We start from the raw sequence: 56,961 nt of genomic DNA, 5'->3' as shown, positions 1-56,961 counted from the left end.
GATATTCTCGTTGCCCCAGGTCGGCCAGTGGTGCTGCGCAATAATCACTTCCGCGTCCGCCCCCCAGCGCTCAATGGCAGCGTTGATGTACTTAGACCAGGCCAGCGGATCGCGGATTTTCGCGCCGCGCAGGGAGTAGGTGTTGTGCAGAGTATGGGTCACGTCCTCTGCGGCCTCGATCATTTTCTTCTCTTTGACGTACCACAGCATCTCCGACGGAGCTTCTGAACCCGGCGCCATCATAAAGTCGTAGGTCAAACCGTCGATCACTTCTTCCTGACCGGTATGGGTAATGTAGTCGGTCGGCGGGATGAGGGTGACAGTACCCGCAGAGGTGGTGGTGCCAAGGCCTGCACCCACCTGGCCTTTTGCATTCGGCTTCAGCAGGTTGCCGTACATATAGCTCGCACGGCGGCTCATCGCGTTTCCGGCCATAATGTTTTCGGAAACCGCCTCTTTCATAAAGCCATCCGGCGCGTAGATTTTCACTTTGCCAGACTTGACGTCAGCTTCGTCAACCACGCCGCGCAGGCCGCCATAGTGGTCAACGTGGCTGTGGGTGATCACCACAGCGACGACCGGTTTCTTGCCGCGGTTTGCATAGTAGAGATCCAGCGCTTCTTTCGCCGGTTCAGCGCTTAACAGCGGGTCGATAACGGTAATGCCCTTCTCGCCCTCAATGATGGTCATGTTGGAGAGATCGAGATTACGGATCTGATATACGCCGTCGGTGACCTTAAACAGCCCGCCAATGTTGATCAGCTGTGACTGACGCCACAGGCTCGGGTTTACCGTATCCGGGGCTTTCTCACCCTCTTTCACGAAATCATATTTCGCCGGGTTCCAGATAACGTTCCCCTGCTCGCCTTTAATCATGTTTTGCGGCAGCGGGGCGATAAAACCTTTATGGGCGTTCTCAAAGTCGGTTTTATCGGCAAACGGTAATTTGTTATACAGGGCGTTATTTACCTGCCGGGTCGTGGCAGTGGCATCCTGCGGCTGTACTTCCGCAAACGAGGAAAGCGACAGCGACGTCAACACACCGGCAAGCGCCAGATGTTTAGCAATTAGGGTTAATTTCATTGAATGGCCTCATAGATTAATTGTGCCGCCTGGATATTTACTGTTGGCGGATAATTTTAATGCGAACTCATTGACGACCATTCTAAACAGAATACCTTTCCATCATAGTCCCATATGGGACTGGTTATTTATGGGTTCGTAATTCGGGGGCTATTGCTGCTATACTCGCTACCACGGCAAACGTTGCAGGGAGAGGCTTAGCGTGAATTTTCAGGATATCCATACCTATTATCAGCAACTCAATATTGGGCAATTTTTTCCGCACATGCTTTGTAAAGGCGAGGCCTTAACCGTTGCCGCAAATAAAAAACTCACCGTCGAGCCTGGCTATATCTATTTTTGCACTGAAGGGTCGCTGACGATATTAATGCCTGATGATGGCCTTAATATTGGCAATACTATCGAGTATATGCCGATAGGGTTAATGGAAAGGTATTGTCCACTGGCGAAGTATGAATATCGCAGCAGTGCGAAGGTGAAGCTGGTGAGAATATCCTGGGTCGACTTCGACCAGATATTTTTCCAGGGCGGGCCTGAGCGCATGCAGGCGCTGGCCACCATACTGACCTACATGTCCATATTTACCATCGACCTGCACAATGAACGCAGGCAGGTCACCAGCTACCAGACCATCAAACCAATGCTGTACCGCTATCTCTATCGGCAGGAGACCCACACGGGAGAGAATGAGGGCCTGGCGCTGTTTATCATCAAGCGCACTAACCTGTCACGAACGCATGTCTTTCGCGTGCTGGCAGATCTAAAAGCCGGGGGCTATATCACCATGAAGCGCGGAAAGCTGGTGTCGATTGACCGGCCCCTGCCGGATGCGTATTGAGCTAATTTTCACGCCTTGATCAACGTGCGGGAGCGAACAGCCTTATTTATCCCGGCCAGCCGACTTGGGCCGTAAATTCTCATCGAAGACCAGCCGTTTGCGTCCTGGCTCTTCTTCCCGCAGCGGCTCCACCTGGTGCAGCGTCTGCTTACAACGGTCCACCAGCACCTGATACTCCCGCGTGCCCTGCTTTTTCCACTCTATTTCCTGCGCACTTAGCTCACGAATCGCTTTCGCCGGACTGCCAAGAATTAAGTGATTCGCAGGCATTTCCGCTTTGGCCTTCACAAACGCCGCCGCCCCGACGATGCTGTTTTCGCCGATCGTCGCCCCGTCCATCACCACCGCATTCATCCCCACCAGCGCATTACGGCGGATAATGCAGCCGTGAAGGATCGCACTGTGGCCGATATGCCCGTCCTCTTCCACCACCGTGTCCTGCTCCGGAAAACCGTGCATCACGCAGTTATCCTGAATGTTCGCGCCGTCTTTCACCACGATCCGGCCAAAATCACCGCGCAGGCTGGCGTTGGGACCCACGTAAACGCCTTTGCCGAGGATCACGTCGCCAATCAGCACCGCGGTCGGGTGAACATAGCTCTCTTCAGGCACGACCGGCGTCAGACCATCAATTTGATAAACAGGCATACCCTCTCCTTATGTGATATTCAGACCACCAAAACGCTGGTGATAAAGCGTGCCGGGAGCGGGCAGCTCGCCCACGGAGGTTTCCCCCTTCTCACTGACAAACGCCAGGGCTCCCGCCGCCACGCGCTGGTAGATGTTAATGCACAGCTGTCGCGCGCTCTGTCCCGCCCAGTGCGCAGGAAGTAACTCCTCCGGCAACAGCGGATCTTTCAGCACCACGCGACGATAAAAATGAATGAGTAACAGCTGGATCTGGAAGCAGCGTTCCGGGGTCAAATCCTCAGGCGGCGCTTCTTTCAGCAGCGGCAACAGCGGACGGAACGAGCTGATAAACGTTTCGTACATCGCGTTTTGTTCGGTCAACTGCCAGCACTCTTCCACGCGGGCTCGTAACGCCGCACGTGATAAGGCCAGCGGTGAATGGGCCTCAAAGAAAATGACGTTTTCCGCCACGCCCGCGTCATGCAGCAGAGACTGCACGTCCGCCAGGTTCTGCGACGGCGAGGCCATCAGGCTCGGCGCCAGCGTGCCGAACCCTTGCCAGATGAGCTGTTTTTTCACGTCCGCGAGGGTGGTTTTATCCAGCCCCTCGGAGAGCAGCAGCAGCCATTTACCATCCCACGCCGGCAGTTCCGCACGGTAGATTTTATTTTCCGCGCGGCGGGTCAAACGCAGCCCCTTGTCGCTGAGACGGTAAAAGCTGCGGCGGCCAATGCGGGACACGTCCAGCCAGCCCTCTTTGTTGAGGCGAAACAGCGCGGTGCGCACAAAGCGCTCGCCAAATCCCATCCCTTCCAGCAGGGCCGCCAGGCTGCCGAGCCAGATCTCTCCGCCGCGGTGCGAAAGCGCGTCGCCATACAGTGAGGAGATAAGCGACGTTCCGCTGACGGGAACAGAGCTGACTGCATGCTGGATAAAGGCATCAAGTTTATTCATGTGATTCATTCTGTTGTTATTTTTTTCCTGGATGAATCATAGCATACGAATCTGGAGTGTACCCTCACCCTAACCCTCTCCCAAAGGGAGAGGGAAATTAATACACCCTCTCCCTTTGGGAGAGGGAAATTAATACACCCTCTCCCATGTGGGAGAGGGCTGGGGTGAGTGAATTCAACCGTTGGCTGCCACTTTACGCAAATCAAACACCCGGCAAGCTTTACCCTCGGAGCGCGGTATGCTGCCACAGTTAACGATCATCACGTCGGTCGAGATCCCCACCATCGATTTAATCCGATGACGCAGCTGATGGCAGACCTGACAGCGCTGCTCATGGGTCAGCGTTAAGCTGCTCTGTTTCAGCTCGACCTTCACCGAAAGTGAATCAAGATGCCCGCGGCGGTTCACCTCCAGCTGATAGTGTGGCGAAAGATGTTCGAACTTAACGATCTCCTCTTCCAGCTGTGACGGGAAGACGTTCACGCCGCGAATGATGAGCATGTCGTCGCTGCGCCCGCTGATGCGATCCATCCGGCGCATGGTGCGTGCAGTGCCCGGCAGCAGGCGCGTCAGGTCGCGGGTGCGGTAGCGGATCACCGGCAGCGCCTCTTTGGTCAGGGTGGTGAACAGCAGTTCGCCCTGCTCGCCGTCGGCCAGCGGCGTGCCGTCATTCGGGTTGACGATCTCCGGGTAGAAGTGATCTTCCCAGATGGTCGGGCCGTCAGCGGTTTCAAGACACTCCATCGCCACGCCCGGCCCCATCACTTCGGAGAGACCATAGATATCCAGCGCGGTAATGCCCAGCCGTTTTTCAATTTCGCGGCGCATCGCCTGCGTCCACGGCTCGGCGCCAAACACGCCGACGCGCAGGGAACAGGCGCTGGCGTCACCGCCCATCTGACGCTCCAGCTCTTCAATTAAATTCAGGCAGTATGAGGGCGTCACCATGATCATATCCGGCTGAAAATCGCGGATCAGCTGCGCCTGCTTCTCCGTCTGGCCGCCGGACATCGGGATCACCGTCGCACCCAGACGCTCGGCACCGTAGTGCGCCCCCAGCCCGCCGGTGAATAGCCCGTAGCCGTAGGCCACGTGAATTTTATCCTTCGCGCTGCCCCCGGCGGCGCGCAGGGAACGGGCAACTATATTGGCCCAGTTGTCGATATCATTCTGGGTATATCCCACCACGGTCGGCTTTCCGGTGGTGCCCGACGAGGCGTGGATGCGCACCACCTGCTCCATCGGCACCGCAAAGGTATCGAACGGGTAGTTGTCGCGCAGATCCTGCTTGGTGGTGCACGGGAATTTTTGCAGGTCCGCCAGCTCGTTAAAATCGTCAGGGTGAACGCCCGCGGCGTCAAACTTGCGTTTGTACATCGGAACGTTGTTGTAGGCGTGGTTCAGCGTCCACTTCAGGCGCGCGGTCTGCAACGCCTGCAATTCATCAATGGACGCGGTTTCGATCGGATCAAGCTTTGTTGTATTTATCATCGCAGGGTACTCACATTATTGTTCGCTCAAACACGCTCAAGGATCATGGCAATGCCCTGACCCACACCGATGCACATCGTACACAGCGCGTAGCGCCCGCCGCGTCGGTGCAATTCATTGCTCGCGGCCAGCGCCAGTCTGGCACCGCTCATTCCCAGCGGATGACCTAACGCGATCGCCCCGCCATTCGGGTTCACATGCTCCGCGTCATCCGGCAAACCCAGCTGACGCAGCACGCCCAGCGCCTGTGCGGCGAAGGCTTCGTTAAGCTCAATGACGTCCATATCGGTGATACTGAGTCCGGCACGTTCCAGCACCTTACGGGTGGCGGGAATCGGGCCTAATCCCATCAGGCGCGGCTCGACGCCCGCGGTCGCCATGGCCACAATGCGTGTGCGCGGGGTTAACCCCTGGGCAAGCGCCATCGGCTCGCTGGCGATAATCAGCGCCGCCGCCCCGTCGTTCACGCCGGAGGCGTTCCCCGCCGTCACCACACCGTTCTTGCGGAACGGAGCTTTCAGCGCGGCAAGCTGTTCAAGGGTGGTTTCGGCGCGCGGATGCTCGTCCACGCTCACTTCCGTTACGGCACCTTTTTTCCCCGCCAACTGTACCGGGATAATCTCCTGCGCCAGAACGCCATTCTGCTGCGCCCGCGCGGTGCGCTGCTGGCTGCGCAGGGCAAATGCATCCTGATCGGCACGGCTTATATTTAACAATTCCGCTACATTCTCTGCCGTTTCCGGCATGCTGTCAGTTCCGTATTGCTGATGCATGAGCGGATTCACAAATCGCCAGCCGATGGTGGTGTCGAAGATCTCCGCCTGACGCTGAAACGCCGCGGTGGCTTTGCCCATCACGAACGGCGCACGGGACATGGATTCGACGCCACCGGCGATCAGCAGATCGCCATCCCCGGCCTTAATGGCGCGTGCCGCAAAGCCAAGGGCATCCAGACCGGAGCCGCACAGGCGGTTAATGGTGGTACCGGAAACGGTCTGAGGCAGCCCGGCCAGCAGCGACGACATGCGCGCTACGTTGCGGTTATCCTCTCCGGCCTGATTTGCGCAGCCGAAGATCACATCATCTATGCGCTCCAGATCGAGCTGCGGGTAACGCGCCAGCAGCGCACGCAGCGGCACGGCCCCTAAGTCATCGGCACGCACGCTGGATAATCCTCCACCGTAGCGACCGACCGGGGTACGCACACCCTCACAAATAAATGCGTCACGCATCAGGCTTCTCCTGTCACACTGCCGCCGGTGCGGTGCGATTTCCCGCGAAAAAGAGCGACGGTTTTCTGTTGTTGGTTCTGAATTTCAATGTCGTATACGCCGGTCAGTTTGCCCTGATGCTTCACCCACGCGGTAGCGGTCAGCTTATCGCCGGCAAAGCCCGGACGCAGAAAATCGATGGCGCAGCCTGAGGCCACCGCCGCCAGCCCCTGACTGTTGCAGGCGTAGGCAAAGGCGGTATCGGCCAGCGAGAACAGCTGTCCGCCGTGGCAGGTTTTATGCCCGTTGAGCATCTGCGGGGTGATGGTCATGGTCACCACCGCGTAGCCCTCGCCCATGTCGAGAATGTCCATCCCCATCGCCTGCGCGCAGGCGTCCCGTTCGTACATCGCACGGGCGTTATGCCAGGCGTTATGACTCATAGCTACTCTCCAGAAGCGCACGCTGGCGCAGCAGTGAACAGGGGCGATAGCGTTCCTCGCCGTAGTGACGTTGCAGGTTCTCCAGCAGCGTTAACAGACGCTGCCAGCCAAGGCGCTCGCCCCAGGCGATGGGCCCGCAGGGATAGTTGACCCCTAAGCGCATGGCGGTATCGATGTCTTGCTCGCTGGCGACCCCTTTTTGCAGGGCGTCCAGCGCTTCGTTGGCAATCATCGCTACCGTGCGCCAGACCAGCAGACCGGGGTAATCCGCAATCTGGACCACCCGTTTCTGCTGGTGCTGCAACCAGTAAATGGCTTTCTGCGTGGCGGCGTGCGGGTTGCCGGGTGCGGCGGCTATCACGGCCACATCCCGCTCGATGCGGTCGACCACCACCACCGGGCAGCCATGGCGCAGCGCCAGCGACTGCGCGGTCTCACCCTGCGTTTCGATCAGCAACAGATCGTCAATTTCCGTGACACCGTCACTTCTTCGCTGTACGCGCATGGGGTTGAAGCTGTCGCTGACCGGGGCGAGCCAGCTGACGGTGGGTTTCTCCTCCAGCCAGCGGTAAACGCCCTGCCCGCTTTTCTTACCCAGACGCCCCGCCAGCACCAGCTCCTGCTGCACCAGCGACGGCAGAAAACGACGCTCCTGCCAGAAGGCATTAAACACGGAGCAGGTCACGGCAAAGTTGACGTCCTGACCAATCATGTCCGTCAGCTCAAGCGGCCCCATCGGGAAGCCTCCGCCGTCTCGCAGGGCGGCGTCAATCACCTCGGGCGTTGCCACCTGCTCTTCCAGCGCGCGCCAGGCTTCCGAGTAGAACGGGCGCGCCACGCGGTTGACGATAAACCCCGGCGTGGACTGGCAGCGTACCGGCTGCTTTCCCCAGCTCAGCGCCAGCTCGCACAGCGCATCGGCCACTTCTGGTGAGGTCGCCAGCCCGCTGACCACCTCCACCAGCTTCATCACCGGGGCAGGATTGAAGAAGTGCAGCCCGGCGACGCGTTCAGGGTGGTTTATCTCCGCCGCAATAGCGGTAACGGAAATGGACGAGGTATTGCTGGCGAGCAGCGTCTGCGGCGGACAAACCTCTGCCAGCTGGGTAAACAGCGCCTTTTTCACTTCAAGCCGCTCGGAGGCCGCCTCGATCACCAGATCGGCTTTCGCCAGAGCACTGATATTCGTCACCGGCGTCAGGCGGGCGAGGATCTGCTCCCCGGCGTCGGCAGAGAGTTTTCCACGCGCAACGCGTGAGGACAGCCGCTGGCGAATGCCGTCGACGGCGCGGGAAATCGCCGCTGCGTCAATGTCGTACACCAGAACCGGATGACCGTGGCTGGCTGCCACTTCGGCAATCCCGGCGCCCATGGTGCCGCTGCCAATGACGGCGACCGTATGGATATTCACCATCTTATTTCCCCGTAAAGTTCGGCGCGCGTTTTGCCAGGAACGCGCTGACGCCTTCCCGGTAGTCGTCGCTGCGTCCGGCCAGGCGTTGATAGTCGCGCTCCAGATCAAGCTGGGCGTCGAGGGTGTTGGTTTCGGCGGCGTTGATCGCCTGCTTGATCAAGCCCAGGCCAAAGGTCGGCTGTGAGGCAAAATGCAGCGCCATCTGCTGTGCGGTGGCGGAGAGCTGCTCGTCGTCCACCACCTGCCAGATCATTCCCCAGGCCTGTGCCTGCTCGGCGCTGAGCTTATCGCCCAGCAATGCCAGCCCCATGGCGCGGGCGCGTCCGGCCACGCGCGGCAGCAGCCAGGTGCCGCCGCAGTCCGGGACGAGGCCGAGCTTGCTGAAGGCCATCACAAAACTGGCGGAGCGCGCCGCAATCACCATGTCGCAGCCGAGGGCCAGCGTCGCCCCCGCGCCCGCCGCCACGCCGTTAACCGCGCAAATCACCGGCTTCGGCAGTTTTGCCAGGCGGCGCACCAGCGGGTTGTAAAAAGTCTCAACGGACATGCCCAGATCGGGCGCCGGGCCGTTCGGGTCGACGTTACGGTCGTTGAGATCCTGCCCGGCGCAGAAACCGCGTCCTGCCCCGGTGATCAGCAGGCAGCGGATGGCGTCATCGCGCTCGGCCTGCTTCAGGCATTCGGAAAGCTGCTGGTGCATGACGTCGTTAAAGCTGTTCAGGCGCTCCGGGCGGTTCAGCGTAATGGTCATTACGCCCTGCTCAACATGGCTCAGAATAGATTCCACAATTAGCGTCCTTTAAAGTCTGGGGTGCGTTTTTGTAAAAAGGCGTTGATCCCTTCCCGGCGATCGTCGGTGGCCGCGAGCAGCGCAAACAGCTGACGCTCCTGCGCCAGCCCGGCCTGAAGCGGAACTTCCTGCGACTGGCGAAGCGCCTGCTTCGCCGCCTGTAGCGCCAGCGGCGAATGGCGCGCCATCAGCGCCGCCTGCTTCAGGGCGTACTCCAGCGTCAGCGAGGCCGGGTAGACGTCGCTGACCAGCCCGGCGCTGTGCGCCTGCACCGCCGTGATGCTTTCGCCCGTCAGCACCATTTTGCTGGCCAGCGATTTGCCTACGCTGCGGATCAGCCGCTGGGTGCCGCCTGCGCCCGGCATGATCCCGAGGGTGATTTCCGGCAGGCCAAAACGGGCGTTATCGCCAGCAATCACGACATCGCAGAGCAGCGCCAGCTCACAGCCTGCCCCCAGCGCGAAGCCGTTTACGGCGGCAATCAACGGTTTGGTGAAGGCGTTGATCCGCGCCCACAGCTGCGGACGGATATCGTTCAGGGTGGCGGGCAGGTCTTTCTCCGCCATTTCGTTGAGATCGGCCCCGGCGGCAAAGCAGCGTTCGTTGCCGTACATCACGCAGACGGCGATCTCAGCATCCGCGGCGGCGGCCTCAAGCTGCTCCGCGATTTGCAGGAGCAGCGCATTGTTGAGCGCGTTGCGCGCCGCCGGACGGTTAAGCGTTAGCTGCAACACGCGGCCATGACGGGTAACAATCAGTTCGCTCATGCCATCCCCTTCGCATCAAAATCGACGATTACGTCGGCGGTTAACGGCAGCGCCTGACAGCTCAGCACATAGCCTGCGGCCAGCTCGTCCGGCTCCAGGCTGTAGTTGGTCGCCATATCGACTTTCCCACGCAGCACTTTGCATTTGCAGGTGGCGCATACGCCGCCCTTGCAGGCGTAAGGCAGATCCGCCCCCTGACGCAGGGCCGCGTCAAGAATGCTTTCGTCGTCCGCCGTCAGGGTGATCTCCCTGTCGCGCCCGTCCTGACGGACGGTGACCTTCTGGCCATCGGCCTGCACGCTGGCTGTCCGTTTAACGGCGGTACCCGGCGTGTTAAAGCGCTCAAGATGGATCGCTTTTTCCGGCATACCCAGCGCTTGCAGCGCCGCTTCGGCCTCATCCATCATCGCCGACGGGCCGCAGATGAAGGCTTCATCGTACTGACGGAAATTCACCAGCGTTTTTGCCAGCGCCTGGAGCTTTTCCCCGTCAATGCGGCCATGGAGCAGATCGCTGTCGAGCGTCTCCTGGCTGAAGATGGCGATCAGCTGCAAACGCTGCGGGTATTTATCTTTCAGGTCCGCCAGCGCCCGGCGGAACATCATGCTCTGGCTGCTGCGGTTGCCGTAAATCAGGGTGAAGTGGCTGTGGGCTTCAGTGGCCAGCGTAGCGGACATAATCGCCAGCATCGGGGTGATCCCGGACCCGGCGGCAATCGCCAGATAATGGCCTTCGCGTTCGGCCTGCGGCTGGTAGCCAAAATGCCCCTGGGGCACCATCACCTCCAGCGCCATGCCCGGTTTGATCTCGTCCCGGGCATAGCGGGAAAAACGTCCGCCCTCGATGGCTTTGACCGCCACGCTGATCTCACCGCACGCGGTGCTCCGGCAGATGGAGTAGCAGCGGCGCAGTTCATCCCCGCCAGGGCTGGCTTTCAGGGTCAGATGCTGACCGGGACGGAAGCGGTACGCCTCCTGTAACGCCTGCGGCACCGCGAAGGTAATGGTCACCGCGTCGCGGGTTTCGGGTTCCACTTTTGCCACTGTTAATGAATGAAACGTTGTCATGGCAGCCTCAAATACATTTGAAATAGTCGAAGGGCTCACGGCAGGTATTGCAGCGGTAGAGCGCTTTGCAGGCCGTGGATCCAAATTCACTGATAAGCGAGGTATCGGTGCTCGCACAGCGCGGGCAGCTCACCTCCGCGGGAACGTGGGCATGGCAGCTATGACCAACAGGCGGGCTGATGCCATATTCACGCAGGCGCCTGCGGGCATCGTCGGTCATCCAGTCGGTGGTCCAGGCGGGCTCCAGTTGCAGCACAATATGTACCGGGCTAAAGCCGTTTCCGGTCAGGGTTTCGCGGATCGCCCCCAGCAGATGCTCCGTTGCCGGACAGCCCGAATAGGTTGGCGTGAAGCCGATAACCCAGCCTTCCCCCTGTGCCTTCACGCTGCGCACCATGCCCAGGTCGGTGATGGTCAGCACCGGCACTTCCGGGTCGGGGATCTGGCTTAACAGCGCCCAAATCTGCGGGATTTGTGCAGGCGCGATGTCGACGAGGCGTTGCATGGCGTCCTCCTTTACCACTGCTGGCCGGGGTAAACGCGCTGGAGATACTGCATCTCTGCCAGCATCGGCCCGAGGTGTTCGGTATGTAGCCCCTTCTTACCGCCCGTGCGATACGCCACCTCTTCGGGCACGCGGAGGGTGGCTTCCGCCAGGCCAGCAAACACTTCGCGCTCCCACGGGTCCCGCAGGTCGCGCGGATCAACCGCCACGCCGTCATCAATTAGCGCCAGCTCGACCTCGTCAGCGTCGAACAGTTCAGCCGTAAAGCGCCACAGGCTATCCACCGCCTGCTGCATTTTTTGTGCGGAGGTTTCTGTTCCGTCCCCCAGCCGCACCAGCCAGCCGCGGCTAAAGCGCAGGTGATAGCGCGCCTCCTTAATGGCTTTTGCCGCGATGGCGGCAAGCTGACTGTCGCTGCTGTGGATCAGCCGCTCGTAGAGCGCCACGTTCCACGCATCCATCAGATACTGACGGGCAATGGTGTCGGCGAAGCTGCCGTTTGGCTGTTCCACCAGCAGCAAATTGCGGAACTGACGCTCATCGCGGCCATAGGCCAGGGTATCTTCATCACCCTTACCTTCCCGTTCAGCGGCGTAGGTCAGGAAATTGCGCGCCTGCCCGAGCAGATCAAGGCCGATATTGGCGAGCGCCAGGTCAATTTCCAGCTCCGGCGCGTGGCCGCACCAGGCGCCCAGACGCTGTGAGAGCACCAGACCGTTGTCGCCCAGACGCAGGGTATAAGCAGATACGTTGTTCATCCCCAACCTCACATATGCTCGATACCATCAGGGATGGTGTAAAACGTCGGATGGCGGTAGACCTTGCTTTCCGCCGGATCGAAAAATTCCCCGCTCTCTTCCGGCTGGGAAGCGACGATTTCACTCGCCTTCACCACCCAGATAGAACAGCCTTCGCTGCGGCGGGTATAGGCATCGCGCGCGTTTTCCAGCGCCATGCGGTCGTCGGCAGCGTGAAGGCTGCCCACATGCCGGTGCGACAGCCCCTGCTTCGAACGGACAAAAACTTCGTATAACGGCCAGTAAACATTGCTCATGGTTGATTCCTCTTATGCGGCCTGGCGAGCGCGTTGTTTTTCCGCGTGGGCCAGAGCGGCTTCACGCACCCATGCGCCGTCGTCCCAGGCTTTACGTTTTGCGGCCAGACGTTCGTGGTTGCAGATCCCGCGCCCGTTGATCACCTCGTCAAATTCCTGCCAGTCGATTTCGCCGAAGTGGTAGTGACCGCTCTCTTCATCGAAACGCAGGTCGGGATCCGGCACGGTCATGCCGAGCATCTCCACCTGAGGCACCGTGTTGTCCACGAAGCGCTGGCGAAGCTCATCGTTGCCAAAGCGTTTGATCTTCCAGGCCAGACTGCGGGCGCTGTTTGGGGAGTTGTCGTCGTTGGGTCCGAACATCATCAGCGCGGGCCACCAGAAGCGGTTGATGGCGTCCTGCAACATCTGCCGCTGGGCTTCGCTACCCTGCGCCAGCGCCATGCAGGCCTCAAAACCCTGACGCTGGTGAAAGCTCTCTTCTTTACAAATTTTCACCATCGCCCGGGCATACGGGCCGTAAGACGTACGGCACAGCGCCACCTGGTTCACAATGGCCGCCCCGTCCACCAGCCAGCCAATGACCCCGATATCGGCCCAGCTCAGGGTCGGATAGTTGAAGATGGAGGAGTATTTCATCTTGCCGTCGAGCATCTTTTGATAGATGTCCTCCCGGGCGCAGCCCAGCGTTTCCGCCGCGCTGTAAAGGTACAGGCCGTGTCCGGCTTCATCCTGCACCTTCGCCAGCAGAATGGCTTTCCGGCGCAGCGTCGGTGCGCGGGTGATCCAGTTCCCTTCCGGCAGCATGCCGACAATCTCAGAGTGGGCGTGCTGTCCAATCTGGCGGATCAGCGTCTTGCGGTAGGCATCCGGCATCCAGTCCTGCGGCTCGATGGCCGTCTCCTGTGCGATGCGTTGCTCAAAGCGTTGTTCTTGCGTCACATAACCACCTTTGTGATTCGTTAAATCACCACAAATAGCAAAATGGTGAATCATTTGGTTTCTTAAAAGTTACACAAAGGTTAAATATAACCCCAAGAAGCGTTTGTTTATTTTGTGACGACGCTCGCAAGCCTTTTCATGAAAGGCCGATGACGCAAGGCTTTCTGGTGGTCAGGCCAAGCAATACAGATCACAACGTTAACAATTCATTAAAACTCAGCTTGATTTTTATGATTCAAGATCAAACTATTTATAGTGAAATCACGAAACATCTGGAGAGAAGAAATGCAGCAGTTAGCCAGCTTCTTGTCCGGCATCTGGCAATCAGGCCGGGGCCGCGAGCGCACCATCACCCACGCCATCAGCGGGGAAACGCTATATCAAGTCACCAGCGAAGGGCTGGATATGGCGGCCGCGCGCCGTTACGCCATTGAACACGGCGGAGAAGCGCTCCGCGCAATGAGCTTTATCGAGCGCGCCGCCATGCTGAAGGCGGTGGCCAAACATCTGCTGAGCCAGAAGGATCGGTTTTATGCCCTGTCAGCCCAGACCGGCGCGACGAAGGCTGACAGCTGGGTGGATATTGAAGGCGGTATCGGCACCCTCTTCACCTACGCAAGCCTCGGCAGCCGTGAGCTGCCGGACGATACCCTGTGGCCGGAGGATGAGCTGATCCCACTGTCGAAGGAAGGCGGCTTTGCGGCACGTCACGTGTTAACGTCGAAATCCGGCGTGGCGGTGCATATCAACGCGTTCAACTTCCCGTGCTGGGGGATGCTGGAAAAGCTCGCGCCCACCTGGCTTGCCGGGATGCCCGCCATCATCAAGCCCGCCACCGCCACCGCGCAGGTGACTCAGGCGATGGTGAAAGCGATCGTGGAGAGCGGACTGGTGCCGGACGGCGCCATCAGCCTGATCTGCGGTGGCGCGGGCGATCTGCTGAACCACCTCGACAGCCAGGACGTGGTGACGTTTACCGGGTCGGCCAGCACCGGGCAGAGCCTGCGCGTCCACCCGAATATCGTCGCACATTCCATTCCGTTTACCATGGAAGCAGATTCTCTTAACTGCTGCGTGCTGGGTGAGGACGTGACGCCGGAACAGCCGGAGTTTACGCTGTTTATCCGCGAAGTGGTGCGCGAGATGACCGCCAAAGCCGGGCAAAAATGTACCGCCATCCGCCGCATCATCGTGCCGGAAGCGCAGGTTGAAGCCGTCAGCCAGGCGCTGATTGCGCGGCTGGAGAACGTGGTCGTCGGCGATCCGGCCCAGGAAGGGGTGAAGATGGGGGCTCTCGTCAACAGTGAGCAACGTGCTGACGTGCAGGACAAAGTCGACCATCTGCTGGCCTCGGGCTGCCAGATCCGTCTGGGTGGTAAAGCTGATTTGCAGGCGCCTGGCGCATTCTTCCCACCCACCCTGCTGTTCTGCCCGCAGCCGGACGAAACCCCGGCCGTTCACGCCACCGAAGCCTTTGGCCCCGTCGCAACCCTGATGCCCTGCCGTAACACCGAGCACGCCATGCAGCTGGCGCGGGCGGGCGGCGGCAGCCTGGCGGGAACGCTGGTTACGGCAGATACCCGCGTGGCGCGGCAGTTTATTGCTGGTGCCGCGCGCGCCCACGGACGCATTCAGATTCTCAACCAGGAATCCTCGAAAGAATCTACCGGCCACGGTTCACCGTTGCCGCAGCTGGTGCACGGTGGTCCGGGACGTGCGGGCGGCGGCGAAGAGCTGGGCGGCCTGCGCGCTGTGAAGCACTATCTTCAGCGCACAGCCATTCAGGGCAGCCCGTCCATGCTCGCCGCGATCGGTAAACAGTGGGTCCGTGGCGCGGAGGTGCAGGAAGATCGCGTTCATCCGTTCCGTAAATACTTCGAGGAGTTACAGCCGGGCGACAGCCTGCTGACCCCGCGTCGTACCCTGACGGAAGCGGATATCGTGAATTTTGCCTGCCTGAGCGGGGATCATTTCTACGCCCATATGGACAAAATTGGCGCGGCGGAGTCGATTTTTGGTGAGCGCGTGGTACACGGTTATTTCCTGATTTCCGCCGCGGCGGGGCTGTTTGTCGATGCCGGGGTTGGGCCGATTATTGCCAACTATGGCATGGAAAACCTGCGCTTTATCGAGCCGGTCAAGCCGGGTGATACCATTCAGGTGCGCCTGACCTGTAAACGTAAAACGCTGAAGAAACAGCGCACTGCCGAGGAAAAACCCACCGGCGTGGTGGAATGGGCTGTGGAGATCTTCAACCAGCACCAGCAGGCCGTGGCGCTCTACTCCATCCTGACGCTGGTGGCGCGCCAGCAGGGTGACTTTTAATCAATGCAATGGCATTAACCTTGCTGCCTCGAGTGTTTGAGCGCATCAAAATAAGCGGAAGGTAAAACAGGGACTGGATGGCTTTGATTAATCGAACCATCCAGTCTGCCTGGTTTGGATAAGTTACAACCGGAAACACTAAGCAAATTGACCATGTAGTTAGCATGGTTATTATTTGGCGCCGGGAATATTTCCGCATTAAATTACATGGATGATTAACAAACTATGGCAATTCCTGTTTACCTTTTCTTAACTGAAGATGGTGGGTCAAAAATTACAGGCTCGGTGGATGTTCGTTACCGTGAGGGAAGCATTGAAGTCACCGGCTTTACACACAATCTTCGCCTCCTAATTGATCCTGCCGAATTTGCAAAATTCCAGAACAATAATAATTACGGTAATGATCCAGTCGATCAGTTATGGATAAGGGCAGGAATAGATTATGCGCGACGTTCGGGTTTTTAACTGGCGAGCTGGAATTATTATCTTTATTTTTCTCATATTCATTGCATACCCTTTCCGCGATCTTTTTACCGTGTATGAAAATTTGCAGGAAAAAATCAAGGTTAACGATCGTTTAACTCTTTACATCACCCAGGTTGAGACGGGCTCGCTGTCTAAAAACAGGTATCATATTTATCTCTTTGATGCGAAAAAAAGTCCGGAAGAATTCATGTCTAACATTAAGAATATCAATCCCGTCATGATCACCGATGATGATAAAGCTTCAGTGGCAATTAAAAATGGAGACATTTATCTTCGCGTTCGCGGTACGGTTTATTCGTTCACGACGATAGGTTTTGATGTCCGCACGCATCTCGATAGCTCGCCTTACTGAAGCGCACTTTATCTGCCATGGGGGTGTGATGCACCCCCGCTCTTTTTTAACCTGGCAAGACTGACAAACAACCTGGCAGATGCAGGCAAACGCTTTTCGTGCGCGCCTGTCAGGATAACGCTGACACTACACAATAAACACAACAAGATGAGGTCTGCGATGGGAAGCAATTCTTCTTTTTCTGCCCGTAGAACGGCACTGGCCATGGCCGTTGCGCTCTGTTGCGCCTGGCAATCCCCGGTTTACGCTCACGGCAGCGAGGCGCATATGGTCCCGATGGACAAAACGCTTCAGGCGTTTGGCGCGGACGTGCAGTGGGATGATTACGCCCAGATGTTCACCATCGTCAAAGACGGTGCCTTTGTGAAGGTCAAACCCGGCGCAAATACCGCCATCGTTAACGGCAAACCGCTGACGCTCCAGGTGCCCGTGGTGATGAAGAACAATAAGGCGTATATCCCGGAGACCTTTATCAACGATGTCTTTCAGACCGGTCTTGATCAGACATTCCAGGTTGAAAAAAGCCCCCACCCGTTAAACGCGCTGACGGCTGATGAAATCAACCAGGCCGTAGCAATCGTGAAAGCCTCAGCGGATTTTAAACCCAATACCCGCTTTACCCAGATTGCGCTGGCGGAGCCAGAAAAGGCCAAAGTCTGGGACTTTGTGCTTAACGGCACGGCGGTGGATGCGCCCCGCCAGGCCAATATCATCATGCTTGATGGTAAACACATCATCGAAAGCCGGGTGGATCTGAAGGAGAAAAAGATCCTCCGCTGGGAGCCGATCAAAGACGCGCACGGCATGGTGCTGCTGGATGACTTCAATACCGTGCAGCAGATCATCAATGAAAGCCCGGAGTTTGCCGCCGTGCTGAAAAAGCGCGGCATTACCGACCCGAAGAAAGTGATCACCACCCCGCTTACCGTCGGCTTTTTTGACGGCAAGGATGGCCTGAAACAGGAAGACCGCCTGCTGAAAGTGATCAGCTATCTCGACGTGGGCGACGGTAACTACTGGGCGCACCCGATCGAAAACCTGGTTGCGGTGGTGGATCTCGAGCAGAAGAAAATCCAGAAGATTGAGGAAGGCCCGGTCGTGCCGGTGCCGCTCACGCCGCGCCCTTATGATGGCCGTGACCGCGTTGAAACGGTGAAAAAACCGCTGGAGATTATCGAGCCGGAAGGCAAGAACTACACCATCACCGGGGATAGGGTGCACTGGCAGAACTGGGATTTTCATCTGAGCCTGGACTCACGCGTCGGCCCGATAATCTCCACCGTGACCTATAACGACAACGGCAAAAAGCGACAGGTGATGTATCAGGGGTCGCTCGGCGGCATGATTGTGCCGTACGGCGACCCGGATATCGGCTGGTACTTTAAAGCCTACCTGGACTCCGGCGATTACGGCATGGGTACCCTGACCTCCCCGCTCGTGCGCGGCAAGGATGTTCCGTCTAACGCCGTGATGCTCAACGAAACCATCCCGGATTACACCGGCGCGCCAATGGAGATCCCCCGGGCGATCGCCATTTTCGAGCGTTACGCCGGGCCGGAATATAAGCATCAGGAATTAGGAAAACCCAACGTCAGCACCGAACGCCGCGAGCTGGTGGTGCGCTGGGTCAGCACCGTGGGTAACTACGATTACATCTTCGACTGGGTATTCCACGAAAACGGCACTATCGGCATTGATGCAGGGGCTACGGGCATTGAAGCGGTGAAAGGCGTGCAGACGAAAACCATGCATGATGTCACCGCGAAGGATGACACCCGATACGGAACGCTGATCGACCATAATATTGTCGGTACCACCCACCAGCACATCTACAACTTCCGTCTGGATATGGACGTGGACGGCATCAACAATAAGCTGGTGGCCATGGATCCGGACGTCAAACCGAACACCGCTGGCGGACCGCGCACCAGCACCATGCAGGTTAATCAGTATGATATTGATACCGAACAGCAGGCGGCGCAGAAGTTTGACCCGGGCACCATCCGCCTGCTGAGCAATACCAGCAAAGAGAACCGCATGGGCAACCCGGTCTCATATCAGATCATCCCTTACGCGGGCGGTACACACCCGGTAGCGTCCGGCGCGAAGTTTGCCCCGGACGAGTGGATTTATCACCGCCTGAGCTTTATGGATAAACAACTGTGGGTAACGCGTTACCATCCCGACGAGATGTACCCGGAGGGAAAATACCCGAACCGTTCCACGCACGATACCGGCCTCGGCCAGTACAGCAAAGATAACGAGTCGCTGAACGACCAGGATAACGTCATCTGGATGACCACCGGCACCACCCATGTCGCCCGTGCCGAGGAGTGGCCAATAATGCCGACGGAATGGGTGCACACGTTGCTCAAGCCGTGGAATTTCTTTGACGAGACGCCAACGCTCGGCAAGAAAAAAGAGCAGAAATAACCCACCGACCGGGCGTAATGCCCGGTTTTTCATCCGCTTACTTGCTGAATTACTCTCCCCGATTATAGTTATTGTTACCTCGCTTAATCCTTTTGCATTTCTTGACACACTTTCACCAGGATTCGAAGTCTCCACAAACAACGTCACAGTTTACTGAGAGGTTTTAGGATGAGAATCAATGAGATCGTCAGGAGTCTCGCGCTGGCGGGATGTTTTATTTCTACCAGTTCCGCCTGGGCAGCAGAAGCACCTAAGGATGCCAGCGCAGCAACGCAACAGGCCAACAACGCACTCTTCAACCAGCTTCCTTTCTCCGATAACACCGATTTTACCAACGCCCACAAAGGGTTTATCGCCCCGCTGCCTCAGGAAATTATCAAAGGGGAGCAAGGCAACACCGTCTGGGATCCGCAGCAGTACGCCTTTATCAAAGAAGGCGATAAGGCGCCCGACTCGGTAAACCCGAGCTTATGGCGTCAGTCCCAGCTGATCAACATCAGCGGTCTGTTTGAAGTGACCGAGGGCGTCTACCAGATCCGTAACCTTGACCTGTCAAACATGACCATTATTGAAGGTAAAGAAGGTATTACCGTGGTCGACCCGCTGGTGTCGGCAGAAACGGCCAAAGTCGGGATGGATCTTTACTATAAAAATCGCGGTAACAAACCTGTGGTCGCCGTTATTTACACTCACAGCCACGTTGACCACTATGGCGGCGTGCGCGGCGTGGTGGATGAAGCAGATGTGAAGTCCGGCAAGGTGAAAGTCTACGCGCCCGCCGGATTTATGGAGGCTGCCGTCGCGGAAAATATCATGGCGGGTAACGTCATGAGCCGCCGCGCCAGCTATATGTACGGAAACCTGCTGAAGCCGGATGCGAAGGGCCAGGTCGGCGCGGGTCTCGGCACCACCACCTCCGCCGGGACGGTGACCCTGATCGCCCCGACCAATATCATCGAGAAAGATGGTCAGAAAGAGGTGATCGACGGCCTGACCTATGATTTTATGCTCGCGCCGGGATCGGAAGCGCCTTCTGAGATGCTCTGGTATATCGAAGAGAAAAAGCTGATCGAGTCTGCGGAAGATGTCACCCATACCCTTCACAATACCTACTCCCTGCGCGGTGCGAAAATTCGTGAACCGCTGCCATGGTCGAAATACATCAACCAGGCAATTGTACGCTGGGGTGATAATGCCGAAGTTATCATGGCGCAGCACCACTGGCCGACCTGGGGCAACGAGAATGTGGTTAACCTGCTGAAAAGCCAGCGCGACCTGTATCGCTACATTAACGACCAGACCCTGCGCATGGCGAATGAAGGGCTGACGCGTGACGAGATCGCCGCCAACTTCAAGCTGCCGAACTCCCTGGCCAATACCTGGGCCAACCGAGGCTATTACGGTTCAGTCAGCCATGACGTCAAAGCCACCTACGTGCTCTATTTAGGCTGGTTTGACGGCAACCCCGCGACCCTGGATGAACTGCCGCCTGAAGAAGCCGCGAAGAAATTTGTGGAGTATATGGGAGGCGCGGATGCCATCCTGAGCAAAGCTAAAACTGATTTTGACCAGGGGAACTACCGCTGGGTGGCTCAGGTGGTCAGCAAAGTGGTCTTTGCCGATCCAAATAATCAGGCCGCGCGAAACCTGGAAGCGGATGCGCTGGAGCAGCTGGGTTATCAGGCTGAATCAGGCCCGTGGCGTAACTTCTACCTGACCGGCGCCCAGGAGCTGCGTAACGGCGTGGTGAAAGGACCGACCCCGAACACCGCCAGCCCGGACACCGTGCGCGCGATGACGCCAGAAATGTTCTTTGACTATCTGGCGGTGCACATTAACGGTGAAAAAGCGGCGGATGCAAAATCGGTGTTTAACATCGACCTCGGCAGCGAGGGCGGTAAATACAAGCTGGAACTGGAAAATGGCGTGCTGAACCACACGGCGAACGCCGAAGCGAAAGACGCTGACGCGACCGTGACCCTCAACCGCGATACGCTGAATAAAATCATCCTGAAAGAAGTGACGCTTAAACAGGCGCAGGATAATGGCGATATCAAAGTGACCGGCGATGCCGCAAAACTCGATGCCATGCTCGGTTACATGGATAAATTTGAATTCTGGTTTAACATTGTGACCCCGTAAAGGCAGCACTCGCGGGCGGAGGTTCCGCCCGCTCAAGGAAAATTCTCTTCAATGGAAAAAAGACATCCAGCCACACCCGAACCCGCGACATGGCCTACCCGTAAATCAATGGTTGTTCACGGGCTGGCCGTGAACCTGCCGTGGCTCGCCTTTGTGAATGCCAGCTTTGCCCTTATGGTCCTGCTGCGCAATTCGCTGTTCGGCCATATCGATGCCCTCCTGCACATCAGCCCGCCTCTGCGGCAGATGATAGACGCCTCCATGCTGGGCGTGGTGATCCTTTCCGTGGCGCTGGTGATCATGGCCTGGCGCCACATCCGCGGCGTCAGCGCCGTTTTGTTTATGTGCAGTCTGCTGTGGTCGATAAGTTGTTACTGGTTTATCAACGTGTTACATCTTCCGCATCCCTGGCCTATATTCGTTACCCTGCTGATGGCCGGTATGACCGCGCTCTATTTTCACCCGGTGGCACTGCTCTGCTTCACCGTTCCGCTATGGATAAGCCTGCCCGTTGCCAGCATGCTGCTGAATCAGGAAATTAATTATCGCTTCGCCGGGCTGTGGGTGGTGTTCACCTTCATTCTCGTGTGCGGGCGCTATATCCTGTTGAGCTGGTTTGAAGAGGCGTGGCGTCGCAACCAGCAGAATCAGCGTTTAATTTCGCGGCTGGATGCGCTGGCCCATCAGGATCCGCTGACGAAAACGGCCAACCGGCGGGCGATGGAGCTGGTGCTGGAAAACGCCGTGGAGCAAGGCAAACGCTTCGCGGTGCTGATGCTGGATGTCGATTACTTCAAACTGTATAACGACACCTATGGTCACCAGGCAGGAGACGCGTGTCTCGCGAGGGTGGCAGAGGTGCTGAACACCTCGGTGCGCACGCCAGAGGATGTGGTTTCGCGCTACGGTGGTGAGGAGTTCGTCGTGATCCTCTTTGACTGTGAAGAAAGCGTTGCTGAGAAAGTCGCCGCGCGGATCCAGGCTGGCCTGCGCACCGCAGCCATTGCGCACAGCGCGTCGAAGGTGAGTGAATGTGTGACGGTGAGTATGGGCATTGCCGGCTATACCCCAGGACTGGCCGGCCCGGAAATCATCGCCCGCGCCGATGCAGCGTTGTATCGGGCGAAGGAGTCCGGGCGGGATAGGTGGTCGCGTTAAATAATGCCGGGTGCCGGCTTCGCCTTACCCGGCGTTTTATTAATACCGCACACACACCGACTTGGTTTCACACCAGCCATCCAGCCAGTCGGGGCCGAAATCGCGCCCGGTGCCAGACTGCTTCATGCCGCCGAACGGCAGGTTGGCGTCTATCAGCGTGTGGCTGTTCACCCACACAGTTCCTGCCTGTAACCTGTCGGTATACGCTAGCGCTTTACTGATATTCTGCGTCCAGACGCTGGCCGTTAAGCCGTATTCAGTGTCGTTCGCCAGCTGAAGCGCCTCTTCCCCGTCGTCCACACGAACCAGGTTCACCACCGGCCCGAAGACCTCTTCACGCGTCAGTCGCAGATGATTATCCGGGTTGACCACCAGCGTTGGCGAAACGTAATAGCCTTTGCCGTCTGGCCCCCGGTTCCCGGCGATCAGCTCCGCATTGTGCGCCTTCGCCTCATCCAGGAACGCCTGAACCTTATCGCAATGGGCGCGCGACACCAGCGGGTTGATAAACGCATCCGGCGACATGCCCGGCCCGACGCTCAGAGATTTCACGGCCTGTTCAAAGCCGCTGACCAGCGTGTCGAACAGCGGAGCCTCAATATAAATACGCGAGCTGGCCGCGCAGACCTGCCCCTGATTCAGGAAGCTGCCGGTCATCAGCCCTTCAATTACCCACGCCGGATCGGCGTCTTTCAGCACGATGGCCGGGTTTTTGCCGCCCAGCTCCAGCGTCACGCCCGTTAGCGTATCCGCAGCCACGCGGGCAATCTGCTTGCCCGTCGCCGTCGAACCGGTAAAGCTTACTTTGGCAATGCGCGGGTGCGAGGTTAGCGCCGCGCCACAGACGGCGCCACTACCGGTCACCACGTTGAACACGCCATCCGGGATCCCCGCCTCGCTCGCCAGTTCCGCCACCCGTAACAGGGTGAGCGGCGTGGTTTCCGAGGGTTTGATCACGATGGAGCAACCTGCCGCCAGCGCGGGCATTACTTTCCACATGCCAATCATCAGCGGGAAGTTCCACGGCACAATCCCCGCCACGACTCCCACCGGCTCTTTACGCGTCCACGCCTGATAACGCGCGCCCTGCGGCAGTGGAATCGAGAGATCGAGGGTTTTACCGGCAATTTTGGTGGTCAGCCCTGCCGTGTAGCGCATCCAGTTCAGGGTGCATCCCACCTCGAAGGCGCGGGAGATGTTAATGGATTTCCCCTGCTCCAGGGTTTCGAGCTGTGCCAGCTCTTCGCCATGCTGTTCCACCAAATCGGCAAACCGCAGCAGGATGCGTTCCCGCTCTGCCGGCAGACGCCCTGCCCAGCTTCGGGCGACAAAGGCGCGCCAGCCAGACATCACCGCACGATCGACATCATCGACGCTGGCATCGGCGGTGGAGGCAATAACCTCTCCGGTCGCCGGGTTGTAGACGTTCAGACGCTTTTCGCTGTCGGATGCCGCCTGACGCCCTTCAATCCACAGGCCGTGCTGGCGATCTAAAAACTGCTGCACGCCTGGCAGGATGGCGACGTGTGATTCGGACATAGGATACTCCTTCGTTATGCTTCGCAGGGTGTGTATGCAGTCTAAGAGGGGAATCGCATTCCTGCTTTTGTCTGTGTGACATTCGCTTTGTCAGCTGTGACAGGCTCCGCAAATCGTGATAATTCCCACTTATATCGCTGTAACCGTTGAGTGTTCTTTCCTATAGTCAGCCTCGTAGCCCTGACAAAATGCAACATAAATGCAACAATGCGAAAACAGTGACGGTGCAGCGAGAACATCAATGGCGTGTGCAAGCGAACAGGACAATTTTCAGCAGTGGCTGGCGCAAATTAACCAGGTTTGTGGGCGCTTTGCGGCACGTCCGTTAGAGGGGGCGTTTCTCGGCGAACTGGAAACCAGCTATACCCAAAGTCTGAAGCTGAGCACGGTGACCGCCGCAGGCGTTAACCTTTTTCGCACCCGTCAGGAGATCAAAAACGGCAACGACGCCTGGTTCTACACCGTGTTTCAGCTGGAAGGCAGCGCCGGAATCGAACAGGACAACCAGCGCGCGATGCTGAAAGCCGGGGATATCACGCTGATTGACGCCTCCCGCCCGTGCTCCATTTACTGGCAGGAGCGTTCCCGCCAGATTTCGCTGCTGCTCCCGCGACAAATCATTGAGCAACACGCGCGTTTTCAGGAAGTGAGGTGCGCGCTGCCCCTCTCCCGCAGTCTGCCTACCGTACAGCTGAGCTACCGACTGCTACAGGAGAGCATGGGCAATGCCGATCTCAGCGCCAGCGAAAGCGAAGCGGCGCTAGAGGCGATGGTGTGTCTGCTGCGTCCGGCCTTCCAGCAGCAACACGAGGTGCTGCCGCGCAAGGAGCGTCAGTTCCGCCACGTTCTGTCCCTGATTGATGATCATATTCAGTCAGAGGCGTTAAGACCGGAGTGGATAGCTTCAGAGAGCGGCATGTCCGTGCGGAGCTTGTACCGCATGTTTGCCGGGAAAGGGCTGGTGGTGGCGCAGTATATTAAGAACCGTCGCCTCGATTTATGCGCTCAGGCGCTGCGTTCCATCAGCGATGACGAAAAGCTGGCGGGCATTGGCTACAGCTGGGGCTTTACCGACCATAGCCATTTTTCCACCGCCTTTAAACAGCGTTTCGGGGTTTCGCCGGGCGAATACCGTAAGCGTTACCGTTAGTTACTTTTTTAGCCACTTGCCGTTAATCCCCTTCACGTATTCACCCGGCTGGGCGCGCGCCACCAGCTTTTGTCCCGCCATTTTCGCCACTTCGTCGACGGGCAAATTATTGCTGTCAGCTAACTGCTGGTAACTTTCCGTGCGTGCGGCGTTGATACGGCTCACCAGCGCCAGGGTTTCAGCGTCGTGCTGAACGGGCGCAAGATAGCCGCTCAGGGTTTCCCCTACGCGCCCCTGGGCACGTGCATCGTTGAGCGTAAGCGTGGCGGCGTGAACGTTCATCCCCAGCGCCAGTAACATCAGAGCTAATCGTTTCATGGCATCCTCAGAACAGATCGCTGCGGGATTTCAGCAGGGCTTCAACGTCTTTATCCACCTTGATATGGATTTCATGCTCGATTTTCACGTTCATGTTGATAGTGATCGGCTCTTTGGGCGCTGCCACTTCAATGCGCGGCGTGCAGCCTGACAGCAGCGCGACGACGGCCACGGTGAGTACACCAGCCCTCTTTTTCATTGTTGTTCCTCACTTTCCTTGCCTGTCGAACCGCGGAGAAGGGGTATCGCCGCATGTTGCTCAAACCATGTTTGCAGATTGTCCCCAAAGCGCAGGCTGCGCCAGAGGGTAAAAATGTTCTCTTCATGGGTGTAATTCAGGTTTACGAAACTGCTTTTGCCCTCGACGCGGCTGGTGCCTTTAATGGCCGCCTGCATGGTTAACACACCCAGATTATCCACATTGAGTTTTGTCCACGACTGCGAAATTTCCATATAGCGGAGCCAGTTGATCGCCGCCCCGGCAACCACGTTGTCTTTCACAATGGCATCCGCCGTGTCCTGGTCGATGCGCAGCGTCATCGGCCCCGGGTTGGTCAGCCAGCCATCTTTAATGATCCATTTTTCATTGTCCAGCCAGAACGGCAGCGCGCCGCTCACCGGGCCGGACATGGCAAACTGCTTCGGATTCACCGTGCTTATCAGTTCGCTGGAGGAAATATTATCCACGCGTAGTAAAGCCGGATCGTGCTGCGGCATTCTCAACTGCTGCATGGTGATTTTCCCGCCGAGCGCTTCCACCTTCACGTTGGTGAGCAGGAGCGGGTTCGCTTCGGTCCAGGGATAATCGCCCTGGAGATCCGCGGTGATATTTCGGGCTGTGACCAGGTTTTTTACCTCGTCGATTCGTAACGTTACCGGCCCGCGCGTGCCCAGCGACCAGGTACCCTGGCTTAAGCGGAACGGCAGAACAAAATCAACGCCGTTGATTTCGTTATCCGGCATCCACGCGCTGCCCGCTTTCAGCACCCCGTGCCCCCCGGCCTCAAACCCCTGATCGGAGGCCGCTGAGAAAGCCACCTGTGCGTACATTTCGCCGCCGCGCAGGGTCAGTTTCCAGTCTGGCGGGATCAGCGGCTGGAACACCGTAAGAGACTGTTTTGGCCACCAGGCCTGACCGCGAAGGCGTTCGCCATCCCAGCGTCCATTCACCTGGACCGGGCCGATGTCGTCCGCATGCAGGTTCCCTTTAAACTGGAACACCGTCGGGTCTGTCCCGTCAACGCTGAAGGTCAAAACGGACGGCGGCAGCACGCTTCCGCCCGAGAAGCTTGTTTGCCCGGCATTGAGCGCGAGCGCGCCGCTAAAGGTGGGGTTATCCGGGTCCCGCGACCAGCGCACCGGGTGATCCAGCACCAGGCGCGGCTTGCTGACCAGCATCGTACCGTACTGCAATTTGTCGAACCCCGTGGAAAGATCGGTCAGTTCGATAACGTTGTCGCGCCACTCCCCGGTTCCCCGGACATCCCAGCGCGCGTTCATCGGCGTGAAGTTCCCTTTACCCCAGTAGCGCCACTGCCACAAACCGTTGTCCGGTAAAAAGTCGTTAGCCTGGCCGTCCAGATGCAGCTCAAAATCGCCCATCTCGTTTTCATGCGCCCGCAGAATGGCTTGCAGGCGGCCGTCCACGCCCTTCTGCGTGAGCTTCACGCCTGCCAGCGGCCAGCGGATCTCATCGATATCCAGCGAGTCGATGATGCGCCCGCGCGAGCGCAATAATGCGCCGGGTTCAAACGTAAGCTGCGGATCGTAAAGGCTGCCGGTCAGCTTCGCCGGGAGTCTGGCATACAGGATCAGATCGTTTTGCTTGGCTTCCCCGCTCAGGTGCAACGGCATAGCGCTGTTTTCCATACTGAGCGAGCCGGGACCGATATTCAGCACCGCGTTGCCCTTCCCCGCATCCCCCTGGGTCAGCACGTTGAGCCGCCCCGTGAACGTGGCTTTCTCCAGCCCCTGCTGCCAGTTATCCACTTTCAGCCTGACGCGACCGCTCATCGGCATACCGGAGGCTGACCAGTTCCAGCGTCCGTCGCTGATGGTTAACTGCTGAGCGGTGATCTGCCACGGTAAATCGAGCAGTGGATCGGGGTTGTCCCGCGCCATGACCACCAGCTGGCCCTGATTGTCCTCCCAGTCCAGATCGGCATCGACCAGCGAGGATAACTGTGGCACGTTAAAGGTCGCGACCGTATGCCCTTTCACCGGCACGCCGTCCGGTACCAACGGCAGGGTAAATTCACCGATCAGCTTCACGGGCTGCGGCTGATCCGGCAGTTGCACATCGAACTGGCTGATGGAGAGCGTCTGGCCGCGCAACTGCCCCTTAATGCTCACCTGCTCGCCGTTATAAGTGATGTCCTGGCGGGCTGGCGTGAGTGAAGCATGCAGCTCACCCTCCCACTGCTGCCAGGGAGAAAGGGTAAAGCGGTGGATGGTCAGCCAGGTGTTGGGCAGGATGGCCTGCCACTGCGCCAGCGTTTTCGGCGCCACCGTTGAGGACGCTGACTGCGGTAATTTGCTCAGGCAGACAGAGTTAAGTTCAAGTGCGCCAATATCCAGATCCCAACGGCTGGGGTGTGACAGGGTCACGTTTTCCACGCGGGCAATTTCGCACTCTTCTACCAGATAGCGTAGATCGGGGATGATCAGGGCGTGGCGCGTGAGCCGTGGGCTTTCTTCAAACGCGATGCGCGTTCCAACAGGGAGCCAGATCCCGGCGAGCGTGGGTACCCACTGGGCGAGCGTCATCAGCAGCGTCAGCGGCACGAGTAATAGCAGCAGTAATAGCGCGATTGCGGCTTTGTATTTACCCTTCATGGGCAGTTAATATCCTGATTTTGCGAAAAAAATAAGCCGTTCTTGCCGCTCATTGTCGCATGTTTAGCCAGTCAGTTGAAGGTAATGCCATTTTTAAGAGTAGATGCTCTACAATAATTCATAGAACTTATTGATTTCAATGAATTTTGAAAAATTGTAAGATAATTTTAAACATGCTAACGTGGTTCCAAAATCACTGGAGAAAGTCTTATGAAACTCGCGGTATATAGCACAAAGCAGTACGACAAAAAGTATCTGCAACATGTTAACGAGACGTACGGTTTCGATCTTGAATTTTTCGACTTTCTGCTGACTGAAAAGACGGCTAAAACCGCTCACGGCTGCGAAGGCGTGTGTATCTTCGTTAACGACGACGGTAGCCGACCGGTGCTGGAAGAGTTGAAAAAACAGGGCGTGAAATACATTGCCCTGCGCTGCGCGGGCTTTAACAACGTCGATCTCGATGCCGCCAAAGAGCTGGGTCTGAAGGTCGTTCGCGTCCCAGCCTATTCTCCGGAAGCCGTGGCTGAACATGCCGTCGGGATGATGATGTCGCTCAACCGTCGTATTCACCGTGCCTATCAGCGTACCCGTGATGCTAACTTCTCTCTGGAAGGGCTGACCGGCTTTACCATGTACGGTAAAACCGCAGGCGTGATTGGTACCGGCAAAATTGGTGTGGCCGCCCTACGCATCCTGAAAGGATTTGGCATGCGCCTGCTGGCGTTTGATCCGTACCCTAGCGCCGCTGCGCTGGAGCTGGGCGTGGAGTATGTCGATCTGAAAACGCTCTTCTCGCAGTCTGATGTTATCTCCCTGCACTGTCCGTTGACCCCGGAAAACTATCACCTGCTTAACCAGTCGGCGTTCGACCAGATGAAAGACGGCGTGATGATCATCAATACCAGCCGCGGTGGACTGATCGACTCTCAGGCCGCTATCGAAGCGCTGAAAACGCAAAAAATTGGCGCGTTGGGTATGGATGTGTATGAGAACGAACGCGACCTGTTCTTTGAGGATAAATCTAACGACGTGATTCAGGATGACGTGTTCCGTCGCCTGTCGGCCTGCCACAACGTGTTGTTCACCGGCCACCAGGCGTTTCTGACCGCCGAAGCGCTGATCAGTATATCGGAAACCACGCTGGGGAATTTACAGCAGCTTGATAAGGGCGAAGCGTGCCCTAACGCGATCGTTTAAGACCGTCAGGCCGGGTGGCGGTAACCTCTGCCCGGCCAATAACAAGCCCATCAGAAAAATAAGCACAGGTTAACTATTAAGACGGGTAACGTTCACCGTAAATATAACAATCAAGGATATGACTGTTCCGGTGTGACCATATCAGAATGAGACTCTGATGAAGGCTGCGTGATTTGCTGCACTATCGTAACCAGTTGTTCAAAAACAGCTCTCATTTGCGTCGGGTAGGTTAAAGACAACCAGGTTGCCAGCACTGCTCCAGCCAAAAAGCCCAACTTCATACACCATCCCTAATAAATTCAGCGAGATTCAAGCTTTAACGTATGTGTGGTGCCGGGTGCCTCCCGGTGAGTCGTTGGCCAGCCACCTTGACCCGCTACTGATTGCCTAAGCTACACGTGCTGTTTAGCCCCTCCGCACAGGGGGATTCACCACGCGAGAAAAATAACACAGTGCCCCGGCTGGTTTAGGGGATATTTCGTTTAAAAATAAATAATGACCATACAAATTTAATCTATAACTGTTTTCAGGAACCCTTCTACACTTTAAGCGGATATATCAGTAATAAGATTAATATAAGTCAGTTTTATTACGTCCCTAAATGCTGGGCTATTTACTTAGCCTTCACACGTTTTTGCCATTAGCAGAGGAGTCTGAAATATGGCATTCGTAACAACGAAAGATGGTGTCAGTATTTATTACAAAGACTGGGGTCCGAAGGATGCGCAGCCGATCGTTTTCCATCACGGCTGGCCGCTGAGCGCCGATGACTGGGATAACCAGATGCTCTTTTTCCTTGCAGAAGGCTTCCGCGTCATCGCCCTCGACCGTCGTGGTCATGGTCGTTCCGATCAGGTGAGTGAAGGTCATGATATGGATCATTATGCCTCCGACGCCTCGGCCGTGGTCGAAAGCCTTGATTTGCGTAATGCAGTGCACGTCGGCCACTCCACCGGCGGGGGCCAGGTCGCCAGGTACGTTGCGAAGTACGGCCAACCTCAGGGGCGAGTGGCCAAAGCGGTACTGGTCAGCGCCGTTCCTCCGCTGATGGTAAAATCAGACGCTAACCCCGGCGGAACGCCCATTGAGGTGTTTGACGGCTTCCGCCAGGCGCTGGCCGCTAACCGCGCCCAGTTTTACCTCGACGTCGCCAGCGGTCCTTTCTATGGATTTAACCGAGACGGAGCAGAGGTTTCACAGGGCACAATTCAGAACTGGTGGCGTCAGGGAATGATCGGTAGCGCCAAAGCCCACTATGAAGGCATTAAGGCGTTTTCAGAGACCGACCAGACGGACGATCTTAAAGCCATTACGGTTCCCGTCCTTGTGTTGCAGGGTGATGACGATCAGGTCGTCCCCTATAAAAATGCCGCCCTTCTACAGGATAAGCTGCTCGCAAACAGCGAACTCAAAATTTATCCAGGCTTCCCGCATGGGATGCATACCACGCATGCAGATACCATAAACGCCGATATACTGACATTTATTCGCTCATAAAGACGATGATTATCCATAATACAACCGGGCATCACGCCCGGTTTTGTATTGCGGCAAGAATTGAGCAACCATTTCAGGAAGAAACGCCTACAGGAGTTTGATTTTTACTTCGTACCCCTCGAGGCCCGTCATGGCCTCACGAGCGATAAACTCTATTTCAGAAACTTCCTGCCCTGTTTTTTTTCGTAACTCTGCAATTTTTTTGGCTATAAGCGCTGAAATCTCTTCCTCTGCCTTTTGTGTCAGTGCGTCAACTTTCATCTTTACCTCTTACGACCGTTAACTGTATCCATTCTCTAAATGGTTTTAACCATAACCCTTTGTAAAGCGTAGACTATCTGCGTTACGTATGCTGCATTAACCTTAAGATGAGCAGCATGATGGAGCCGTCACATTTAAACATGCATTTATGTTGCATTATTTGAACAAGCTGTTATTGTCCCAAAGCCTTAGAGCACATAAACATAAGAAAAGTTTTGACTTAAACTTGCCCCGCATCAGGGGCATTTTATTGGCTGTCTGTAAGCAAAAAACCCGCCAGAAGCGGGTTTTTGTGGTATTCGAGAAAATTATTTAAAGACTTCTGCGACGGCCTGGAAGTTAGGGCCATGCTCGCGGGCAGCGATAATGACGTAGTATTTCCCGCCCTTCTCGTCTGCCAGTTTTGAGAGTTTTTGATGAAGATCTGAAGGTGAAGAAATTTGTCCACCTGAAGCCCCTACAGATACATTACCAAGGTATTCAAGTTTGAAGTGGTGCGCTTCATCCTTGGAAATCATATCTGCCGCAGATGCGCCGAAGCTTGCTACTGTTAAAGCCAATACACTCCCTAATAGTGCTTTTTTCATATCATTCCTCCTGTTGATGAATCTATATATTTAACATTAGCACCAAATATGTAAATGATCCGTATCAATATTGTAGAAGGATTGAGCATCACGACCAGCCATCACTGACCTGAACAGCGGGTGCAGCAGTTTCATCTACTATACTGACCCTTGTAGTGAGCATTTATCTGTCCGGTTGCGCCTGAAGCAACCGAAACTTACCTGTACCATGACCATCAGGAGAACAATATGCACACGAGTAAAACCCTGAAAAGGCTGCTAGCCGTATCAGCAGTTGCAGCAATGTTCAGCACCGTTGGCGTACAAGCCCAGACGACAAGCGCCGCACAAACTCAAACTGCGGGCAAGGCTCAACCGGACGCCAGACTCAGCTCCGGCGACGAGAAAGCGTTGAAGGACATGGCGCAGGCCAATATCAACGAAGTCGCCGCCGCCAGGCTCGCCCTGGACAAGGCCCAAAGCAGTGAAGTGAAAACATTCGCTCAGAAAATGGTCGACGATCACGGCGCCGCGCTGACCAAAGTCCAGACCGTTGCCCAGAAAAAGGGCGTGGAGCTGCCGACCGAACCAGACGCCGCGCATAAAGCCCTGAACTCAAGGCTGGAAAACCAGCGTGGTGACGCTTTTGACAAAATGTATATGGAATATGCTGGCGTGAAGGACCACGAGAAGGTGCTGTCGAAGCTTAAGAGCGACGCCAGTAAAATCGACGATCCGGATGTGAAGGCTCTGGCCAACGAGCACACGCCGGTCGTTGAGCAGCACCTGAAGTCCGCCGAGCAGATGTCAACCCACTCCGGCGCATCAGCCGATAAATAACGCGTCGGTAAAACGACAATTGCAAAACAAAGTGGGGCTCGCAGGCCCCACGCTTATTTCCCCTTACTGATGGATTATTCCGGCAAGGCGTAGACCACCACCTGATCGCCCACCTGATCCTTCAGGATCGTATTCCCGCCTGCCACGAAGGCCACATACTGGCGACCTTTATATTCATAGACTGACGGGTTCGCTACTGCCGGCGCTTCTACCTGATCGGACCACAGCTCTTCACCGCTCTCGACCGAGTAGGCACGCACTTTGGCATCCATTGAAGCACCGATGAAGATCACGCCGCCCGCCGTCACTGCCGGGCCACCAATGGTAGGTGAACCCCAGCTCTCCGGCATGAAGAAGCCATACTGCTGGGAGGCGCCAACCGGACGACGCCATTTCACATCGCCCGTATGCATGTCCAGCGCCACGATTTCGCCAAACGGCGGCTGCCAGCACGGCATGCCCAGCCAGTTGCTCGCCACCAGCAGACGCATACCGTACGGGGCGCCTTCCTGTGGGGCAAAGCCGCTTTCGTTACCGGAGTCTTTGTCTGCGTTATCGTAATCTTCGCGGCTGTAGAGCTTCACGTACTGGACGATATGCGAGGTGTTGACGATGGCGATCTGTTTTTGCGGATCGAACGCCACCCCACCCCACTGTACGCCGCCAGCGCTATCAGGATAGGTTAGCGTGCCTTCGCCCTTTGTGGTCGGCGGAGTATACATTCCCTCATAGGTCAGGTTATCCCACAGACGAGAGCACTGGCCGCCACCGACGATATCCGCCAGCTTCCAGATTTCCGGTTTTTTCGACTGGTCGAGCAGCGGTGCGGGTTTGGTCGGGAACGGCTGCGTGGGCGAGAGAACTTCACCCTGAACCGAACCATCACCCTGCGGAACCGGACGTTCTTCGATTGGCCATACGTCCTCCCCCGTCAGGCGGTTAACCACGAACAGGAAACCCTGCTTGGTGGCCTGAATCAGCGCCGGGATCTGCTTGCCGTCTACGGTGATGTCCATCAGCGTCGGGGCGGAGTTAATATCGTAATCCCAGACGTCGTGGTGTACCCATTGACGGGACCAGACCACTTTACCGGTGTTGATGTCCAGCGCGGTGGTCGAGGTGCCAAGCGGAATAGCGTCCACGCGGTTGCCGCCCCAATAGTTGGGAGATGGCGATGAAACCGGGAGATAGACCAGCCCGTTGGCCTCATCGGCGGACATGTGCGTCCAGACGTTGGCGGTACCGGTACGCTTGCGGATCTCTGCCGGGGTCGCCTCAAAGGTCCATTCAAGCTTACCGGTCTGGGCGTTGACTGAAAATACGGTGCCCGGAGGGGCTTCGGCATAGGCCCAGTCCTTCCCGGCCCAGCCCACCAGCAGATGGTTGCCGACAACGGTTGGCGGTTGCAGGACAGAGAGCGGATACTTCGCGTTAACGGTATTCCACTGGTTCAGATCCAACACGCCGTTATTCGCAAAGCCGCTGCAAGGTTTGCCTGAATCGGCGTCCAGCGCAAAGAGCTTGCCGTCAACGGTGCCCATATAAACCATCTTCTGGCATGCCTCTCCGCTCACCGGATTTTTGGCCTGCCAGTAGGAAACGCCGCGGTTTTTCAGCACTGGCTGGGTCAGCGCCTTGCGCGACGATTTCGTGTCATAATGCCACTTCTCTTTACCCGTCCCCGGATCCAGCGCAATCAGGCGATCGAATGGCGTGCCAATGTAGAGCGTATCGTTGGCGAAAATGGGCGTTGCGGACCAGACGGTAGCTGGCGTATCGCCTTTACCATCCGAGACGTCGCCGGTATGGAATTCCCAGACTTTCGTTAATTTCCCGACATTATCCGCCGTAATTTGGGTCAGGGGGCTGTATTTCTGCGCGTTAAGCTGGCCGTGGAAGCTGTCCCAGGTGGGCGTGCCGGGCACCAGCGGCGTCGCGGGCTGGCTGGCCGAGGCGACTTTCTTTCCGTCACCGCTGCCGGTTGAGGCATCGTCGGTGGTTTTTGTGGTTCCGGGTGCCTGCTGATCGGCGGCATCAATGTTAAGCGATTCCTGGGTCCCCTGAGAGGCCTCAGTGGCCTTATCCTGCGCCTGTAGCGCGAGCGGAGCGACCAGCAGCGCCAGCGCCGTCATGCTGACTTTTATGAAGGGATAATGCTTATCGTTGTGCACGGGCGGCTCCTCAGCTTCTGACGCGATGGTTGTAACGGGCGGAATGGCTGCTCAGCATAATCAGACCTATCAGGCCGACCACCATGGCTGCCGTTATGATGTACTGGTGCAGCAGCGCGGCGGCAAAACCAATACCCGCCAACACCACCAGGGTGACAATAATCAGGAAAACGCGCGCCCCGCGACGCGATGCCGCGCGTAGCATAACGGTCAGGATCGCCAGCACTACGCTGGCAATGACCACGCCCAGTGCGCCAATGGTGCCAGTGACGCCAGTAAGCGGCGTCCACCAGGCGTATAGCGCCACCGCGAAGGCTATTATCGCGGTCAGCAGCAGCAACATGCTGCCGACCCGCGAGGATTGAGAATGCAACATACCAGGAATCCCCCTCTAAAAATGCAAAATTGACCATTATTAAGGCGTTTTCGTGGATATATGCCCCTGCTGCCCGCCGCTATTAAGGCAACGCGACGTGTGGAGCGGCGGCATATTTCACTAAACGTAACTGAGTATAGAAGAGGATTTTTTTATGGGGCGTTTAATAGCAGGCATAAGACGCCTTGTGCCCCTTCGCCACCATAAAGATAGCGTTATGTTACAAGACAGTTCGAAAGCTACGAGCAGGTTACGTGATTGTCTATATCCTGTTTTTTAATTTGAGGCATAACGGGATAATTTTCCATCCAATAAAATAATTAAATAAGCCCCCCTTCAATATGATGGCGCCTTATGTTACTTAATAAAACAGGGTATTTATTTTTTAATTAACAGACGTGCAGGCAGGGAAAGTCAGTCGTTATTTGTTCGTTAATTTAACAAATCCCCTTCTTAATTAACCGCCTGTTAAAGCATCGTCAAAGAATAACGATAGTTATTGCAGGCATACACATAAGGTTTACGGTATGCGAAATCAAACCCCTCCCACCCGTGGTGTAATGGCGCAGCAACGACTACAGGCAGATAAAAACTAAATAAGTCATCGCTCCTCTAACAACGCGGTAAAATATGATGAATAAAGCCACCACTCTCTCAGCTAATATTACAACACGCTCTAACTGGCACTGGCAGGATAACATCTGGACGCTGGGCCTCTACGGTACAGCCGTCGGGGCGGGAACGCTGTTCCTGCCCGTGGAAATCGGCACCCGTGGTCCGGTTATTTTCCTGGTCATGCTCCTGCTGGGGCTGCCGTTATCCCTGATCCCCCATTTACTCCTTTGTCGTGTGTATATGCGAGAAGAGAAGAATGAAAACGGCACGTTGCCGATCTTCGGCTCCTTCTTCAGCGGACGGGGTGAAAAGCTGATCACCCTGTTCTATTGTGTGACCTTCTTCCCGGTAACCCTGGTTTACGGGGTGGCGCTGATTAATGCGCTGAGTAATTTACTGGTGGAGCATCTGCATATTACCGCCCTCAGCCGTGGGCCATTGTCGTTTATCGTGGTTGCCGCACTTTATGTGGTGCTTAGCAAGGGCCGGGACAGAGTCGTGGCCATTATGAGCGCGCTGGCGCTGCCGTTCGCGGCATCTGTACTGCTGATCGCCGTATCACTTATCCCGGGATGGCATCTGTCTAACCTGACCGATACGGCCGCTGAAATGAACGCCACGCCGCTGCCGGTAACGCTGAAAAATATCTGGCTGACGCTGCCGCTTATTACCTTCTCGTTTTGCTGTGCGCCTATGGTCTCTCCGCTGAGCTCTTACTACCGGGAGAGGAAAGCGGAGGGCGAGAAAAAGGCACTGTTCGTGATCCGCATCGCCTATTTAGCCATCTTCGCCAGTATCCTCTTTTTCGTGCTGAGCTGCGTGCTGGGGATCCCGCATGACAACTTTGTAAGGGCGAAGGCGGAAAACCTGAATGTGCTGTCCGTGATGAAAGGAAACGGTGATTTCAGCCTGATTTACCACATTGCCCCGCTCATCGCTATCATCGGTATGACGAAATCCTTTCTCGGCGTAGGCCTGTCGGTCGCACAAACGTTTGGTCAGCTGGCTGCCAGCGTATCCGGCAAAAAGGCCAGCGCCAGCAAGCGGCTGGCCTCTCTGGCGCTGTTCCTGCTGACCTATGGCATTGTTTATGCCAATCCGGATGTGCTCAGCCTGATTGAAATGTTCTGCGGACCACTGATCGCGGTGATCCTGTTCCTTATCCCTGCGTACCTCATATACACCCGCCCCTCGCTGGCGGAGCTTCGCGGCGTGACGGTGTTTCTGGTTGTTCTGGGCGGACTGGCAACGCTGTCTGCATTGCTCTGGACAATGCTTTAGCCTGAACGCCGTTTGACTGTACCCATATACAGTAGTATTTTACGTTCAGGCTGAATCACATGCGTAATATCCATAAGGTAAACAATCATGTTTGTGGAACTGGTTTATGACAAGCGAAACGTACAGGGGCTGGAGGGAGCCAGGGAAATCATCCTGGCCGAGCTGACTAAACGCGTGCACCGGATTTTTCCTGATGCCAGCGTGACGGTTAAGCCAATGCAAGTGAACGGCCTGAACAGCGACGCCAGCAAAAGCGACCGTGAAAAGCTCAACCGCATGCTCGAGGAGATGTTCGAAGAGTCGGATATGTGGTTGATACAAGAGTAACCGGGCGCAAAGCCCGGCTCTGTTTTCAACTAACAATACCCCTGTGTATTCAGGCCGCGATTTTCCAGCATCGGTTCAATCTCAGAAGCATGCCCGCGCGACTTTTTCTCCCTGCCCTATACTTTCAGTCTGACTGACTGGAGGTTTCTATGTGTGGACGTTTTGCACAAGCCCAAACCCGTGAAGAATATCTGGCTTACCTGGCCGACGAAGGCGAACGCGATATCGCATATGACCCTGAACCCATTGGCCGCTACAACGTTGCGCCCGGTACCAAAGTGCTGCTGTTAAGCGAACGTGACGAACAACTGCACCTCGATCCGGTATTCTGGGGCTACGCGCCTGGATGGTGGGACAAAGCACCACTGATTAACGCGCGTGTAGAAACCGCAGCCACCAGCAGAATGTTTAAACCTCTTTGGCAGCATGGCCGGGCGATCTGCTTTGCCGATGGGTGGTTCGAATGGAAAAAGGAAGGCGACAAGAAACAGCCGTATTTTATTCATCGGGCCGACGGGCAGCCGATATTCATGGCGGCGATCGGCAGTACGCCGTTTGAGCGCGGCGATGAAGCCGAGGGATTTCTCATAGTGACCTCTGCTGCGGATAAAGGCCTCATTGATATACACGATCGACGGCCGCTGGTTCTGTCGCCAGAAGCAGCAAGAGAATGGATGCGACAGGATGTTGGCGGGAAAGAAGCGGAAGAGATCATTGCCGACGGTACAGTACCCGCCGACGAGTTTATTTGGCATGCTGTAACTCGCGCCGTGGGGAACGTGAAGAATCAGGGGGCGGAATTAATCGAGGTGGCTCATAAAATGGAAAAATGAGCTGCATACCCATTATGACCAGGAAGCAATGCCGCTCGGCGTTAATCCTGGAGAATCGTTCATTCCCTTTCTTCAATCCAGTTCACAAGCTCCGCAAACTGAGTTTCTGAAAATACCGCAATACCATGCTCGGAGAGTAATGACGCTGCCACTCCCATACCCGATTTACGCTGATTACTGAAAGAACCGTTGTAGATAAACTGAGTTCCGCACGTTGGACTACCATCAGTTAACAAAGCAGCAGTACATCCTGCTTCTTGTGCTGCTCGCAGAGCCAGCCAGGCTGCAAGTTGATAATGCCCGGTAACATCTGTTCCGGTGTTTTCAATTATTCTGGCTTGTCCACGCATTACGTCTTTACCCTCAGCAGACATAATCTCAGCGGGTGGTCTCGGAACAGGTAGCCCCGCAGCCAACTCAGGGCATTGGATCACCAGGCGCTGCTCCTGTTGCCAGCGAGCAAGTTGATGAGTCATCTGCGCTTTCTCTTTCCCGTTATAACGGACTTTAAGGCCCATCAGGCAGGCACTGACCAGTATTTTATTTATCATTGTTTAATAGTATTAAGATCCAAAACGCCTACGATTTTAACACCTTAACCCTTCTCATGAATTAAAGAATTTGACGTGGCAGCGTCTTTAGCTGGTACATAGCTGACGCTATGATCGGTGCCCTGTCCCGTGGAACTTTTTGAATAATGCCGGGTGATAATACGAAGGTGGCTGTCCTGTGACACGGCGGAACATCGTTGCGAAGGATGATGCATTATCGTATCCAAGAGTCAAGGCTACTTCATTTACGGGTTTTCCCGTTATCAACAATGCCAGCGCGCTAACCACGCATGCTCGTTGGCGCCAGACAGAAAATGACATGCCCATTTGCTTAAGGAAATGGCGACGAAAGGTGCTGTCGCTCATGAACAGCGCATTTGCCCAGCGCTCTGCTGGATCATGGATTGAGGGATTGAGTAAAAACGCCTGACAAAGAGCCAGTAGGGCCGGATGTCGCGGCAGCGGAATATCGAATTCGCGAACCGGCATAGCCGCCAGCTCCAATATCATCAGATTTATCAGTGCACGGTCACGCGTGCTTTCATACAGTGGCGGTAAATCCACTGACTCAAGCAATAGCTGACGTAATAATGGCGATACGCTAATAACTTCACAACGAGGATATTTTAAGAAGGCATTCACGAAATCTGGTTCTATATACAGACTGCGAGTAGTCACGCCAACAAATTTGACGGCGTGCATAGTTTCGGGTGGGATCCAAACAGCATGTTGTGGAGGAACAATCCACTCTCCATCCTGGGTTATGACATGCATTAATCCGGTCGCGCCATATAGCAGCTGCGCGCGGCGATGTTTGTGCTGTGGCAGCATAAATCCCTGCACATAGTCATTGCCTATCGCTACCACTTCACGATCTAGCTGCTCGACCTCTTCAATCTTTACGTTGCGCACACCCGTCTCCTTATGACCGATTTACAAAGGTAATTGAGCGCGGCGCGAATGGGAAGCAGGACGCTACCGGTATAAGCTGCGAAATCATTTTCAGGTCGAGGGTATGATTTTGAATGATATCGCAATCATTGCGCTGGCAGGCTTTACTACCGGTATTACCACCGTGCTTTTTGGCTTTGGCGGCGGCTTTGTCGTAGTACCATTCGTTTATCAACTAATGCTACGGCAGACCGAACTGGCACTAAACGCCATGCATATCGCGGTTGCTACCTCTACATCGGTGATGATATTTAACGCGGGCTGGGTCACCTATCGAAACTGGCGAGCTTGCGAGCTTTCATCGCAAATGTTATTCCCGTTACTATGGTTTATAGCCATTGGGGCTATCATGGGTTCCTGTCTGGCAGGAATATTTAGTGAGAGTGTTGTTCGCGCGCTGTTCATTTTCTACATGCTGGCAACAATCAGCGATTGTTTGTTGCGTAAGGGTTTTCTCGGAGGAAGTTCTCTGCGTCGCTTGTCATTTCCTGTAGTAACGGGCGGCGGAGTGACCATTGGTATGATAGCCGCATTGCTTGGCGTGGGCGGAAGCGTAATGACGGTACCCCTGTTACGGCGCCATGGTTATGCGATGCGTGAATGCATTAGTGCTTCTAATCCGCTTTCCCTGCCCGTCGCGCTATGTGGTGCCGTGACGTATGCAGTTATTGGCTGGCAAACTATTCCTGTGAATGGATTTCTCGGTTTTATCAATCTGAAAATTTTAGGTATGTTGGTACTAACAGGCTGGGCAGGAATAGTTTTTAGCCGTCGGGTTATACCTGCTGTACCTGATATTTGGCACGCACGAATCTATGTCATGCTGCTGTTCCTGGTGTTACTGGCGATGCTATTTCAGTAACCCTCTTTTATCGCAGCGACTAATGGCCCGTAATTATACCTGTCTCAATGTACCTTTCAGACACAAAGCGGACCAAAGCGTACAAAAAACCGGGCCTCGCGCCCGGTTCTGTTTAAACACTAAAAAAGCCTTACGCACTCAATCCGCGGTTCTCCAGCATCGGTTCGATCTTCGGATCGTGCCCGCGCCAGTTCCGGTAAAGTTCAGCTAGATCAGTGCTGTTGCCGCGGGACAAAATCGCCTCGCGGAATGTCTGTCCGTTTTCGCGGGTCAAACCACCCTGCTCGACAAACCACTGATAGCCATCGTCCGCCAGCATTTGCGTCCACAGGTAAGCGTAATACCCCGCCGCGTACCCGCCGCCGAAGATATGGGCGAAATAGCTGCTGCGATAGCGCGGCGGTACGGCTGGAAGATCCAACCCCTCTTTTTTCAACGCGGCGGCTTCAAAGGCTTCCACGTCTTCAACGAGCTCCTGAATGCCGTGCCAGTTCATATCCAGCAGCGCGGCGCTCAATAGCTCCGTCATGTCATAACCCTTGTTAAACTGGGTCGCATTGAGCATTTTTTCCCGCAGCGCATCCGGCATCGGTTCGCCGGTTTGATAATGACGAGCAAAGTGCGCAAACACCTGCGGATGGCTGGCCCAGTGTTCATTGATCTGCGACGGAAATTCAACGAAATCACGCGGCGTGTTGGTGCCTGAAAGCGTGGCATAGCGCTGGCTGGCAAACAGACCATGCAGGGTATGGCCAAACTCGTGGAACAGGGTAATCACATCATCCCAGGAGATCAGCGCGGTTTGCCCGTTCGCCGGTTTTTGATAGTTGCAGACGTTATAAATCACCGGACGCGCAGCAAACTCGTAAGACTGCTCAACAAAATTCCCCATCCACGCACCGCCCGCTTTGGAATCACGCGCGAAAAAGTCGCCATAGAACAGCGCCATGCCTTCACCCGTGTGGTCGAAAATCTCCCACACGCGAACATCCGGGTGATAAACCGGAATATCGAAACGCTCGACAAAACGAATACCGAACAGCTGCGTGGCGGTCCAGAATACGCCATCTTCAAGCACGGTATTGAGCGCGAAATAGGGTTTGATCTGCGACTCATCCAGCGCGTATTTCGCTGAGCGCACGCGTTCGGCATAAAACGCCCAGTCCCAGGCCTGCACCGTAAAACCGCCCTGCTCGTCGTCGATGACTTTCTGAATATCCGCCTGCTCCAGCGCAGCCCTGCCGCGCGCCGCAGGCACTATTCCGCGCATGAATTCGAGCGCGGCTTCCGGCGTTTTCGCCATTTGATCGGCAATGCTCCAGCTCGCATAGTTGTCAAAGCCGAGCAGCTGCGCCTGTCTTGCCCGTAACGCGGTAAGCCGACGGATCAACTCGCGCGTATCGTTTTCGTCGCCTTTCTGAGTGCGTTCCCAGCCCGCGCTGAACAACTTTTTACGGGTCTCGCGCAACGCCAGCGCCGCCAGCGCGGGCTGTTGCGTGGTATTCAAAAGCGGGATCAGCCAGCGCTCCTTCAGCCCTTTTTCTGCGGCAGCGTGAGCCGCGGCAGCCATCTCCTCCGCACTGAGCCCGTCAAGCTGGCGAACATCGTCCACCACCAGCCCTCCCGCCTTATTCGCCGCGAGCAGGCGCTGGTTGAACTGGCTGGTCAGGGTGGCGGCTTCGGTATTCAGAGATTTCAGCTCGGCTTTTTCATCGGCGTTCAGACGCGCGCCCGCAAGAACAAAGTGCTGATACGTCTCCTCCGTCAGTCGGCGGGATTCGGCATCCAGCGCCTCGCGATCCTGCCAGACGGCTTCCACGCGGGCGAAAAGCGTATCGTTTAGCCAGATATCGTTCGCCAGCCCGGCCAGTTCGGTGGAGAACTGCTCGTCCAGTGCCTGAAGATAATCGTTGGTGTGTGCGGACGTCATGGCGAAGAACACGCTGCTGACGCGCGACAGCATGGCCCCGCTCTTTTCCAGCGCCAGCACGGTGTTATCGAAGTCCGGCGCGGCGCGCTGCGCGATAATCGCGTCAATGTCTGCACGCTTCAGGCGCATTGCTTCATCAAACGCCGGGCGATAATGGCTGTCGTTGATCGCATCAAAACGTGGCGCCTGATAAGGCAACAGGCTAATTTCAAAAAAAGGATTGTTGACCGACATCGTTTACTCCTGTGCACGGTATTTCTCCCCAGAGTAGGCCAGCCTGCGCCAGCCTGCAATGGCGTCATACAAATGTTGCCTTAACGACGTGCCGGAGAGCGTGCTATGTTAGTACAACACAAAAAGCGTTGAGGAACAGTGAGATGATTATTTTAGTTACCGGGGCGACAGCGGGTTTTGGTGAAAGCATCACGCGTCGCTTCGTCGCCAACGGACACAAAGTGATTGCAACGGGGCGTCGTCAGGAGCGTTTGCAGGAGCTAAAAGACGAGCTGGGTGACAGCATTCTGACCGCACAGCTGGACGTCCGCAACCGCGCCGTCATTGAAGAGATGATTGCCAACCTGCCTGCCGAATGGCGTGAAATTGACGTGCTGGTCAATAACGCTGGCCTGGCGCTGGGTATGGAGCCTGCTCACAAAGCCAGCGTGGAAGACTGGGAGAACATGATCGACACCAACAACAAAGGCCTGGTGTACATGACCCGCGCCGTGCTGCCGGGCATGGTTGAACGTAACCGTGGTCATATCATTAACATCGGTTCCACCGCCGGAAGCTGGCCTTACGCGGGCGGCAACGTCTATGGCGCGACCAAAGCCTTTGTCCGCCAGTTCAGTCTGAACCTGCGCACCGACCTGCACGGAACCGCGATCCGCGTGACCGATGTTGAACCGGGTCTGGTAGGCGGAACCGAATTCTCCAACGTGCGTTTCAAAGGCGATGACGCGAAAGCGGATAAAACCTATGAAAACGCGAATGCGCTGACGCCGGAAGATATCACCGAAACCGTCTGGTGGGTCGCGAATTTGCCAAAGCATGTCAACATCAACACGGTTGAGATGATGCCCGTCAGCCAGACCTATGCCGGACTCAGCGTGCATCGCGGGTAATTCACCCTTCCCGGCCTGCGGGCCGGGTATGTGATGGCAGGGAAAAGAATGGTAGTATGTTCAGGTTAACTCTCTGAGAAATCACAACCCATGGCCGCTGAATCGCAACTTAATCCTACCCAGCCCGTTAATCAGCAAATATATCGCATCTTACGCCGTGATATTGTTCGCTGCCTGATCCCACCGGGAACGCCACTCTCAGAAAAAGAGGTTTCGGTACGTTTTGACGTTTCCCGTCAGCCCGTGCGCGAGGCGTTTATTAAACTCGCAGAAAACGGACTTATTCAGATCCGCCCACAGCGCGGCAGCTATGTAAATAAAATTTCGCTTTCGCAGGTACGGAATGGCTGTTTTGTTCGCCAGGCCATCGAGTGCGCCGTGGTGCGTCGCGCCGCGTCGCTCATCAACGATAACCAGTGCTACCTGCTGGAGCAAAACCTGCATCAGCAACGAATCGCCATCGACCGCAAACAGTTAAACGACTTTTTCCAGCTGGACGACGAGTTTCACCAGAAACTGGCGCAGATCGCCGAGTGCCAGCTCGCGTGGGATACCGTTGAAAACATCAAAGCGACCATCGACCGCGTGCGCTACATGAGCCTCGACCATGTTTCTCCGCCAGAGATGTTGCTGCGCCAGCATCATGATATTTTCAGCGCGCTGGAAAAACGCGACGTGGAAGCCGTTGATAAAGCGATGACGCTTCACCTTCAGGAAATTAGTGAGTCAGTTCAGTTAATTCGTCAGGAAAACCGCGAGTGGTTCAGCGAAGAATAAAACCTCGCCGCCCCCTTTCGGTTGCGGCGAAGTAATTAGCGGACCACTAATACCGGTATAGTGGCGTAGCGCAGGATAGTTTCAGCATTTGAACCCAGCAGATGGGTTGTCATGCTCGGGTTTCTTGATCCAATAACAATAACGTCATATTTCCCCTCTTTGCTGAGCTTGATGATTTCATCGCGTACGTTGCCGAAGCGAACTTCACAATCAATATTTTCCGGGGACATATCAAAGAGCCGTTTCAGCGCCTTCATCTTCTTATCAGACTCGGCGGTCATATACTCTTCGAACTTCTTAATATCGGCATTGAACCCCCGCAGTAACGAACGGCTGCTGTTAGGGAGAATGTTGACCAGGGTGATCGTCGCGCCTTCCGCCTTCGCGAGGTTGACCGCATGGCGTACCGCTTTATCGCTCAAATCCATTTCAAACACGTCAACAGGCATCAAAATTTTCTTATACATAAGCCTGACTCCTTTTCCGATGAAGGGTTATTTTCTGTCTCCAGAATGACATTGTGGATATAAACAAAGCCTAAACACTTGCATCCGGAAACTATCAATTAAGGAAAATAACTGTCCGCTTTGTAAAGTGGTGTCCTGAACCGTCAACGCCTGCATGAAATAAGAAAAAAGTGTGAGCTTGATCAAAAGCAAATAATTTCGTTAAAGAGAGGCGTATTAATAGTGCCCCGTGTACGGCAGCCGTCGAATTAGCGCCGTAGCGGATAAGTACGAGAGGAGAAAATACCATGATGACATACGACCGTAACCGAAATGCAATCACCACTGGCAGCCGCGTCATGATTAGCGGCACAGGTCAGTTCGGCGTGATTAAAGCGATCCACAGCGACGGCCTTAATGCCGAGCAGGTGCGTCGTGGTAAAACGGTTGAAGTGGAAGGATGCGAAGGTAAGTTCGAACCGATTGAGCTGATTCGCCTGGGGATGCACTAAGCTGCGCCCCGACATGCCGCCGCGGACGGCGGCATGTCATAGCGTTAAAGCCGGGTGGCGTACTCAGCAACCGTGGCCTTCGCGCCTTTTTGCAGCAACGTCTGATAAGCCTGCTTGACCGCCGCCACAAACACCGCGTCCTTCGGCAGCTCGTTACCGAAAATAGCCTCAATGCCCAACAGCGCATTAACGCGGCTTTCGCCTTCAGCGCTACCGTTTACCGCCGCCTGAATCACCGCCAGCTGCGGGTCGCTCACCTCAATCAGGTTACCCTGCTCATCCACACCGCCGACATAACGCATCCAGCCCGCCACACCGAGGGCCAGCAGCGGGAAGGGTTTCTGGTGGACCAGGTGCCAGCGCACGGAATCGAGCATCCGCTGCGGCAATTTCTGGCTACCGTCCATGGCGATTTGCCAGGTGCGGTGACGCAGGGCCGGATTGCTGTAGCGCGCGATCAACAGGTCAGCATAGTGAGCTAAATCCACCCCCTTCACTTTCAGAGTCGGCGCCTGCTCTTTCAGCATCAGCGCATGCGCGGCTGCGCGATAATGTTCATCTTCCATGCAGTCGTTAATGTGCTGATAACCGGCAAGGTAGCCGAGATAGGCCAGGAACGAGTGGCTGCCGTTAAGCATTCGCAGCTTCATCTCTTCAAACGGAATGACATCAGAAACCAGTTCCGCACCGGCCTTTTCCCACTTTGGACGTCCGGCGACGAAATTATCTTCCACCACCCACTGGCGGAACGGCTCGCAGGCGACACCTGCCGGATCGCGTACGCCGGTCAGCTGTTCGATTTTATCCAGCGTGTCAGCCGTGACGGCGGGCACAATACGGTCCACCATGGTTGACGGGAAGGTGACGTTCGCTTCAATCCAGTCGGCCAGTTCGCCGTCAACAGCGCGCGCGTAGGCGCAGGTGACATTGCGCATCACGTGGCCGTTCTCCGGCATGTTATCGCATGACATCACGCTGAATGCTGGCAGCCCCGCCGCCTTACGCCGCGCCAACGCTTCAACCACGACGCCCGGCGCAGATTTCGGCTGATGGGGGTTTTGCAGGTCGGCAACGATTAACGGATGATCGAACATCAGTTGTCCTGTTGCCGGGGAATGGCAATACCCTTTCTCGGTGATGGTCAGGGAAACAATGGCGACCTGTGGCTCGCACAGCGCCGCCAACACGGTTTCCAGCCCGTCGACCTGCGCATGCAGCGCGTTTTTGACGACGCCGACCACGCGCGCTGTCCACGCATCGGCAGACATCTCTGCTACGGTATAAAGGTTATCCTGTGCCTTCAGATCGGCGATCTGCTGTTCGCCGCCAATCAGGTTAACTTCGCAGTAACCCCAGTCGCTGCCCTGTTCTGCGGCGAGTATATCGGTGTACACCGCCTGGTGCGCGCGGTGGAACGCGCCAAACCCTAAATGAACAATGCGTGCCTTGAGGCTGTCGCGATCGTACTGAGGACGCGTTGCCTTCGCCTGTAATAACTGGTTTTCCATGATTGAGACTCGTTAATTAATGAACGCTGTGATCCGCTGCCGCTTCCTTTTCAGAGCGGCAGCGCCTGCTGACTACACCAACTAGAATGGCAGTCGGAGTCAAAAAACGCTGCCATTAACCATACTGATACGTCGTTTTCAGATCTTGATTTACATTAACTTTTCGCCATGTGGTGTGACATCAGTAAAAAGTTGTGTGACAGGTAACACAAGATGTAAACCACTAGCGGCGTGAAGAGAGCGCGCCGTAGGCTACCGCTTCTTTATGCGGCGCTTCGGCTGCATCTTCGGCTTCACTCAGATCGCGGTCGCGCACTTCCGGCATCAGCAAAGCGGAGACCAGCCCAATCAGCGAGTACGCCACCAGCATCGCCACAATTGGCCACCAGGACCCGGTCATATTGCAGAAGATCCCCGCCAGCACCGGACCAAAGCCTACGGCCACCAGCCCTCCCGCCTCTTTCGAGATTGCCATGCGGGTAAAGCGGTTCCGCGAACCAAACATCTCTGCCATGGTGATGTTTTCCAGCGCAAACAGCCCGAGGACCGCAAAGTTATGAATAACGATGATAGAGAGCATAATCACGCCCGGCGCGTAACTCTTATCAACAATAATCGACAGCATCGGGTAAGCCAGAATAATGGCTGAAATGTTAAGGATGATATACGGCAGACGGCGCCCCACTTTATCGGACAGCCAGCCCAGCAGCGGAATGGTGAGGAAGCCGAGAATCGAACTGATCATCAGCGCATCGGTTGGGATCGCCTTATCAAATAACAGCGTCTGCACCAGATACCCGGCAAGGAAGGTCTGGATAAGCCCAGAGTTACCGGCCTGCCCAAAGCGCAGCCCCGTCGCCAGCCAGAACGATTTGCTCTTAAACATCGCGCCTAATGAGGTATCCTGCGCCGCCGCTGGCGCAACGGTTTCGGCGTCGTTAACCTTCTCAAACACCGGGCTCTCTTTAAGGTTCATACGCAGCCAGATGGCGAAGATCATCACCACCACGCTGGCGAGGAATGGCACGCGCCAGCCCCAGGCAATAAGTTCTTCACGATCGAGGGCAAAGAACATCACGGCCCAGATCGCCGTGGCGCTCAGCGTTCCGCAGTTGGTGCCCATGGCCACCAGCGAGGAGATGATGCCGCGTTTACCCTTCGGCGCGTACTCCGCCAGCATGGTGCCCGCACCGGAGATTTCTGCCCCCGCGCCAAGCCCCTGAATAATACGCAGCGTCACCAGCAGCACCGGTGCGAAAATCCCGATCTGCGCGTAGGTCGGTAGCACGCCGATTAAGGTGGTACAGATCCCCATCATGGTGATGGTGATAAACAGCACTTTTTTACGGCCAATTCTGTCGCCCATTCTGCCGAAGATAAATGCCCCGACGATACGCGCGATGTAGCCTGCGCCGTAGGTGCCCATCGCCAGGATCAGCGCCATGGCCGCCGATTGCTCAGGGAAGAAAATTTCATGAAACACCAGCGCGGCGCCAAGGGAGTAGAGCTGGAAATCCATAAATTCCAGGGCGGTGCCCAGCCAGCCAGATACGGCGGCTTTCACCAAATCTGACGTACTTCTTTGAGGTTGTGCTTGAGTCATAATGGCTATCTCTGAAAGGTAAGATGCGTACCACTTAGAGCCTGTCTTCGCAGGCTCTTAACCGCGTGAATTATTATTGGTCGAACGTGAGCAAGACTTTGCAGCACTGCCGCTGGTCTTTTTCAAACAGTTCGATGGCGTCTGTAACGTGGTGATAGTCAAATGTATGGGTGACCAGTTTTTCAGGGTCGATCAGCCCTTTTTCCAGCCAGTCAATGACCACCGGGAATTTGTTGGCATTCAGGCGCGAAGAGAAGATCGACAGCTCTTTGCCGGTGATCCCCTGCTGCACGATCTGGCTCGGGTCGCTGGAAAATCCCATCAGCACGATGCGCGCCGCCGGAGACGCCAGCGTAATCGCTTCCTGCAAAATGGACGGATGACAGGCAGCATCGATGATTAATGTCGGCTTGATGCCTTTTTCATCCAGCGCAGTCTGTAACGACTGCTCGCCGTTGTTGAAGACCCAGTCTGCGCCGCTGCGTTGCGCCATCTCCAGCCGCTCATCAATGCGATCTACCACGATGACCTGCTTCACCTTGTAAACGCCCTTCAGCGCCTGCACGGTGACCAGCCCCATCGGGCCTGCGCCGTAGATCAGCGCCACGTCCTGTTCGGTGGGTTTCGCCTGCCCCGTCACGTTGGCGGCAATGGTGAATGGCTCAACCATCACCGCGTGTTTGTCAGGGATCGCATCCGGAATGTGCCAAGCATTTTTCGCCGGCACGACGGCGTATTCGCTGAAACCACCGTCGCGATGGACGCCCAGCACCACCAGCGAGGTGCAAACGTTCGGTTTACCAACGGAACAGGGGTAGCAGTGCCCGCAGCTGATCACCGGATCCACCGAAACGCGCTGACCCAGTCGGGTGCCCTCCACGCCTTCGCCAACCGCGTCTATTTCGCCAAAGAATTCGTGACCGATTACCCGCGGATATTTTGCAAACGGGTTATGCCCGCGATAGATATGGCTGTCTGAACCGCAGATACCGGCGAGCTTAATTTTGACGCGGACGTCGCCTGCCCCAGGCAACGGGAGAGGACGCTCCTCAATCTCCAGCGCATTCGGCTGTTGGATCACTACGCTTTTCATCATTCGCTCCTCGTTTACCAGTTCCAGAGAGTGCCGTCTTCCAGACGGGCCACCGGCAGATAAGCCGGATCGTACGGGTATTTCGCTGCCAGCTTCTCATCAAACTCAATGCCCAGCCCTGGCTTGTCGCCCGGGTGCATATAGCCGTTATCGAAGCGCCAGCTGTGCGGGAACACTTCCAGCATCTGCTCTGAATAACCCATATACTCCTGCACACCAAAGTTCGGTACCCACAGGTCAAAATGCAGCGCCGCGGCGTGGCAAATCGGCGACAGATCCGACGGGCCGTGTGAGCCGGTACGCACCTGGTAGAGTGAGGCAAAGTCCGCAATGCGACGCATCCCGGTGATGCCGCCCGCATGGGTTATGGTGGCGCGGATATAGTCAATGAGCTGCTCTTCAATCAGCTGCTTGCAGTCCCAGATGCTGTTGAACACTTCCCCCACCGCAATTGGCGTGACGGTGTGCTGGCGGATCAGGCGGAAACACTCCTGGTTTTCAGCGGGAGTCGGATCTTCCATCCAGAACAGGCGGTAATCTTCAATACTTTTGCCGAACCGCGCCGCTTCGATGGGCGTCAGACGGTGGTGCATGTCGTGAAGGAGATGTTCACTGAAACCGAACTGGCTGCGCACTGCGTCGAACAGTTTGGGCGTGAAGTCGAGGTATTTCTCGGTGGACCACAGCTGCTCTTCCGGCCAGGCGCCCTTGGTCGCAGGTTCATACGCCAGCCCTTTGCCTTTGGCCATGCCGTAGGTGGTTTTCATTCCCGGCACGCCGCACTGCACGCGAATTGCCTTGAAGCCCATCTCTTTATGACGGGCATAATCTTCCAGCACGTCGTCAATGGTGTGCCCGGTGGTGTGACAATAAACCATCACCCCTTCCCGGGAAGCCCCGCCCAGAAGCTGATAGAGCGGCATGTTCGCGGCTTTCGCCTTAATGTCCCATAGCGCCATATCCACGGCAGAAATCGCTGACATGGTGACCGGACCACGACGCCAGTAAGCGCCTTTATAGAAGAACTGCCAGATATCTTCGATGCGGTGCGCATCGCGGCCAATCAGCTGAGGGCACAGGTGATCTTTCAGGTAAGAGGCAACGGAAAGTTCGCGTCCGTTCAGCGTGGCATCACCCAAGCCGACAATGCCTTCATCGGTCGTAATTTTAAGGGTGACAAAGTTACGCCCCGGGCAGGTGACAAATACTTCAGCCCCGACAATCTTCATAATCCATTTCCTTACATCGCTCGTTGTGATGGAGGAAATTTACGCAACTACACTACTACCATACAAGTATAATGATCGTAAAATCAGCGGGCGATCACACTATAAGGACGCTTATGCGCGTCCCCAACCGGCCACGATGATCAACATGCCGCACAGGGCAATCAGCGCGCCTGCCCAGTCATACAGGCTTAGCCTGACGCCATCGACAACGCGCAGCCACAGCAGCGCGGTACAGACATACACTCCGCCGTAGGCCGCATATACCCGCCCGCTGGCGGCCGGATGCAGGGTGAGCAGCCAGACAAAAAGGGCCAGGGACACACCCGCCGGGATCAGCAGCAGCGCGGAAGCGCCCCGCTTTAGCCAGAGCCACGGCAAAAAGCATCCGATGATTTCGCACAGCGCGGTCGCGAAAAAAAGCAGCGTCGTTTTGAACATTTTTCTCGTTTCGTGAGGATTGATTTAGACATCATACGCGATAATGTTCACATCGTTCCCATACCTGCCGCGCGGGTATGACACCCTTTCGGATTGGTGTAGAATCCAACGGGGTAATCCGATTGTCTGCACCCGTTTAAAGGAAACGCTATGACTACATTAAGCAAACGCCTTTGTCTGACAGCCGCACTGGCACTGTCCTCGTTCGCCTTCGCCGCAACGGCATCAGCCGAAACCAGCAAACTCATCATTGAGTCTGGTGACAGCGCGCAAAGCCGCCAGAATGCTGCCATGGACAAAGAACAATGGAATGACACCCGCAGCCTGCGTCAGAAAGTGAATAAGCGCGTGGAGAAAGAGTGGGATAAAGAAGACGTCGCGTTTGATGCCCGCGACAAATGCCAGCAAAGTGCCAACGTCAACACTTACTGGGAGCCTAACACCCTGCGCTGTCTCGATCGTCGCACTGGCCGCACGGTAGCACCGTAATGTCGACGCCGTGTGACGTTAAGCTCCGTCCGCTGGAGCGCGAAGATTTACGCTTTGTTCACCAGCTCGACAACAATGCCAGCGTGATGCGCTACTGGTTTGAAGAGCCTTATGAGGCGTTTGTCGAGCTGTCCGATCTCTACGATAAGCATATCCACGATCAGAGTGAACGCCGGTTTGTGGTGGAGTGCGAAGGTGAAAAAGCCGGGCTGGTTGAACTGGTTGAGATCAACCACGTTCACCGTCGGGCGGAATTTCAGATCATTATTTCACCGGAGCACCAGGGGAAAGGTCTTGCGTCGCGAGCGGCAAAGCTGGCGATGGATTACGGGTTTAACGTCCTGAATCTCTACAAGCTTTACCTTATCGTCGACAAAGAGAACGAAAAAGCGATTCATATCTACCGTAAGCTGGGCTTTATGGTGGAAGGTGAACTGATCCATGAGTTCTTTATTAACGGCGAATACCGTAACACCATACGCATGTGCATTTTCCAGCATCAGCATCTGGCCGGGCATAAGTCCTCCTCCGCCAGCCTGCTTAAACCTACCGCGCAGTAACCTGCGCGGTTTTATTCTCAATAATATTCAATGCTGTTTTTGATGGTGTACTTGCGCTCAACGGCAGGTTTGACGCTGTCATCTGTGATCACCAGCTCACAGTTCACCGGGTTGTTGTGGCGATCGTAATCACAGCTCTGCTTTACATTGCCCATCGGTTTATCGTTCAACAGGCTTACCGCCGTATAATCCATGCGCTTGCGCAGATCTTTCGAAGGCACCGACTTGACCGATAAACGCTGGTCGCCGGAAACCGTAGTTTTACCCAGCGGATAGCCGTCGGCGTCATACTGGTACTTCACTTCCATCTCTTTACTGTGCGCTGCAACCACAAACCCGTTATCGTCGGTGTCCCACGTCAGGCCGGCAGACGGCAGTTCCGCCAGCTGGCATTTCCCCTGCAACTTTACCTTCTGCTGCTGGGTTTCCGCATCGACGTAGTAGTTAGCATCCAGCACCAGCGCAACGCCCGTATTCGCTTCGAGATCGTGCAGTTCAAGCGTATCGAAACACCCTTCCGTTGACATCGTGCCGGTCACACGTTTAGAGACTTCACCCTTATCGTTAAACAGCGTCTGGGTAAAATCCTTCACCGGCCCGCGCAGAGGATCAAAGTCAAACTCGTTCGAAAAGCTCGCCATCTCCGGCGTAAATGACAGCGGCGCGGAGTTGTTGTCGCATCCCACCAGTACCGTTGCCAGTAGCGTTATCGCTGCGTATTTGTTCACATCATTTACCGTTCAGAGAGAGATACAATCATATTAGCAAATACAGCAACTTACATAACAGCACTTCATTTGACTCTTCGCGCTTTATAAATCCGTCGTTTGCATTGACGAGACCTGCCAAAGTGGCTACTTTGGGCGCGGAAGATTCCACACTATTATAAAATTAGATTCTTAAATTTTCGGGTTAACATCATGATTTACGACTGTTTTTTATACTATGACGAAGATATGTTGCTCGACATCAGATTACATACTCTCGCTGATGTCGTTGACCGTTTTGTCATTGTAGAAGCAACACACTCTTTTACGGGCATACCGCGAGAATTGCATTTCGATATTACGAAGTTTGCCAAATTCAAAGACAAAATCATTTACGTGCCTTTTGACGCGCAGCCTATTTTAAACCGGGCGGATAATAACCAGGTTGATGCATGGGCAAATGAAGCAGCGCTTCGCAACTCCATTATGAACGGGTTAAAAGACGCGGCAGACGACGATCTGATTCTGGTGTCAGACGTTGACGAAATCTTCTCTCCCGACACGGTCAGGGCCATTAATCCGCGCGCGCTCTGCACGACTATTCATCAAAACGTATTCAACTATCAGTTTAATCTCCAGGTTCACAACACGGATGGTACGCCTAGAAAATGTACTTTGCCGCGCGCGACGTCCTATTACAACCTTAAGCATTTCTTCCACGGTGAGCCTGAATCTTTCCGAAACTGGAAGCGTGCGCGCAAAGATAAAAACTGGTCATGGTTTAAATGGAACTGGCTAAAAATCAATAATAAGATTGTGAAAGATGGCGGCTGGCATTTCTCCTGGGTAATGACCCCAGAAAGAATTTCTGAAAAAATGTCTACCATTTCTCATACCGAATACGATCTGCCGGAATTCAATAACCCGGAACATATTATGAAGGTTATCACCAACGCCGAAGATATCTGGGGACGAGACCGAAAACTGGTCAGGCAAGAGGTATCAAAACGCACCCTGCCTTCTTATCTGGTAGACAATCAGCACCATTATTCGCAATTTATTTTATGACGCAGGCAGGGCTCCAGGACAATTCAGAAAGACAGACCCAAAAACAAAAGCTTACCCTAGCCTGCTATGCTTACAGTCTACACAGTGAAAAGGAGCTACAGATGAAACGGTTACCCTGGATTACCGCCCTGCTGTTAATGAGTGCTTCACCCGCTCTTCTTGCGGCCCCGGATTCCTGCGAGCGCGTGAAAAGCGACATTCAGCAGAAGATTATCAACAACGGCGTACCGGAGTCTGGCTTTACCCTGAACATCGTCCCGAACGATCAGGCCGATCAGCCGGATGCGCAGGTCGTTGGGCATTGTGCCAACGATACTTTCAAAATTTTGTACACCCGCACCAGTAGCGGCAACTACCCGGTGAGCGGCGCAGGTACGCAGGAGAATGCGCCCGCTGAGCCGCAATGATTTTCCCACTCAATTCCCCTGATTTGACGAGGATTAATATTTAATACCTCTAAATAAGTAACACCCCCCCCATCATTAGCCCGGTTGTAGTCACGGGTGAAAATAATTATTAACAATGATGGGGTGAGTCATGTCCGAAGTTGAACATCACGGCGGGATAAGCCGTCGAACTCTGGTTAAATCTACTGCCATAGGATCTCTGGCGCTTGCCGCCGGTGGGATCGCATTACCTTTTGGTCTAAAAAGCGCCGCCGCCGCTGTGCAGTCCGCTATTCAGCCCGCAGATGACAAAGTCGTCTGGGGCGCCTGCTCGGTAAACTGCGGTAGCCGTTGTGCGCTGCGTCTGCACGTTCGCGATGACGAAGTCTATTGGGTTGAAACGGATAATACCGGCGAGGATGTTTACGGCAACCATCAGGTTCGCGCCTGCCTGCGAGGCCGTTCAATTCGCCGTCGCATCAATCACCCAGACCGTCTGAACTATCCGATGAAACGCGTGGGCAAACGCGGAGAAGGCAAGTTTGAGCGTATCACCTGGGAAGAAGCGCTGGACACCATCGCCACGAGTCTGAAAAGCGTGGTCGAAAAATACGGCAACGAAGCGGTCTACATTAACTACTCCTCCGGAATTGTAGGCGGCAACATCACCCGTTCCTCCCCTTACGCCTCGCTGGTCGCGCGCCTGATGAACTGCTACGGCGGCTTCCTCAGCCACTACGGCACCTACAGCACCGCGCAGATCGCCTGCGCAATGCCCTACACCTACGGCAGCAACGACGGCAACAGCACATCGGATATCGAAAACACCAAACTGGTGGTGATGTTCGGCAATAATCCGGCGGAAACGCGCATGAGCGGCGGCGGGATCACATACTTCCTTGAGCAGGCGCGCGAACGGTCAAACGCGCGGATGATCGTTATCGATCCGCGTTATACCGACACTGCCGCAGGGCGTGAAGACGAGTGGATCCCGATTCGTCCGGGCACCGATGCCGCGCTGGTGGCAGGTATTGCGTGGGTGCTGATTAATGAAAATCTTGTCGATCAACCTTTCCTCGATAAATACTGCGTGGGTTATGACGAAAAAACCCTGCCGGAAGGCGCACCAGCTAATGGTCATTACAAAGCCTATATTCTCGGCCAGGGTGATGACAAAACCGCGAAAACTCCGGATTGGGCGTCTCGCATAACGGGCATCCCTGCCGAACGCATCATTAAGCTGGCCCGTGAAATCGGTTCGGCGAAACCGGCCTACATTTGCCAGGGCTGGGGCCCGCAGCGTCAGGCAAACGGGGAGCAAACGTCCCGCGCCATCGCCATGCTGCCGATCCTGACCGGCAACGTCGGCATTAACGGCGGTAACAGCGGCGCACGCGAATCGACCTACACCATCACCATCGAACGCATGCCGCTGCCGGAAAATCCGGTGAAAACGCAAATCTCCTGCTTCAGCTGGACGGATGCCATCGTGCGTGGACCGGAGATGACCGCCCTGCGCGACGGCGTACGCGGCAAAGATAAGCTCGATGTGCCGATCAAGTTCATCTGGAACTACGCGGGTAATACCATCATCAACCAGCACTCCGATATCAACAAAACTCACGACATTTTGCAGGATGAGAGCAAGTGCGAAACGATCGTCGTCATTGATAACTTCATGACCTCGTCTGCGAAGTATGCCGATATTGTTCTGCCGGATCTGATGACCGTCGAGCAGGAAGATATCATCCCCAACGATTACGCCGGCAACATGGGATACCTGATTTTCCTCCAGCCGGTTACCGCCCCGAAGTTCGAGCGCAAGCCCATTTACTGGATCATGAGCGAAGTGGCGAAACGCCTCGGACCGGATATCCATCAGAAATTCACCGAAGGCCGTACGCAGGAGCAGTGGCTGCGCTACCTGTACGCCAAAATGGTCGCCAAAGATCCGCTGCTGCCGTCCTACGACGCGCTGAAAAAAATGGGTATTTATAAGCGCAAAGATCCAAATGGACATTTTGTGGCCTATAAAAAATTCCGTGACGATCCGGATGCCAATCCGCTGAAAACCCCGTCGGGCAAAATCGAGATCTACTCCAGCAAGCTGGCGGATATTGCGGCAACCTGGGAACTGCAAAAAGACGAAACCATCACCCCGCTGCCGGTCTATACCTCAACCTTTGAAGGCTGGGACGCGCCCGAGCGCAGCAAATTCCCGCTGCAACTGTTCGGTTTCCACTTTAAAGCCCGTACCCACTCCAGTTACGGCAACGTAGATGTGCTCCAGGCCGCCTGTCGCCAGGAGGTGTGGCTTAACCCTGTGGATGCAGAGCAACGAGGTATCAAAAATGGGGATATGGTGCGCGTCTTCAACGACCGCGGCGAAGTGCGCATTGCTGCGAAAGTCACCCCGCGCATCATGCCCGGCGTAAGCGCGATGGGCCAGGGCGCCTGGCATGACGCCAACATGAACGGCGATCGTGTCGATCACGGCTCCTGCATCAATACCCTGACCACGCACCGCCCGTCACCGCTGGCGAAAGGCAACCCGCAGCACACGAACCTGGTGCAGATCGAGAAGGCATAAGGATTAACCGATGACAACCCAGTATGGATTTTTTATTGATTCCAGCCGCTGCACCGGGTGCAAAACCTGCGAGCTGGCCTGCAAGGATTACAAAGACCTGACCCCGGACGTTAGCTTCCGTCGTATTTATGAATATGCGGGCGGCGACTGGCAGGAGGATAACGGCGTCTGGCATCAGAATGTCTTCGCCTATTACCTGTCGATTGCCTGCAACCACTGCGAAGATCCGGCCTGCACCAAGGT

At 55.7% G+C, this 56,961-nt stretch carries 54 protein-coding genes and 2 pseudogenes (1 of these 56 only partly in view); 24 read left to right on the top strand and 32 right to left on the bottom strand.

The features are described 5' to 3' along the window. Positions 1-1,083, bottom strand: the 5' portion of a protein-coding gene (locus ACOTXD_RS15455) for an alkyl/aryl-sulfatase (RefSeq protein WP_061856136.1). Its footprint begins 894 nt before the window's first position; the window shows 1,083 of its 1,977 coding nt (coding positions 1-1,083); the start codon lies at positions 1,081-1,083; its stop codon lies off the left edge, out of view. Positions 1,084-1,285: 202 nt separating this feature from the next. On the opposite strand from ACOTXD_RS15455, the gene ACOTXD_RS15450 reads away from it, so the two are divergent. After that, a complete protein-coding gene (locus ACOTXD_RS15450) occupies positions 1,286-1,921 on the top strand; it encodes a helix-turn-helix domain-containing protein (protein WP_003857323.1) in 636 nt (211 codons plus the stop codon). Between the two features lie 42 nt (positions 1,922-1,963). On the opposite strand, the gene paaY is transcribed toward ACOTXD_RS15450, so the two are convergent. The 13 genes from paaY to paaA form a co-directional block, all read right to left on the bottom strand. Beyond that, the gene (paaY, locus tag ACOTXD_RS15445) at positions 1,964-2,569 is read right to left on the bottom strand and encodes a phenylacetic acid degradation protein PaaY (RefSeq protein ID WP_006810541.1); all 606 of its coding nucleotides are present in this window, start codon (positions 2,567-2,569) and stop codon (positions 1,964-1,966) included. A 9-nt stretch (positions 2,570-2,578) separates the two neighbouring features. Continuing rightward, positions 2,579-3,514, bottom strand: coding sequence for a phenylacetic acid degradation operon negative regulatory protein PaaX (paaX, locus tag ACOTXD_RS15440; protein WP_003857327.1), 936 nt, complete (start codon positions 3,512-3,514; stop codon positions 2,579-2,581). 165 nt (positions 3,515-3,679) lie between these two features. Next, positions 3,680-4,996 carry a phenylacetate--CoA ligase PaaK gene (paaK, locus tag ACOTXD_RS15435; RefSeq protein ID WP_022648028.1) on the bottom strand — a complete coding sequence of 439 codons (1,317 nt, stop codon included), beginning with the start codon at positions 4,994-4,996 and terminating at the stop codon, positions 3,680-3,682. Positions 4,997-5,022: 26 nt separating this feature from the next. Next, on the bottom strand, positions 5,023-6,228 hold the full coding sequence (pcaF, locus tag ACOTXD_RS15430) for a 3-oxoadipyl-CoA thiolase (RefSeq protein WP_032609127.1): 1,206 nt from the start codon (positions 6,226-6,228) through the stop codon (positions 5,023-5,025). Further along, on the bottom strand, positions 6,228-6,650 hold the full coding sequence (paaI, locus tag ACOTXD_RS15425; protein WP_032609125.1) for a hydroxyphenylacetyl-CoA thioesterase PaaI: 423 nt from the start codon (positions 6,648-6,650) through the stop codon (positions 6,228-6,230). Before paaI ends, pcaF begins: the two co-directional genes overlap by 1 nt. Further along, entirely contained in the window at positions 6,640-8,064 is a 1,425-nt protein-coding gene (paaH, locus tag ACOTXD_RS15420; protein ID WP_045342863.1) for a 3-hydroxyacyl-CoA dehydrogenase PaaH, read from the bottom strand. Before paaH ends, paaI begins: the two co-directional genes overlap by 11 nt. A gap of 1 nt (position 8,065) precedes the next feature. Further along, positions 8,066-8,854: a 2-(1,2-epoxy-1,2-dihydrophenyl)acetyl-CoA isomerase PaaG gene (paaG, locus tag ACOTXD_RS15415; protein WP_026080707.1), complete on the bottom strand. Its 789-nt coding sequence runs from the start codon at positions 8,852-8,854 to the stop codon at positions 8,066-8,068. After that, positions 8,854-9,621: a 2,3-dehydroadipyl-CoA hydratase PaaF gene (paaF, locus tag ACOTXD_RS15410; RefSeq protein WP_003857343.1), complete on the bottom strand. Its 768-nt coding sequence runs from the start codon at positions 9,619-9,621 to the stop codon at positions 8,854-8,856. Before paaF ends, paaG begins: the two co-directional genes overlap by 1 nt. Continuing rightward, the gene (gene paaE / locus ACOTXD_RS15405; RefSeq protein WP_003857345.1) at positions 9,618-10,688 is read right to left on the bottom strand and encodes a 1,2-phenylacetyl-CoA epoxidase subunit PaaE; all 1,071 of its coding nucleotides are present in this window, start codon (positions 10,686-10,688) and stop codon (positions 9,618-9,620) included. Before paaE ends, paaF begins: the two co-directional genes overlap by 4 nt. Before the next feature lie 7 nt (positions 10,689-10,695). Next, complete coding sequence (gene paaD, locus ACOTXD_RS15400; protein WP_003857347.1) at positions 10,696-11,193, bottom strand: 1,2-phenylacetyl-CoA epoxidase subunit PaaD; 498 nt, start codon at positions 11,191-11,193, stop codon at positions 10,696-10,698. Between the two features lie 11 nt (positions 11,194-11,204). Then, positions 11,205-11,951, bottom strand: a complete 747-nt coding sequence (gene paaC / locus ACOTXD_RS15395; RefSeq protein ID WP_061856137.1) for a 1,2-phenylacetyl-CoA epoxidase subunit PaaC — start codon at positions 11,949-11,951, stop codon at positions 11,205-11,207. An 8-nt stretch (positions 11,952-11,959) separates the two neighbouring features. Next, complete coding sequence (paaB, locus tag ACOTXD_RS15390) at positions 11,960-12,247, bottom strand: 1,2-phenylacetyl-CoA epoxidase subunit PaaB (protein WP_003857353.1); 288 nt, start codon at positions 12,245-12,247, stop codon at positions 11,960-11,962. Between the two features lie 12 nt (positions 12,248-12,259). Further along, entirely contained in the window at positions 12,260-13,189 is a 930-nt protein-coding gene (gene paaA / locus ACOTXD_RS15385) for a 1,2-phenylacetyl-CoA epoxidase subunit PaaA (protein WP_061856178.1), read from the bottom strand. A gap of 285 nt (positions 13,190-13,474) precedes the next feature. Here paaA and paaZ point away from each other — a divergent pair, with 285 nt between their 5' ends. The 6 genes and pseudogenes from paaZ to ACOTXD_RS15355 all read left to right on the top strand — a co-directional run bounded on the left by paaZ (position 13,475) and on the right by ACOTXD_RS15355 (position 22,085). Continuing rightward, positions 13,475-15,514: a phenylacetic acid degradation bifunctional protein PaaZ gene (paaZ, locus tag ACOTXD_RS15380; protein WP_061856138.1), complete on the top strand. Its 2,040-nt coding sequence runs from the start codon at positions 13,475-13,477 to the stop codon at positions 15,512-15,514. Positions 15,515-15,739: 225 nt separating this feature from the next. Next, positions 15,740-15,871 (top strand): annotated as a pseudogene (locus tag ACOTXD_RS15375) (type VI secretion system tube protein Hcp); the annotation flags it as partial. An 85-nt stretch (positions 15,872-15,956) separates the two neighbouring features. Beyond that, positions 15,957-16,352 carry a hypothetical protein gene (locus ACOTXD_RS15370; protein ID WP_061856139.1) on the top strand — a complete coding sequence of 132 codons (396 nt, stop codon included), beginning with the start codon at positions 15,957-15,959 and terminating at the stop codon, positions 16,350-16,352. A 159-nt stretch (positions 16,353-16,511) separates the two neighbouring features. Then, a complete protein-coding gene (gene tynA / locus ACOTXD_RS15365) occupies positions 16,512-18,785 on the top strand; it encodes a primary-amine oxidase (protein WP_058674628.1) in 2,274 nt (757 codons plus the stop codon). 168 nt (positions 18,786-18,953) lie between these two features. After that, positions 18,954-20,927 (top strand): alkyl/aryl-sulfatase, encoded by a 1,974-nt coding sequence (locus ACOTXD_RS15360; protein ID WP_126501353.1) that lies wholly within the window; start codon positions 18,954-18,956, stop codon positions 20,925-20,927. Positions 20,928-20,978: 51 nt separating this feature from the next. Next, positions 20,979-22,085, top strand: a complete 1,107-nt coding sequence (locus tag ACOTXD_RS15355) for a GGDEF domain-containing protein (protein ID WP_032609119.1) — start codon at positions 20,979-20,981, stop codon at positions 22,083-22,085. A gap of 39 nt (positions 22,086-22,124) precedes the next feature. Here the strand turns inward: ACOTXD_RS15355 and ACOTXD_RS15350 are convergent, their stop codons facing one another. Beyond that, positions 22,125-23,624, bottom strand: coding sequence for an aldehyde dehydrogenase family protein (locus ACOTXD_RS15350; RefSeq protein ID WP_022651146.1), 1,500 nt, complete (start codon positions 23,622-23,624; stop codon positions 22,125-22,127). A gap of 241 nt (positions 23,625-23,865) precedes the next feature. Here ACOTXD_RS15350 and feaR point away from each other — a divergent pair, with 241 nt between their 5' ends. Next, entirely contained in the window at positions 23,866-24,774 is a 909-nt protein-coding gene (gene feaR / locus ACOTXD_RS15345; protein WP_023314084.1) for a transcriptional regulator FeaR, read from the top strand. On the opposite strand, the gene ACOTXD_RS15340 is transcribed toward feaR, so the two are convergent. Genes ACOTXD_RS15340 through ACOTXD_RS15330 form a run of 3 tightly spaced genes read right to left on the bottom strand, consistent with a single transcriptional unit; the run spans position 24,775 to position 27,927 of the window. After that, positions 24,775-25,092 (bottom strand): YdbL family protein, encoded by a 318-nt coding sequence (locus tag ACOTXD_RS15340; RefSeq protein ID WP_022651144.1) that lies wholly within the window; start codon positions 25,090-25,092, stop codon positions 24,775-24,777. Positions 25,093-25,099: 7 nt separating this feature from the next. Further along, positions 25,100-25,291 carry a YnbE family lipoprotein gene (locus tag ACOTXD_RS15335; RefSeq protein ID WP_003857369.1) on the bottom strand — a complete coding sequence of 64 codons (192 nt, stop codon included), beginning with the start codon at positions 25,289-25,291 and terminating at the stop codon, positions 25,100-25,102. Further along, a complete protein-coding gene (locus ACOTXD_RS15330; protein ID WP_421766453.1) occupies positions 25,288-27,927 on the bottom strand; it encodes a YdbH family protein in 2,640 nt (879 codons plus the stop codon). The genes ACOTXD_RS15335 and ACOTXD_RS15330 overlap by 4 nt, the downstream gene beginning before the upstream one ends. A gap of 210 nt (positions 27,928-28,137) precedes the next feature. Here ACOTXD_RS15330 and ACOTXD_RS15325 point away from each other — a divergent pair, with 210 nt between their 5' ends. Both ACOTXD_RS15325 and ACOTXD_RS15320 read left to right on the top strand, forming a co-directional pair. Further along, entirely contained in the window at positions 28,138-29,127 is a 990-nt protein-coding gene (locus ACOTXD_RS15325; RefSeq protein WP_003857375.1) for a 2-hydroxyacid dehydrogenase, read from the top strand. Between the two features lie 660 nt (positions 29,128-29,787). After that, positions 29,788-30,624 carry an alpha/beta fold hydrolase gene (locus ACOTXD_RS15320; protein ID WP_023324588.1) on the top strand — a complete coding sequence of 279 codons (837 nt, stop codon included), beginning with the start codon at positions 29,788-29,790 and terminating at the stop codon, positions 30,622-30,624. 87 nt (positions 30,625-30,711) lie between these two features. Here the strand turns inward: ACOTXD_RS15320 and ACOTXD_RS15315 are convergent, their stop codons facing one another. Together ACOTXD_RS15315 and ACOTXD_RS15310 are read right to left on the bottom strand one after the other, a co-directional pair. After that, on the bottom strand, positions 30,712-30,885 hold the full coding sequence (locus ACOTXD_RS15315) for a GnsA/GnsB family addiction module toxin (protein ID WP_003857379.1): 174 nt from the start codon (positions 30,883-30,885) through the stop codon (positions 30,712-30,714). A 308-nt stretch (positions 30,886-31,193) separates the two neighbouring features. Then, the gene (locus ACOTXD_RS15310) at positions 31,194-31,472 is read right to left on the bottom strand and encodes a DUF1471 domain-containing protein (RefSeq protein ID WP_003857380.1); all 279 of its coding nucleotides are present in this window, start codon (positions 31,470-31,472) and stop codon (positions 31,194-31,196) included. A gap of 228 nt (positions 31,473-31,700) precedes the next feature. On the opposite strand from ACOTXD_RS15310, the gene ACOTXD_RS15305 reads away from it, so the two are divergent. Further along, positions 31,701-32,291: a DUF4142 domain-containing protein gene (locus ACOTXD_RS15305; protein WP_003857383.1), complete on the top strand. Its 591-nt coding sequence runs from the start codon at positions 31,701-31,703 to the stop codon at positions 32,289-32,291. A gap of 74 nt (positions 32,292-32,365) precedes the next feature. Here ACOTXD_RS15305 and ACOTXD_RS15300 read toward each other — a convergent pair whose 3' ends face one another. Together ACOTXD_RS15300 and ACOTXD_RS15295 are read right to left on the bottom strand one after the other, a co-directional pair. Further along, the gene (locus ACOTXD_RS15300; RefSeq protein WP_061856141.1) at positions 32,366-34,462 is read right to left on the bottom strand and encodes a pyrroloquinoline quinone-dependent dehydrogenase; all 2,097 of its coding nucleotides are present in this window, start codon (positions 34,460-34,462) and stop codon (positions 32,366-32,368) included. A 10-nt stretch (positions 34,463-34,472) separates the two neighbouring features. Continuing rightward, on the bottom strand, positions 34,473-34,838 hold the full coding sequence (locus tag ACOTXD_RS15295) for a hypothetical protein (RefSeq protein WP_022651139.1): 366 nt from the start codon (positions 34,836-34,838) through the stop codon (positions 34,473-34,475). A gap of 633 nt (positions 34,839-35,471) precedes the next feature. On the opposite strand from ACOTXD_RS15295, the gene ACOTXD_RS15290 reads away from it, so the two are divergent. The 3 genes from ACOTXD_RS15290 to ACOTXD_RS15280 all read left to right on the top strand — a co-directional run bounded on the left by ACOTXD_RS15290 (position 35,472) and on the right by ACOTXD_RS15280 (position 37,894). Next, positions 35,472-36,734 carry an amino acid permease gene (locus tag ACOTXD_RS15290; protein WP_080336822.1) on the top strand — a complete coding sequence of 421 codons (1,263 nt, stop codon included), beginning with the start codon at positions 35,472-35,474 and terminating at the stop codon, positions 36,732-36,734. An 87-nt stretch (positions 36,735-36,821) separates the two neighbouring features. Continuing rightward, entirely contained in the window at positions 36,822-37,061 is a 240-nt protein-coding gene (locus ACOTXD_RS15285; RefSeq protein WP_061856142.1) for a DinI family protein, read from the top strand. Positions 37,062-37,210: 149 nt separating this feature from the next. After that, positions 37,211-37,894 carry an SOS response-associated peptidase gene (locus ACOTXD_RS15280; protein ID WP_003857392.1) on the top strand — a complete coding sequence of 228 codons (684 nt, stop codon included), beginning with the start codon at positions 37,211-37,213 and terminating at the stop codon, positions 37,892-37,894. 59 nt (positions 37,895-37,953) lie between these two features. On the opposite strand, the gene ACOTXD_RS15275 is transcribed toward ACOTXD_RS15280, so the two are convergent. Both ACOTXD_RS15275 and ACOTXD_RS15270 read right to left on the bottom strand, forming a co-directional pair. Continuing rightward, entirely contained in the window at positions 37,954-38,445 is a 492-nt protein-coding gene (locus tag ACOTXD_RS15275; protein ID WP_061856143.1) for a DUF523 domain-containing protein, read from the bottom strand. Positions 38,446-38,553: 108 nt separating this feature from the next. Beyond that, positions 38,554-39,357 carry an AraC family transcriptional regulator gene (locus ACOTXD_RS15270; RefSeq protein ID WP_039268873.1) on the bottom strand — a complete coding sequence of 268 codons (804 nt, stop codon included), beginning with the start codon at positions 39,355-39,357 and terminating at the stop codon, positions 38,554-38,556. 109 nt (positions 39,358-39,466) lie between these two features. On the opposite strand from ACOTXD_RS15270, the gene ACOTXD_RS15265 reads away from it, so the two are divergent. Next, the gene (locus ACOTXD_RS15265) at positions 39,467-40,258 is read left to right on the top strand and encodes a sulfite exporter TauE/SafE family protein (protein ID WP_032645704.1); all 792 of its coding nucleotides are present in this window, start codon (positions 39,467-39,469) and stop codon (positions 40,256-40,258) included. A gap of 130 nt (positions 40,259-40,388) precedes the next feature. On the opposite strand, the gene dcp is transcribed toward ACOTXD_RS15265, so the two are convergent. Next, a complete protein-coding gene (dcp, locus tag ACOTXD_RS15260; protein ID WP_061856144.1) occupies positions 40,389-42,422 on the bottom strand; it encodes a peptidyl-dipeptidase Dcp in 2,034 nt (677 codons plus the stop codon). Between the two features lie 143 nt (positions 42,423-42,565). On the opposite strand from dcp, the gene ydfG reads away from it, so the two are divergent. Both ydfG and ACOTXD_RS15250 read left to right on the top strand, forming a co-directional pair. After that, positions 42,566-43,312: a bifunctional NADP-dependent 3-hydroxy acid dehydrogenase/3-hydroxypropionate dehydrogenase YdfG gene (ydfG, locus tag ACOTXD_RS15255; protein WP_003857402.1), complete on the top strand. Its 747-nt coding sequence runs from the start codon at positions 42,566-42,568 to the stop codon at positions 43,310-43,312. A gap of 90 nt (positions 43,313-43,402) precedes the next feature. Beyond that, on the top strand, positions 43,403-44,089 hold the full coding sequence (locus ACOTXD_RS15250) for a GntR family transcriptional regulator (protein WP_003857403.1): 687 nt from the start codon (positions 43,403-43,405) through the stop codon (positions 44,087-44,089). A 35-nt stretch (positions 44,090-44,124) separates the two neighbouring features. On the opposite strand, the gene ACOTXD_RS15245 is transcribed toward ACOTXD_RS15250, so the two are convergent. Continuing rightward, complete coding sequence (locus ACOTXD_RS15245) at positions 44,125-44,556, bottom strand: universal stress protein (RefSeq protein ID WP_003857404.1); 432 nt, start codon at positions 44,554-44,556, stop codon at positions 44,125-44,127. A gap of 287 nt (positions 44,557-44,843) precedes the next feature. On the opposite strand from ACOTXD_RS15245, the gene ydfZ reads away from it, so the two are divergent. After that, positions 44,844-45,047: a putative selenium delivery protein YdfZ gene (gene ydfZ / locus ACOTXD_RS15240; RefSeq protein WP_003857405.1), complete on the top strand. Its 204-nt coding sequence runs from the start codon at positions 44,844-44,846 to the stop codon at positions 45,045-45,047. A gap of 44 nt (positions 45,048-45,091) precedes the next feature. On the opposite strand, the gene ACOTXD_RS15235 is transcribed toward ydfZ, so the two are convergent. The 5 genes from ACOTXD_RS15235 to ACOTXD_RS15215 all read right to left on the bottom strand — a co-directional run bounded on the left by ACOTXD_RS15235 (position 45,092) and on the right by ACOTXD_RS15215 (position 50,918). Further along, positions 45,092-46,555: a mannitol dehydrogenase family protein gene (locus ACOTXD_RS15235; RefSeq protein ID WP_061856145.1), complete on the bottom strand. Its 1,464-nt coding sequence runs from the start codon at positions 46,553-46,555 to the stop codon at positions 45,092-45,094. 223 nt (positions 46,556-46,778) lie between these two features. After that, entirely contained in the window at positions 46,779-48,158 is a 1,380-nt protein-coding gene (locus ACOTXD_RS15230; RefSeq protein ID WP_023314073.1) for an MFS transporter, read from the bottom strand. A gap of 73 nt (positions 48,159-48,231) precedes the next feature. After that, positions 48,232-49,251 (bottom strand): Zn-dependent oxidoreductase, encoded by a 1,020-nt coding sequence (locus ACOTXD_RS15225; RefSeq protein ID WP_003857408.1) that lies wholly within the window; start codon positions 49,249-49,251, stop codon positions 48,232-48,234. A gap of 14 nt (positions 49,252-49,265) precedes the next feature. Beyond that, on the bottom strand, positions 49,266-50,480 hold the full coding sequence (gene manD / locus ACOTXD_RS15220; RefSeq protein WP_023314071.1) for a D-mannonate dehydratase ManD: 1,215 nt from the start codon (positions 50,478-50,480) through the stop codon (positions 49,266-49,268). A gap of 111 nt (positions 50,481-50,591) precedes the next feature. Continuing rightward, the gene (locus ACOTXD_RS15215) at positions 50,592-50,918 is read right to left on the bottom strand and encodes a YnfA family protein (protein ID WP_003857412.1); all 327 of its coding nucleotides are present in this window, start codon (positions 50,916-50,918) and stop codon (positions 50,592-50,594) included. 150 nt (positions 50,919-51,068) lie between these two features. Between ACOTXD_RS15215 and ACOTXD_RS15210 the strand changes: the two genes are divergently transcribed. Then, a complete protein-coding gene (locus tag ACOTXD_RS15210) occupies positions 51,069-51,407 on the top strand; it encodes a DUF1283 family protein (protein ID WP_421766452.1) in 339 nt (112 codons plus the stop codon). Next, positions 51,407-51,967, top strand: coding sequence for a spermidine N1-acetyltransferase (gene speG, locus ACOTXD_RS15205; protein WP_003857416.1), 561 nt, complete (start codon positions 51,407-51,409; stop codon positions 51,965-51,967). The genes ACOTXD_RS15210 and speG overlap by 1 nt, the downstream gene beginning before the upstream one ends. Positions 51,968-51,984: 17 nt before the next feature. On the opposite strand, the gene ACOTXD_RS15200 is transcribed toward speG, so the two are convergent. Next, on the bottom strand, positions 51,985-52,695 hold the full coding sequence (locus ACOTXD_RS15200) for a YnfC family lipoprotein (protein ID WP_048243999.1): 711 nt from the start codon (positions 52,693-52,695) through the stop codon (positions 51,985-51,987). 192 nt (positions 52,696-52,887) lie between these two features. Between ACOTXD_RS15200 and ACOTXD_RS15195 the strand changes: the two genes are divergently transcribed. From ACOTXD_RS15195 to dmsB, 4 genes and pseudogenes are all read left to right on the top strand, one after another. Then, the gene (locus ACOTXD_RS15195) at positions 52,888-53,742 is read left to right on the top strand and encodes a benzoate transporter (protein ID WP_003857421.1); all 855 of its coding nucleotides are present in this window, start codon (positions 52,888-52,890) and stop codon (positions 53,740-53,742) included. A 101-nt stretch (positions 53,743-53,843) separates the two neighbouring features. Continuing rightward, complete coding sequence (locus ACOTXD_RS15190) at positions 53,844-54,149, top strand: DUF1161 domain-containing protein (protein WP_003857424.1); 306 nt, start codon at positions 53,844-53,846, stop codon at positions 54,147-54,149. 130 nt (positions 54,150-54,279) lie between these two features. Then, on the top strand, positions 54,280-56,718 hold the full coding sequence (gene ynfE / locus ACOTXD_RS15185) for a selenate/tellurate reductase subunit YnfE (protein ID WP_045617311.1): 2,439 nt from the start codon (positions 54,280-54,282) through the stop codon (positions 56,716-56,718). A 10-nt stretch (positions 56,719-56,728) separates the two neighbouring features. Next, positions 56,729-56,961: pseudogene (gene dmsB / locus ACOTXD_RS15180) on the top strand (dimethylsulfoxide reductase iron-sulfur subunit DmsB); the annotation flags it as partial.

The organism is Enterobacter cloacae complex sp. CDL013 (assembly GCF_049238805.1).
Taxonomy (GTDB): Bacteria; Pseudomonadota; Gammaproteobacteria; order Enterobacterales; family Enterobacteriaceae; genus Enterobacter; species Enterobacter hormaechei_C.
The sequence above is the reverse complement of the archived record's forward strand: the minus strand, read 5'-3'. Positions and strand labels throughout refer to the sequence as shown.

Bases quoted from the DNA above. Each gene is read 5' to 3' on its own strand.
- ACOTXD_RS15290 (WP_080336822.1), top strand. From the start codon at position 35,472: ATGAATAAAGCCACCACTCTCTCAGCTAATATTACAACACGCTCTAAC.
- ACOTXD_RS15325 (WP_003857375.1), top strand. From the start codon at position 28,138: ATGAAACTCGCGGTATATAGCACAAAGCAGTACGACAAAAAGTATCTG.
- ACOTXD_RS15335 (WP_003857369.1), bottom strand. From the start codon at position 25,291: ATGAAAAAGAGGGCTGGTGTACTCACCGTGGCCGTCGTCGCGCTGCTG.
- ACOTXD_RS15245 (WP_003857404.1), bottom strand. From the start codon at position 44,556: ATGTATAAGAAAATTTTGATGCCTGTTGACGTGTTTGAAATGGATTTG.
- ACOTXD_RS15320 (WP_023324588.1), top strand. From the start codon at position 29,788: ATGGCATTCGTAACAACGAAAGATGGTGTCAGTATTTATTACAAAGAC.
- ACOTXD_RS15195 (WP_003857421.1), top strand. From the start codon at position 52,888: ATGATTTACGACTGTTTTTTATACTATGACGAAGATATGTTGCTCGAC.
- ACOTXD_RS15370 (WP_061856139.1), top strand. From the start codon at position 15,957: ATGCGCGACGTTCGGGTTTTTAACTGGCGAGCTGGAATTATTATCTTT.
- ydfZ (WP_003857405.1), top strand. From the start codon at position 44,844: ATGATGACATACGACCGTAACCGAAATGCAATCACCACTGGCAGCCGC.
- ACOTXD_RS15295 (WP_022651139.1), bottom strand. From the start codon at position 34,838: ATGTTGCATTCTCAATCCTCGCGGGTCGGCAGCATGTTGCTGCTGCTG.
- ACOTXD_RS15330 (WP_421766453.1), bottom strand. From the start codon at position 27,927: ATGAAGGGTAAATACAAAGCCGCAATCGCGCTATTACTGCTGCTATTA.
- paaK (WP_022648028.1), bottom strand. From the start codon at position 4,996: ATGATAAATACAACAAAGCTTGATCCGATCGAAACCGCGTCCATTGAT.
- ACOTXD_RS15225 (WP_003857408.1), bottom strand. From the start codon at position 49,251: ATGAAAAGCGTAGTGATCCAACAGCCGAATGCGCTGGAGATTGAGGAG.
- ACOTXD_RS15360 (WP_126501353.1), top strand. From the start codon at position 18,954: ATGAGAATCAATGAGATCGTCAGGAGTCTCGCGCTGGCGGGATGTTTT.
- ydfG (WP_003857402.1), top strand. From the start codon at position 42,566: ATGATTATTTTAGTTACCGGGGCGACAGCGGGTTTTGGTGAAAGCATC.
- ACOTXD_RS15310 (WP_003857380.1), bottom strand. From the start codon at position 31,472: ATGAAAAAAGCACTATTAGGGAGTGTATTGGCTTTAACAGTAGCAAGC.
- paaX (WP_003857327.1), bottom strand. From the start codon at position 3,514: ATGAATCACATGAATAAACTTGATGCCTTTATCCAGCATGCAGTCAGC.
- ACOTXD_RS15285 (WP_061856142.1), top strand. From the start codon at position 36,822: ATGTTTGTGGAACTGGTTTATGACAAGCGAAACGTACAGGGGCTGGAG.
- ACOTXD_RS15315 (WP_003857379.1), bottom strand. From the start codon at position 30,885: ATGAAAGTTGACGCACTGACACAAAAGGCAGAGGAAGAGATTTCAGCG.
- paaC (WP_061856137.1), bottom strand. From the start codon at position 11,951: ATGAACAACGTATCTGCTTATACCCTGCGTCTGGGCGACAACGGTCTG.
- manD (WP_023314071.1), bottom strand. From the start codon at position 50,480: ATGAAGATTGTCGGGGCTGAAGTATTTGTCACCTGCCCGGGGCGTAAC.
- ACOTXD_RS15215 (WP_003857412.1), bottom strand. From the start codon at position 50,918: ATGTTCAAAACGACGCTGCTTTTTTTCGCGACCGCGCTGTGCGAAATC.
- ACOTXD_RS15210 (WP_421766452.1), top strand. From the start codon at position 51,069: ATGACTACATTAAGCAAACGCCTTTGTCTGACAGCCGCACTGGCACTG.
- pcaF (WP_032609127.1), bottom strand. From the start codon at position 6,228: ATGCGTGACGCATTTATTTGTGAGGGTGTGCGTACCCCGGTCGGTCGC.
- dcp (WP_061856144.1), bottom strand. From the start codon at position 42,422: ATGTCGGTCAACAATCCTTTTTTTGAAATTAGCCTGTTGCCTTATCAG.
- ACOTXD_RS15305 (WP_003857383.1), top strand. From the start codon at position 31,701: ATGCACACGAGTAAAACCCTGAAAAGGCTGCTAGCCGTATCAGCAGTT.
- paaY (WP_006810541.1), bottom strand. From the start codon at position 2,569: ATGCCTGTTTATCAAATTGATGGTCTGACGCCGGTCGTGCCTGAAGAG.
- ACOTXD_RS15250 (WP_003857403.1), top strand. From the start codon at position 43,403: ATGGCCGCTGAATCGCAACTTAATCCTACCCAGCCCGTTAATCAGCAA.
- ACOTXD_RS15350 (WP_022651146.1), bottom strand. From the start codon at position 23,624: ATGTCCGAATCACACGTCGCCATCCTGCCAGGCGTGCAGCAGTTTTTA.
- paaB (WP_003857353.1), bottom strand. From the start codon at position 12,247: ATGAGCAATGTTTACTGGCCGTTATACGAAGTTTTTGTCCGTTCGAAG.
- ynfE (WP_045617311.1), top strand. From the start codon at position 54,280: ATGTCCGAAGTTGAACATCACGGCGGGATAAGCCGTCGAACTCTGGTT.
- paaE (WP_003857345.1), bottom strand. From the start codon at position 10,688: ATGACAACGTTTCATTCATTAACAGTGGCAAAAGTGGAACCCGAAACC.
- ACOTXD_RS15230 (WP_023314073.1), bottom strand. From the start codon at position 48,158: ATGACTCAAGCACAACCTCAAAGAAGTACGTCAGATTTGGTGAAAGCC.
- ACOTXD_RS15340 (WP_022651144.1), bottom strand. From the start codon at position 25,092: ATGAAACGATTAGCTCTGATGTTACTGGCGCTGGGGATGAACGTTCAC.
- paaI (WP_032609125.1), bottom strand. From the start codon at position 6,650: ATGAGTCATAACGCCTGGCATAACGCCCGTGCGATGTACGAACGGGAC.
- ACOTXD_RS15355 (WP_032609119.1), top strand. From the start codon at position 20,979: ATGGAAAAAAGACATCCAGCCACACCCGAACCCGCGACATGGCCTACC.
- paaF (WP_003857343.1), bottom strand. From the start codon at position 9,621: ATGAGCGAACTGATTGTTACCCGTCATGGCCGCGTGTTGCAGCTAACG.
- paaH (WP_045342863.1), bottom strand. From the start codon at position 8,064: ATGGTGAATATCCATACGGTCGCCGTCATTGGCAGCGGCACCATGGGC.
- ACOTXD_RS15235 (WP_061856145.1), bottom strand. From the start codon at position 46,555: ATGGAAAACCAGTTATTACAGGCGAAGGCAACGCGTCCTCAGTACGAT.
- ACOTXD_RS15275 (WP_061856143.1), bottom strand. From the start codon at position 38,445: ATGATAAATAAAATACTGGTCAGTGCCTGCCTGATGGGCCTTAAAGTC.
- paaZ (WP_061856138.1), top strand. From the start codon at position 13,475: ATGCAGCAGTTAGCCAGCTTCTTGTCCGGCATCTGGCAATCAGGCCGG.
- speG (WP_003857416.1), top strand. From the start codon at position 51,407: ATGTCGACGCCGTGTGACGTTAAGCTCCGTCCGCTGGAGCGCGAAGAT.
- ACOTXD_RS15280 (WP_003857392.1), top strand. From the start codon at position 37,211: ATGTGTGGACGTTTTGCACAAGCCCAAACCCGTGAAGAATATCTGGCT.
- paaD (WP_003857347.1), bottom strand. From the start codon at position 11,193: ATGCAACGCCTCGTCGACATCGCGCCTGCACAAATCCCGCAGATTTGG.
- tynA (WP_058674628.1), top strand. From the start codon at position 16,512: ATGGGAAGCAATTCTTCTTTTTCTGCCCGTAGAACGGCACTGGCCATG.
- ACOTXD_RS15190 (WP_003857424.1), top strand. From the start codon at position 53,844: ATGAAACGGTTACCCTGGATTACCGCCCTGCTGTTAATGAGTGCTTCA.
- feaR (WP_023314084.1), top strand. From the start codon at position 23,866: ATGGCGTGTGCAAGCGAACAGGACAATTTTCAGCAGTGGCTGGCGCAA.